This window comes from Campylobacter geochelonis, from assembly GCF_013201685.1.
GTDB lineage: Bacteria > Campylobacterota > Campylobacteria > Campylobacterales > Campylobacteraceae > Campylobacter_B > Campylobacter_B geochelonis.
The window spans coordinates 230686-288356 of the sequence record NZ_CP053844.1 but is presented as its reverse complement, the minus strand read 5'-3'; the positions used below and the strand labels follow the sequence as shown (position 1 = coordinate 288356).

Here is a 57671-nt window from a genome sequence, read left to right as displayed (position 1 = left end):
ATAAAAAATTGGTAATACAATTATTTAGTATTTCATAAACAAACTTTAAGCTAAATAATGGCATAGCTCCAAAAAATGTACTAAAAGAGTAAAACAAATTAAGCGTTTTTAGTCATAAAAATTTTATTAGTTTAAGTCGGCGGCAAAAACAAAAACGAATTTTGTTTTGCTTATTTATCTATTTTTTTCAAACCAAAAATAAGATAAACCAAATACGCGCCGTCTATCTTATCAAGCCGCTAACTTAAAAGCCAATTAAAGTCTAAAATCCCAAATCCTCTTTTACTAAAACTATCGTCGTTCTTCCAGGCTCATCGCGCCTGATTAGGCTAAATTTGCTTGAGATATTATCGACTGTAAATTTTCGCTCTTTCTTGTGTGACATCGCAACTTGATTTAGCCTTTCCACGTTTTTAACAGCCGCTACTTCTAAAATGCGACGCCTTGCCTCTTGCTCATCTTTTACTAGTTTATTTTGCCCTACAACCAAAAGCACATTTTTTGGTCCAAAAATCTGCGCAGCGACTCTGTTTCCGCTACCATCGGCGTTTACCAACTCGCCATTTTGCGTTATCGCGTTGGAACTTGTGATGTAGATATCACTTACTAGCCCCATTCTACGGCGTTTTGTGTTCTCTTCTTTATCTATGCCTTTTTCATACTGATTATACAAAGTGATATCATCAAGACTTGTCAAATACTCCAAAAGCCCGATTTCTTCGACTGTAGTCGAGCCGCCAAGCCCAACGCTCATACCAGCTTTTATCATAGATTTTGCAAACTCTAGCGCCTCTTTTTTGTCCTCTACGACAACTACGCTAAAGCCATTTTTTTCTAAATTTTGTATATATTCTTGCATTTTTATCCTTTTATTTATTTTCTTATCTTAACACTTTTTGATTAATTTATCTTATTTTTTTAATTTTGTTTTTTGATAGTTTGAAAATTCTCGATGCTTGCTTTTCGCTAAATTCGCTATCAGCGATAACATCTACTACATTTTTTGCAAACTCAAGGTTAAATTTTTGCCCATGCAAATTTGCAGAAGTAGAATACATCCAACCAAATTTAACCAAAAATTTAGCATGTTTTTCATCTTTTACCACTCTAATAGCCTTTAAATTTGGATATAAAATGGTCGTTTTTTGCGATTTTCTAACTAAATTTTTATATTTTTTTGGCACTCTAGCTAGCTTTTTTAACTCGCCAAATTTCGCCACAGTTATCAAACAAGGCTGATTTTCAGGGCGATTTTTGATAGCATTTAACTTTTTTAAATTTTGCGAACAAAACCCAGCAGTCGTGTCTGTTTGAGCTAAATAGATTAAATTTTTATCAACTGCGTCCACATCCATCCTTTAAATTTTGTTTATGCAACTTTGTATTTTAACATATTTAAGAAAAAATTTGCGAAATCTTTTGCTTATTTATTATTAAAAAAATATTAAAAATAAATATAAATTTATCAACTAAGTTTTATAAGAAATTTACTTTATTTATTGAGAAAGTATATCATTTGCAATATTTAATAAATTAAAAATTAATTCAAATAATCTAAATTTAAGCCTGTTTTTTAGCCTTAAAAACAGCAATATAAATTATTTCTTAAAAATTTAATAAAATTTTTATTTTTATAATGCTAGACTTCCGCACTTTAAATTTCAAGGATATTTTATGTGTAAAGCATTGAGTTTGTTAGCAAATTCGCAAAATTTATTTGTGAACTTAGCAAGAGTTGCGATTTTTATCGTTATGATTTGGATTGGTGGGTTAAAAGCGTTTCAATACGAAGCCGACGGTATCGTTCCATTTGTCGCAAACAGCCCGTTTTTTAGCTACTTTTATAAGTATGAAGCGCCAGAGTATAAAAACTACAAAAATCCAGAAGGCAAAGTCGTAGCCAAAAACATCGAATGGAACAAGCTAAACCACACATACATTTTCTCTTACGCTCTTGGCGTTGTGATTTGTTTGATTGGAATTTTAACTTTGCTTGGAATTTGGTTCCCTAAAATCGGACTTGTTGGTGGCTTGCTAACCGCTGGAATGGCTATCGTAACGCTAAGTTTTCTTATAACCACGCCCGAAGTTTACGTGCCAAATTTAGGTGGCGATGGTCCGACTCCAAATTTTGGCTTTCCGTATCTTTCTGGAGCTGGGCGACTTGTGATAAAAGATGTTATTATGTTTTCTGCTGGGCTGATTTGTGCTTCAAACTGCGCTTCTAGAATTTTATCTTGTTGTGCTTGTAAAGCAAAATAATTTTATAAATAATAAATTTAGCCTACGCGGTAGGCTAAATTTAGCTTTTTAACCTAAACTCTTTTAAATTTTTCGCACTTGAATTCATTTCAAAAAACTTGTATAATTTGCCTATGAATGTTTTAGAATATATCAAACGCGATTCGCACTCTACGCTTTATAGCCAAAATGGGCTAAATTTTGCTATTTATAAGGTAAATGGCTCACTTATAAAATACGATGCGACGCTTTGTCAAAATGCTGTTGTTTTTGTTAAAAAAGGGCATAAAAATCTGCATTATAAAAATACTAAATTTGAAGTTGATGCGGATGAGATTATCTTTTTAAGTGCTGGAATTCACACACTTAGCGATATCGAAGATAACGGCGAGTATATCGCGCATATCGTCTTTTTTAGTAACGAGTTTTTGCTTGAACTGATAAATAAGCATAAATTTGTCTTGCAAAACAAAAGGTTAAAATCTAAAAAAATTTATAAAATTTCACAAGATATAACCTTAGCAAATTTCACTTTAAATTTAGAGCTTTATTTTAAAAACAAAAGCCCATATGAGCTTATAAAACATAAATTTGAAGAGCTTTTTTTAAGCCTTACTTCAAGAGTTGAGTTTATAGAGTTTTTAAACGAAATTTATCAAATTTATCTTTTTGAATTCCAAAAAATCTTTACCGCAGATGAGCTGGAATTTGATAGCGTAGCCCAAATGGCAAAACGCGTAAATATGGATATAAGCAGCTTTTCGCGTAAATTTAGTAAGATTTTCAACATAGCACCAAAGCAGTATTTAGATGATAGAAGGTTTCAAAAAGCACTATTTTTACTCACTCACACAAATCAAAATATTAGCCAAATTTGCGCTCAAGTTGGCTTTTCGACCACGTCTTGGTTTATAGCAAGATTTAAAGAGCGCTATAACCAAAGTCCAAAACAGTTTCAAAAGTCAAAAAACTTGTATTTTTTAGCATAAAAATTACACACTTTAAAAACCAAATTTTATATAATTTCTAAAATTTAAAAAAAGGTTTAGAATGAAAACTAAATTTATCATATCTTCACTTTGCGCTTTGGCTATATCTACGTTTGCGCTTGAAGTTAAAAATATCGATGGCTTTAGCTCTCCAGAAGCCGTAACAAGCTATCAAGATGGGCTTTTTGTATCAAATGTAGGCAAAAAACTAGCCCCACTTGCAAAAGATGGCGATGGTTTTATATCGCTACTTGATCTTGATGGAAATATCATAAAAATGGACTTTATAACCGGACTTGACGCACCAAAAGGTATGGTTGTAAAAGATGGCGTTTTATACGTAGCTGATATCGACACGCTAAAAGGCTTTGATATCACCACTAAAAAGCCTGTTTTTAACCTTAAAATCAATGGCGCTGTATTTCTTAATGACTTGTTAGACTTTGATGGCTCACTTTTACTAAGCGATACTGGAACTGGCATAATCCATCAAATCGATACAAGCAAAAAAACATATAAAACATTTTTTAAACTTGATAGCAAGCTTGGCGGACCAAACGGTATGATATTTAAAGATGGCGAACTTTTTGTTGCAACTTATGATCCAAATGGCGTAAAAAAGACAAATTTAGTCAAAATCGCAGGTGGAAAACTAACTAAATTTGACTCGATGAGCGGTTTGCTTGATGGCATAGCTGTGCATGAGGGGAAAGTTTTAGTAAGCGATTGGGTTGATGGTAAAAATGGCGTAGTTTATAGTTTTGATGGTAAGAGTTTTAGCACACTTGATTTGCCAAAACTTTTAGGCCCTGCCGATATGTACTTGCTAAATGACACGCTTTACATCCCGCAAATGGCAGGAAACAGGCTAACGATAGCAAATCTTAAGTAACTCGCAAAGTCGCTAACTAGGGATTGACATAGATAACGATAGCAGATTTTAGATAAGTTTTTAAGAGTGGTGTGTGCCACTCTTTTTTAAATTTAGACTTTTTCAAGCTTTTTTTCATTTTTCATTTTACTTTTTACTTATCATCTTTATTTAGAAAACTTTTTGCTTTATTTGTTTATGCTCTTTTATATCTTTTTATATTTTAAATTTTGATTTCGCTCCCTTTTAGCTTTTTATAATTTAAAATCTTTTGTTGCATTCTAAGATAAAGATTTTGCCAAAATTTACTAAATTCGGTTAAAATGCAGGTTTTAGAATCAAGTTTGATTAACATTTTTTTAGGAAATACATGCAAAACTCACCTTTGTTTACCGCCCTTTTTTGGGGATTTTTACTCTCATATGGTTTGATTATGTGGCTTATAAGCCCAAAGATTACAAATGTTTCTAGCTTTTTTGAAGGGCGAGATGAAAAAGGCAACTCAGTTAGCTCTTGGCTTTTAATCACTAGCATTTTTATCAGCTGGATTTTTGCAAAGTCTGTAACAAATGCTGCAAATTTAGGCGCGGTTTATGGCATAGTTGGTGGCGTTGCATACGCGATATATTGGCTTTGTATCCCTGTGGCTGGGTTTGCGTTGTATCGCTTGCGCGTTAAATACGGCGCAAAATCTCTGATTGGCTTTTTAAACTCAAATTATGGAAAATGGGCTAGTATCGCATTTAGCGTGGCAATCGCCATTAGGTTATATAACGAAATTTGGTCAAACACATCGGTTGTTGGTGGGTATTATGGTCAGCCAGGAAGTGCGAGTTTTATAACAGCGGCTTTTGTTTTCACTATCGCTACGCTTCTTTACTCGCTAAAAGGCGGGCTTAGAGGAAGCATTATAACAGATGTCGCTCAAGCTTTGGTTTTTGTTATCGGCATTGTTTGGGCGCTTGGTTTTGTCTTACCAAAACACTCTCTTACGCAGATTTTAAGCACTGGAACTTGGAGTTTAGGTGGCGGAGTTGATCTACTTTTGGTTAGCTGTTTGCAAATTTTAAGCTATCCGTTTCACGATCCAGTTTTAACAGATAGAGGGTTTTTGTGTCGTGAAAAAGTGATGTTAAAAAGCTTTATAGTCGCTGGGGTTTTGGGCTTTTTAGCGATTTTAGTTTTTAGTTTTATCGGCGTTTATGCAAACCTTGAAGGAATCATCTCAAATGGAAACATTCCAGCACAACTTGCTAGTACGATGGGAGTTGGAGCGTTTTTTTTAATGAACATTATCATGATAACCGCAGCTGGTTCAACACTTGATAGCACTTTTGCTAGTGTTTCAAAGCTTGTGGCGTATGATTTTATCAAAATTTTCACACCAAATTTGCTTAAAAACGCACTTAAATTTGGAATGCTTAGTATGATTTTTATCGCCGTTTTTGGAAATTTACCTATGGTTATGGGGACTGATATTTTAAAAGCAACAACGATTAGCGGCACGATGGTAATGGGTTTAGCACCTGTTTTTTTGCTACATGGTTTTGTAAAACCAACCTCACTTAGCTTTCATCTTAGTTTTTGGGCTGGGATAGCATTTGGCTTTATCGATATGATGGGCTTAGCGCCAGAAATTCTATCCATCGGGGATGGAAAATACGCAAAACTTTTAGGCATAAACTTATATGGTTTGATAGTTTGTTCACTTCTTTATATCGCAGGTTCAAAACTACAAAAAGGCAAAATATGATATGTCAAAATGACTATAAAGTTAAATTTAACCCTACTTTTGAACTAGAAAGCGATGAAATTTATATCGCTGGTGGCGTGTATGGCAACCCTTTTGCCTTGCAAAAATTAAGCGAGATTTCAAACGGCGCAAAAGTCGTGCTAAATGGCGATTTGCACTGGTTTGATGCTACCAAAGAGAGTTTTTTAAAAACTGAGTATTTGGCGCAAGAATTTATCTGTCTAAATGGAAATGTCGAGCTTGAGCTTGCTAAAAACTCGCTAGAAACTTGCGGTTGCAACTATCCAGAGTATGAGGATAAAGACGTTATAGCAAGGGCTGATAAGATTTTTAAAACTCTAAATTTAGCCCCTTCAAGCGAACAAAGAGAGATGTTAAAAAAGCGAAAAACAACACTTTTTGCTAAAGTTGGCAACGTAAACATCGCTATAACTCACGGCGATGAGAAAAACGTGGCTGGCTGGGAGCTAGATAGAGTAAATTTAGAAAAGCAAACTAGACAAAATGAGTTAAATCAGTGGTTTTTAAAAACAAAATTTAGTGTCCTTGCCTCAACTCACACTTGTCAAGCGGGGCTTTTAAAACTAAAAAATGGCATTGTCATAAACAATGGTTCAGCTGGTATGCCAAACTTTAGCGAATTTCGCACCGGTTTAGTTACTAGAATCGCCACCACACCGCACCAAAACGCCTTTTATCGCTCAAGCATCAATGAAGTTTTTATAGAGCTAATTAGACTTAAATATGATAATGCTAAATTTTTAAAATACTTTGATGAAATTTGGAGCGAGCAAAGCCCAGCCGCGCTTAGTTATAAAACTAGAATTTTAGGATATGGATGTCCGCTAAGCTACAAACAGCTCTCATTTGGTGGATTTGAGCTGATAGAGTAAAGGAGAAAAAATGAAATCAAAACTAATCTTGCTTGGAATCTTTATCGTTGCCATTTTGGCTTATTTGCTAATCGAGCCACTAAATTTATGGGTAAATACCTCGCTTAGCGTCATCAAAGAAGCCACCGTGGATTTAAATTTAAACGTGATGGCTGAGTATTTAAGAAGTTTTGGAAGCATTACTTGGGTTGTAAGCTTTGCTTTAATGGTGCTTTCATGCATTTTAGCACCCATTCCTGCTTTTATCATCACCCTCACAAACGCGGCTGTTTTTGGCTGGTTAAATGGTGCGATTCTATCGTGGAGTAGCGCAATGGTTGGGGCTGTGATGTGCTTTTATATCGCTAGAATTTTAGGGCGTGATGTGGTTTTAAAAATTATTAGCAAGCAAGCACTTGATAAAAGCGATGAATACTTTCAAAACTATGGCGTTCATACCATCTTGATTTGCAGACTCCTACCCTTTGTTAGCTTCGATCTAATCAGCTACGCAGCCGGTCTTACAAGCATGAAATTTTCTAAATTTTTCATAGCAACTGGTATCGGACAACTCCCTGCTACACTTGTTTATAGCTATTTTGGCAAAAATTTAGATGGAAGTGGCAAGGTTGTTTTTATCGCGCTTTTAGCGGTATTTGCGCTAAGTATTGTTATCTATATATCAAAAAGTATCTATGAAAAACGAAAAGCTAAGCAAAACGCTTAAAATAGCCACTTTTGTTATCATAATCCTTGGTGGGATTTTCGTTTTTGAAAACATAAATTCCATCAAAGATTTCATCCAGACAAACCGCGAATTAGCGTGGTTGGTTTATATTTTATCTTGGGTTATTTTACCGATATTTTTCTTTCCGGTGCCGGTTTTAGCGCTTGTTGGTGGAGTGGTTTTTGACTTTTATTTAAGCGTTGTTTTGACAACTTTTGGCGCAACTATAAATATGATTTTGATGTTTTATATCGGCAAATTTCTTAAATTTGGCAAATTTAGCCCAAAGATAAAAGATAGTTTTATAGACATTTTAATCCTTCGTTTTATACCTTTTATGCCGTATAATTTGCTAAATTATGGTTGTGGTTTTTTAAACGTGAGCTTTAAAAACTACATTTTAGCTTCATTTTTAGGAATTTTGCCTGCGACTTTTATTTTACTAAATTTAGGTCAAAATGCTACTAAATTTGGTACATCACAGTTTTATTGGTCTATTTTTTGGTTTGTTTTACTTGTAATTTTTTCGCTACTTTTTAAAAAGCTTTTTTCTCCTAAAAATAGCGATAAAACAGGCAAAATTTAAAACAACTAAAAATAGCACGAAAGCTAAATTTGATAAATTTAGACTATCAACTACGACTAAACTCTCCTTGAAATTATACAAAATCACACTACTTTTACCACAAAAACTTAAAAGCAAAAGCGCCATTTCTAAAACAAAAATATACCAAATTTTAATCGCATTTTTAAACAAAATAGAACAAAAAATCCCAAACCAAACGACTTGATAGGAGTGAACCCTCATATCAAGCCATACGTTAAATGAGACTAACGCACTTAGCACTAGTCCAAAAAGCAGCCCAAAAGCAAGGTAAAAAGCCACTTTCATAAAAGCGAGTATGTTAAAGTCACGTAAGTTCCATCTGGCGGAAGGACTTTTTTGTTACCAAAAAACTCAACTTCTTTTCTCTTTTCAACCGCGCCATAAGTGTAAGTGTGGTTTGAGATAATGCCAACCGAGCAGCTATCTAGGCAGGTTACGCAACCTGTGTTTATCTCTTTGGCTCTTTCTTGATTCCCGCCAAATCTAAAATCAAGCGGTTTTGAGTTTGAGTCAATTACGACATCATTTACATCATACTCTTTTGAGCCTTTCCATGCGACTTTTATAGCCATTTTTGAGCCCTCAACTCGCGTTTTATCGGCGGTTTTTGGATTCATGTTATTTCCTGGTTTTGCACCTAGAGTTATTAAAGCGTTATAAAAGTCATTTTGGTTGGCAAGTGAGGTAAATATCGACTTATCTCCAAATTTTCCATCCTTAAAAACAGCCAAATGTCTTGTTGGACTATCAAAATACTTGCCATTTACCTTAGCTAAAATTGTGATTTTTCCATTTTCTACCAACATTGGCTTATCGTTAGAAACGCCATTTAAGCTAACTTTTTCATCTGTAACTTCATAAGCACAACTTGCTAAAAACATTAAAACCAACGCCAAAAATGAGAACTTAAAAATATTCATAAATCTCCTTGTATCTGTATATAGCGACCGCTATCTGTAAAATAAAATTATATAAAAATTGCTCTAAACTTTTGCTAAAATCGACTCTAAAATCTCCACGCATTCGCTTGTAAGTCGTGGACAAATAGTCGTAAAAAGGCTGTTTTTTTCTATTTTTTCTAGTCCTTTTGGCTCTAAATAGCTAGCTTCTAAAATCTCTTTGCAAATTTTGCTTTTATAGCATTTTTCATAACGCTCATTAAACTCTTTGAATTTAGCTTCAAGCAGTTTTTTATCATCTCTACACACAAGCCCAAGCACAACGTAACTTGCCGCCACGCTTCCGCAAAAACTAGCTTCTCTCATACCGCCACCAAAACCAACGCTTAAATTTTTTGCCATTTTTTTGTCCAGCCCACACCTGTTTGCAAAGTGTAAAAGCACCATTTGAGCGCAGTTTATCTCACCTTTTTTAAACTCATCTGTAAATTTCTCTATCATTTTAAACTCCCATAACACCCATATCCATCTCCAGCCATGCACGCATAACAATGCTCTTTTATAACAACTTCTCTTTCTAGCTTTTGACTTTTTAAAAGTGCAAAAATATCTTTTTCTAAATTCGCCCCAAGCCCCAAAGCTGCGTTAAAATCGCAGTCATAAACGCTTCCATCATACTGCACATTTAGCCCATTTACGCACATCAAATTTTCTAAATTTTCTAAATTCAGGCTATCTTTTAGCATCTCTACATACTCATCATACTCATCAAATTTTTTAAGCATATCGCCAAAACGCCCAATAGCAACGTTTGCCATACAAAAAAGTGAGTTAAATTTAATGCCAAATTTAGCAAGCTCTTTTTTATAAACTTTTTCTAACTCATTTTGCTCGGCAGGAAGATACGCGCCGTTTGGGTTGTAAACTAAATTTAGCTTTAAACTATCACCAAACCCAAGCAAATTTAGCCTTTTTATAGCTTCAAGCTCTTTTGTAAAACTACCTTTTCCACGCATTGAATCGTTAAATTTCTCTTCATAAAACGGCACCGAAGCGATGATAATAACGCCGTATTTTGCATAAATTTGCATAAAATGGGAGTATTTTTCATCGAGCAAAATGGTTAAATTTGAGCGAAGCATTATCACAAGTCCGATTTCATGAGCTTTTTGTAGCAAAAATTCTAAATTTTCATTCATTTCAGGCGCGCCACCAGTTATATCTATGCAAGAAAATCCAAACTTCTCGCATGCGCTTAAGCACGCTTCCATCACATCTTTGCTCATCATTTCAGTGCGGTTTGGGCTTGAGCCAACGTGGCAGTGATAACAGCTCATGTTGCACTTTTTGGTTATGTTTAGCTGCATTGTTTTTGGGGATTTTGAGTAAATTTTTGGTATCAAATTCTGCCTTTTTTATAGTATTTAAATTTTAAAACATTTAGTGCGTAATGTTTGTTTGTCTTCTCATCAACACCTAAAAATAGGCTTGAAATATGTCTTGAACTTGCGCCAAAACGCCCACTACAAGTAGCGCAGTAAGTATAGGGCTGATTGCTTTTTGCTAAAACTTTACTAACGCCATTTTGTGCCACTTCTGGCTCATTTGACATCGCCAAACCACCGGCGCCACAGCAGTTTACATCGCTAAATGTGTTTTTAGCGTTTGGAAGTTTGTCTTTAAAATGAGAGTAAATCTCATAATTTGCTCTTTCAGGGCATGGAAAAAACAGATCAATCTCGTTTGAAAAAGTGCTTAAAAGTCCCATTTCATCAAGCTTTTCATAAAGTGAGCTAACCTTTATATCAAGACGTGGTTTTAAAAAATGATAGCAGTTTGGACAAGCAGTTATCAAGCGTTTTGTTTTTTTCTTTTTAAACAGCTCATTTAGATAAATTAACCTTTTTTCAGCACCCAAACCTGCCTCAAAAAGCGGTTTTCCACAACAATCTATACTAAAATCCACGCCCTCTTTTTCAAAAATTTCTATAATTTTTTTGCTCGTTTTTGGGAAGTATCCGACAAAATTACAGCCAAAAAAGAAAAGCTCGGTTGAGATTTTTTCAGAGTTATTTTCAAACAAATATGGCTCTTTTTTAAACTCAAGTAGCTTAAATTTACGTGGTTTTTGAAGTCTTAAATTTAAACTAACTTCGCTTCCTTTAATATCTTTTGGGCAAACTTCATAGCATTTATCACACAAAAAACAGTTGTAAGCTAAATCGCTATTTTTAGCAAAGCCGGATAAATCAAGCTCAAATTTATCCAAAAATTCGCAGTTTTTAGTGCAAAGTGAGCAGTTGATGCACTCGCTAACGCTATTTTGAGTGGTTTTAAATTTAAGCTTCATTGTAACTCTTTGCGATTTTTTCTATATCATAATTTAAGCGAAATTTAAGCTGAGCAAGTTGCATTTTAGCGATAGTTTTTAAAACACCAAATTTGTGAAATCTTCTAGCACTCGTTGTAATTTTGGCTGGTAAGAGCTTAAAAGTATATTTTCTTAGCCTTAAACTAAGCTCATAATCCTCCATTATAGGGAGTTGGCTAAACCCGCCGATTTTTTCAAATAGCTCTTTTTTGATAAAAATTCCTTGATCTCCAAAGGCAATATTTCGCACTTTTACACGCAGATTTGAAAGGCTCGCACAAACTTTCATAAGCCAACTTTTATCATCAAATTCAAGCTCAAAACAGCCAACATCACTCGTTAAAAGTGAGTTTTCGATATGCAAAACGCTATCTTCTTGAAAGGCGCTATCAGCGTGCAAAAACCACAGATTTTCATATCTTGCAGCGTTTGCACCACAATTTTGCTGAACAGCTCTTCCTTTTTGGCTTTTTAAAAGTTTAAAATTTCCACTTAAATTTAGCTCTTCGCACGTAACCAAAATCAGCTCAAACTCTCCTTTTAGGCTTTTAAATTGAGCTAAAAATGCGTTTAAATTTGGCTCTTGATAAACTGGTACGATGATACTAACTGCCATTAAATGCCTAAATTTGGAGTTTGCGAGCAATTATTTTCAAAGATTGATTTTAAATGCAAGATAAAATCATCTTTAAAATAACTATCGATTTTTTCTTTGACATTGCCGATATTTCTTTGATTTTCATACTCGACCTTTGCCATCGCGCACCAGCTAAGCCCACGCAAAATGCTAAATTTGAAATATTTACTAAACTTATAAATATCAAATTTACGCACCTTTTCATACTCTTTTAAAAAGCTTAAAATTTCATCGTTTTGCAAAATCGTATCAGTTCTAAAAAACGTTGTCGTTGGAGCTAAAAAATGGGCTAAATCCTGCTCACATTCGCCAACTACTGGCTTTTCCCAGTCGATGATATATGAGTTTTGGTTGATTATAAAATTTGTATTATTAAGCTCTGTGTTTATAATACAGCTATTTTCTACCTCATCATTAAGACCTAAATTCTGCACTTTTTCAAAAAAATAAATAAGATTTTCTAATATCTTTTTATCTGCTTTTTCATACTCAAAATAGGCTTTTGCCATCTTTTCACACTCTTCATACATCGCTAAAAATGGCTTTTGTATCTGCAAAAACGAGCTATTTGACTGGGTTTTTGCATTATGCACTTTGGCAAGTAACTTAGAAGCTATTAATAAATCTTTTTTATAATCAAGCGCTCTTCCTTCTAAAAACTCCATTTCAAACGCACCATAAGGCAAAAACTCGCTTTTTTCATAATACTTAAAAACCTTCGGCACAACGCCGCAATTTTGCAAAGCCAACAGCGCGTTGTATTCATAAAGCGTTGGATTTTCTACTTCAATTTGTGAGCCAAATTTAACACGAAACAGCCTTTTTACGCCATCTTTTTCATATATATAGTTTGCGTTGTATTCGCCACTTGCTAAAAGTTTCACATCGCTTTTTACGATAAATTTAAAGATATCCTCTTTTGTATCGATATCTTGAAGTCTAGGCAGCACTTCGCACTTTAAGCCTAAATTTAAAGCAGTTTTCACTGTATTTTCACACACATTATCTTTGCTAAATTCTATTTTAAAAAGCTCATCACATGGCTTTTTAAGCCCGATTAGCGAGTATCCGCCATCATCGCTTGGCGCTAAAACCAAATCTTGCGTGTCTAAATTTAAAAAAGCATTTTCTAAAAATTCCTTTTTAAGTCCGACTATATCGCTACCCATTAACAAAACTTTATCATATCCTAAAGCAAAAATTTCCTTAAAAGCTTTACTCATTTTTTCGCCTAAACCAACGCCTTGTTGCGCGAAAAACCTCACATTTTGCGATGTTAAATCTTTTAAAATTTGAACATCTCCGTCATCGCTATGAAAGATAAAAATTTTAAATTTCAAACTTTGCAAAACAGAAAAGTTTTCTTTTATAAGTTTTTTTTGTAAATTTAAAGCCTCATCTGGGCTTAAAAAGTCTAAAAGGCGGGTTTTGCACCGCCTAAGAACTGGAACTTTAGTAAAAAATATAATTGCTCTCATTTAACTAAGTTAAACTCATACTCTTTTGTTCCATCAAGCGAGTTTGAAACATCGCTAAAACCGCGTTTACTAAGCTCATTTGCTAGTTTTGCGCTTCTGTTTCCACTATAACAATGTGCGATTATCTTTTTGTTTTTATACGGCTCAAGCATCGCCACAGCTTCATCTATAGGCGTTCCATCAGGGATATTAATCGCACCTTTTAAATGCCCTTTTGCAAAGTCTTTTGCCTCTCTAACATCGACTATAACGGCACTTGCGTCATCGCTTGCTTTTTGTAAATCACTTCCTAAAACGTTTTTGTAACTTGTCAAGTTATACTCAAACTGTTTCACGCCATCGCCGTTATAGACTTTTTTAAAGCCATTTTCTTGCAAAATTTTTAAAGCCTTGCCGCTTTTATTTCCAGTGTTGCAGTAAAGAACGACATTTTTATCTTTAAAATTTTGCAAAGCTAAAAGCTCGCCATTAAGCTCTTCAAGCGGGATATTTATAGCGTGTTTAAGATGTCCAGCATCATACTCTTTTTTGCTTCTAACATCGATAACAAGGTAGTTTTCTTTCTTTTTGTTATCATTTTGAATGGCTGCTAAATCGCTACCTTTTATTTGAGTAACTTTTGTATCTGAACAAGCAGTAAAAACTAAAGCGACAAAAACCGCACCTAATGTGATAAATTTTTTGAAATTTGACATAAAAAAGCCTTAAAATTTTATAACCGAACCTCGGCTCTGATTTAACCTGTAATTTTATCTTACTTGGTTAAATATAAAATTTAAATTTATTGGCTTGTTGAGTTTAGATAAATTTGACAAAGCAAAAGTTACCAACTCATACAAATAAATCGCACAGCAATACCATAAAATAAACACATTTTTAAACCAAAAACAGTAAAAGCACAATGATGAAAATGGTATAATTTTATGTCTATTTTGGCGCTTGTAGTTTGTGATGAGTTTAAAAAATCATAGGATTTTACAATCTCGTGCGCCCATAGAGGAAAAGACCCTCTTAATTTAAAAAGGTTATTTGTGAAATTTGTATTTTTAGCTCTTTTTTTACCGATTTTTTTGTTTGCGCAAGGTAAAGAAATCTTGCTTCTTCAGTCTTATAACAAGGGCTTAAAATGGAGCGATGATATATCTTTGGGTGTTGAAAATGAGCTAAAAAGTTATAAAAATATCGAGCTAACAACCGAATATATGGATAGCAAGAAAAATGATTCAAAAGAGTATAAAGAAAAAATTTCTAAGCTTTTTTTATATAAATTTAAAGACAGAAAATACGATGTCATCATCATCGCAGATAACTTTGCGGTTGATTTTTACAACCTAAACAAAGATAAGCTTTTTGCTGGTTCAAAAGTGATTTTCACTGGGCTTGATATGGACTTTTTGGGAGTTGATTTAAACCAAACGATAAAAGATAAAATTCCCATTGTCTTGGAAAACAAGCAAGTAGATACGAATGTGGCGTTTATCATCTCATCTGTGAAAAACTTAAAACACCTTTATATCATCAACGATAATTCGTTTGATTCAAGACTTATAAATGATAAATTTAAAGCCATAGAGCAACAAAACAACATCGATATATCTTTAAATTTAAATGGAAATTTGCAAACTTTAGAAAAAGATATAGCAAATTTACCAAAAAATAGCGCTATTTTGTTTGGCTCTTTGTTTGTCGATGATAAGATGAACTATATCTCATATAACACAGTAAACAACCTCATAAACAGCTCTAAATTTCCAGTCTTTTCACTGACTGATTCGCACCTTGGAAAAGGCGTTGTTGGCGGGCTTTTATCAACTGGTTATGAGCAAGGAAGTGAGGCTGGAAAGCTAGCGTTAAAGTATCTAAATAATCAAGAAGTTGATTATAAAACGCCTGTTTTAGCAAACGCAAAGTGGGAATTTGACTATAACGCGATTAAAAAATACAACCTTGAGTATATAAATTTACCAAAAAATGCAACTATCCTAAACGCCCCAAAAAGCTTTTTTGAGAAAAACAGAGTTTTTATCGATAGAAGCTTTATCGCCTCCCCTTTTATATTTTTGATTTTACTTTTTATCATCTTTTATATCGTTAAAAAATCACAAATGCAAAAGAAAATCACAGATCGAGAAAAGCTTATAAAAACCCAGCTTAACAACATCAAAGATATGATTTTGTGGATTAGAAACGATGGGCTTATCATAACGTGTAATCAAGCTTTTTGCTTTTTTATCTCAAAGAAAAAAGATCTCATCATCGGCAAAAAAATAGATCAAATCATAGGCGAACTAAATGAGCATATCGATATGCAAAAGCTCTTTGATAGGGATTTTTTCGAGTTTGAATACAACGATAAAAACTACTATGTTAAAAATAACATCTTAGAATACAGCAACCAAAAAACAAATTTTTTAATCATAACAGATGTAACAGCAAAAAGACAGATTGACTTAAACAAACAGTTTTTAATCCAACAATCAAAGCTAAGCGAAATCGGCGAAATGCTCTCATCGCTAGCTCATCAGTGGAAAACGCCACTTGTGGAGCTTTCGGCTGTTGCACACAAGATGCAGTACTACAACCAAAGCAAAAAGCTAACTTCAAGCGATATGGAGCAGTTTTTCGATACGATAATGAAGCAGATAATTTTTATGTCTGAAACTGTTGATGCAATTAGAAATTTCGTCAAGCCATCTACAAAAACGACTCTTTTTGATATCGATTTGGGTATAAAAGAGATACTGTCTATCATACACCCATCGCTTGAACATAACTTTATAAAAGTCGAGTATAAAAACATCTTAGATAGCGATATTTACATCTATGGATACGCAAATGAATTTAAACAAGTCATACTAAATATCATAAATAACGCAAAAGATGCCATCGTAGAAAAAAACGATAAAAAAGGTAGTGGCAAGATAAAAATCAGCCTAAATCAAATCGATGAAAGCGTGAAAATAAAGATCGAAGATAATGGCGTGGGGTTAAGTAAAGACAGTGCGAATTCGATATTTCAGCCATATTTTACTACTAAAAAAGATGGGCTTGGTATTGGGCTTTATATGGCTAAATTTATAGTTGAAAATAAAATGGATGGCAAGCTAAACGTTTATGCGCTAGAAAATGGCGTTAAATTTATCATCACTTTACCAAAACCAACTCACGCGGAGCTAAACGATGAAGATACTTTTGCTTGAAGACAACCAAAGCTTAGCAAGCATCATAAAAGAGGTGCTTGAAAGCAAAGGATACGCGATAGAACTTTTTGATGATGGAAATTTAGCCTTGCAAAACCTTACTAACGGATACGACTGCTTTGTGCTTGATATCAATGTGCCATCGCTTGATGGGATTAGTATACTAAATTTAATAAGAGATTATGATAAAAACATACCCATTATCATCATCAGCTCAAACACAGAGTTATCCATCATACAAAAAGCCTATCAAAACGGTTGCAACGATTTTTTGAAAAAGCCATTTTACATCTATGAACTTGAAGCTAAAATCAACTTGCTTTGCAAAAAAGATAAGGTGATAAATTTTGGCGAGGAGTTTTACTTCGATATGAAAAAAGAGGCACTGTTTTATCAAAAAGCAGAGATAGAGCTTACAAGAAAGGAGCGGCTTTTCTTGCTTTTGCTCTTAAAAAACCAAACACAAACTATCAGCATAGAGATGATTTTAGAGTATGTTTGGGAAGGCGAGAGTTCATCTGTGATGAGCCTAAGATCGCTAGTTAAAAGACTTCGCCAAAAACTACCAAAAAACATCATCGAAACAAAAAATTTTGGGTATAAAATTCAAATTTAGTCAAGGTAAATTTAAAAATTTATGCTTGGTTTTGGCTATAAGAGTTTAAATTTATTTGTATTTTTATATTTATTGAATAATTTATAAAGTATTAGCATAATATATTGACTTTTTATTTTCGATATAGATATAATTATTTTTTTAAAAAATTATATGGAGAAATATATGAGATATATTTTAGTGATTGCTCTTTTGTTATCTACATTTTTATTTGGGCGAACTCTTGATGAGATTAAGCATTCTGGCGTTATCAGAATTGGAGTTCATAATAAACAACCTCCTTTTTCATTGCAAAATACAAATGGCGAATTTGAGGGCTTTGAGATAGATTTAGCAAAGGCTATGACAAAGGCAATATTTCCAAAAGAAGATGTTAAATTTGAACTAGTTGGAGTAACTTTGGCACAGCGTATCGAGTTTTTAGAAAATGACAAAATCGACCTTGTTATCGCTTCTATGACCGAAACAGAAGATAGAAAAAAACTCGTTGATTTTTCAATACCTTATTTTAGAGTGAACTTGGGAATACTAACCAAAAAAGAAAAGCATATAACTAAACTTAGAGAATTGCAAGAAGAAGGCTCAACCATAATAGTAGAAGCAAACTCGCCAGCGGAATATTATTTTAAACAAAAAGGATTTAAAACCATACCTTGCGTGGGTGCCCTTACTTGCTATAATATGCTCATAGAAGATAAAGGCGATGCTTTCTCAACCGATTCACTTATCGTGCTGGCTTATCCGGTGATAAATGATAGCGTTGAAGTTGTGTTAAAAAACTTAGGCGAGACAGACTACATAGGCATGGCAGTATCAAAAGGAAATGAAGATTTGCTAGAAATGGTTAATGACGCGATTTACAAACTAAGCAACGATAAATTTTTTACAAATGCATTTAATCACACCTTTGTGCCATTTTACAAAGGAAACGTGGCTAAACAATACTTTTTATTAGAAGATTTTTATAAAATTTTATATGATATGCAGTTAGAAAATTTATAAATTTAAACTGGTTTGGTTTATAAATTTTAGATATTAAAATATTTTTAAAGCTTAAGTTAGCAAGTTTGTTGACTTAAGCTTGAGTAGGAATTTAAAGCCAAATAAACCATTTGCATAAATAGCTTAAATTTAGTTATTTTATAAACAAAAAGGCTAAATTTAAGGAAGCCTTGCCTTAAATTTAGCTATTTATTTTATTTTTTCAAATACTCTTGCAAGCTTTTGACCTCAAGCGCCGAGCCATCTTGCATACTCGAAACTGAGTGCATAGCCGCGATTGCTGCTTTCATCGTTGTAAAGTATGGAAGCTTGAAGCGAAGCACAGATTGGCGGATTTTAGCTGCGTCACTCGTGCTTGACTTACTATCGCTTGTATTTATCACCAGCGCGATATCGCCGTTTTTAAGCTTATCTTCGATGTTTGGACGACCTTCGCTGATTTTATAAACAAACTCACTTTCAACTCCTTTTTCTTGTAAAAGTTTGTGAGTTCCACTTGTAGCTATGATTTTAAAGCCGATTTTTATAAGTCCGTTTGCTAGTTCAACCGCTCTTTCTTTATCGTGTTGAGCTAGCGATATAAAGACATTTCCACCACTTGGAAGGACGTTGTTTGCTGCGATTTGAGACTTAGCAAAGCTCTTTGCAAAATTATCACTTATCCCCATAACTTCGCCCGTGCTTTTCATCTCTGGACCTAAGATTAAATCCGCTCCGGTTAGTTTGTTAAATGGAAACACGCTCTCTTTAACGCAGATATGGTTTGTCACGCGTGGTTTTAAGATACCTTTTTCTTCAAATACAACGCCAAAATCATCATAGAATTTTAACGCCTCACGCAAATTTCCTTGCCACATAACACGCGTTGCAACCTTTGCCATAGGGATTCCAGTTGCTTTGCTGACAAATGGCACGGTTCTACTAGCTCGTGGATTTACCTCTATCATATAAAGTTCATTTTGATAAATTGCAAACTGTATATTCATCAGTCCAACAACGCCTAAATTTAGAGCTATTTCTTTTGTTTGTTTATTTACCAAATCAATCATTTGTGGACTTAAACTCATCGGTGGTAAAATACTTGCGCTATCACCACTGTGGATTCCAGCCTCTTCGATATGCTCCATAATAGCACCTATATAGACATCTTTTCCATCACAAATCGCATCCACATCAAGTTCAGTCGCATCTATTAAAAATTTATCCAAAAGAACCGGCGAGTGATAGCTTACGCTTACTGCTTCATTCATATAATGTTTTAGTTCGCTTTCGCTATGAACACGGCGCATAGCGCGACCTCCAAGAACATAACTTGGTCTTACAAGCACAGGATAGCCGATGTGAGCTGCTTTTTCAATAGCCTCTTCTTGACTAATCGCAGTATCGTTGTGCGGCTGTTTTACGCCGATTTTTGTTATAAACTCGCTAAATTTCTTTCTATCTTCAGCCACATCGATAACTCTTGCGCTTGTGCCGATGATTTTAGCTCCGATGATATTTAATCTTTTTGCAAATTTAAGTGGAGTTTGTCCACCAAAATGCACTATCACACCATCTGGCTTTTCTCTTTCAATCACACTTCTAACATGCTCAAAATCAATCGGCTCAAAGTATAAAATGTCGCTTGTATCATAATCAGTTGAAACTGTTTCTGGGTTGCAGTTATACATAATTGTCGTAACACCCATGTCTTTTAGCGCATAACTTGCATGAACACAACAATAATCAAACTCAATACCCTGCCCTATGCGGTTTGGACCACCGCCGATGATGAGAACTTTTTTGCCATTTTTGGTTGGTTTTAAAGGTAAATTTGGAGTGATATTTGTGCTTGAGTAAAGATAGCTTGTACTTGCCTTAAACTCGCCAGCGCAAGTATCAACCTCATCGTATTCTAAATTTATACCCTGTTTTGCTCTTGCAAAAAAGATATCATTTTGTGTTAGTTCTAAGTTATCTTTTTCGTTTATAAGATAGGCTATCATCTTATCTGAAAAGCCCATAGTTTTGGCAACTCGTAATAAATTTGCGTCATTTATGATATCCATATCAACCCTATCTTCAAACTCAACTATCTCTTTAATCTCGTTTAAAAACCAAGGATCAACTTTAGTAAATTCATGAATTTCTTCTAAACTTAGCCCATCTCTAAAAGCTTGTGCTAGATATAAAAGCCTGTTTTCATGAGCGTTTCTAAGTCCAAAAATCAAATCATCTTGTTTAAGTTTTAAATGGTTAAATCCATATAAATTCTTCTCCATCGAGCAAAGTGCTTTTTGAATGCTTTCTTTAAATGTCTTACCTATCGCCATAACTTCGCCAACGCTCTTCATCGCCGTGCCAAGATATGGGTTTGAACCAGGAAATTTCTCAAAGGTAAAGCGTGGAATTTTTGTTACTATATAATCAATCACCGGCTCAAAACTCGCAGTCGTACCAGTAATGTCGTTTTTAATCTCATCTAAGCTAAAACCAACTGCTAGCATGGTTGCAACTTTAGCTATAGGATATCCTGTTGCCTTGCTTGCTAATGCTGAGCTTCTTGAAACGCGCGGATTCATCTCGATAACTATCATTCTGCCATCTTTTGGATTTATAGCAAACTGAACATTGCTTCCGCCCGTATCAACGCCAATTTCACGCAAAATTTTAAAACTCGCATCTCGCATATGCTGATACTCTTTATCTGTTAGCGTTAGTGCAGGAGCTACCGTAACACTATCTCCTGTGTGAACGCCCATAGGATCAAGGTTTTCGATAGAACAAACGATAATGCAGTTATCTTCTTGATCTCTGATAACTTCCATTTCGTATTCTTTCCAGCCAAGAAGACTCTCTTCGATTAGAATTTCATGAATCGGACTAATGTCAAGTCCGTTTTGTGCTAGCTCTTTAAACTCATCGATATTATACGCCACGCCACTTCCAGCACCACCTAAAGTATAGCTTGCTCTTATGATAATAGGAAAACCGATATCACTAGCTGCTAGCATAGCCTCATCCATATTATAAGCATAATGCGACTTTGGAAGCCCCATGCCTATCTTTAACATCGCCTCTTTAAAAGCAACCCTATCTTCGCCTTTTTTTATCGCTTCTGGCTTTGCTCCGATAAACAAAACATCTTGCGCCTCGCCACTTTCATAAATTTCCATCGCGACATTAAGCGCAACTTGCCCGCCCATCGTAGGTAAAATCGCATCTATTTTCTCTTTTTTAATGATTTTTAAAATGCTTTCTTTAGTTATTGGCTCTACATAAGTTGCATCGGCAAAGTCTGGATCGGTCATGATTGTAGCTGGGTTTGAGTTAATCAAAACAACTCTATATCCAAGCTCTTTAAGCGTCTTAGCAGCTTGAGTCCCACTGTAGTCAAACTCACAAGCTTGTCCTATAATAATCGGACCGCTACCGATCAACAAAATAGTCTTTATATCAGTTCTTTTTGGCATTACTCTTCCTTTGTGACGACATACAAAAATGCTGGAACATTCTCTTTAAAATACGGCTCTACAACAGCACTTTTGTATAAATCTTCATCTACGACTTTAACAACTCTACCAACTGGCACGCCAGCAAAAAATATCTTATCAAGCCCACTTGTAACGACTTCATCGCCAACTTGCGGGTTTAGCCATTGAGGTATAAATTTAACTATAACGCTCTTTCCATCTCCTTTTACAATGCCTGGAATTTGAGTACTTCCTATATACACAGAAAACGACGCCTTATCATCATCTTGTAAAATCGCAACTGGTCTTTTATCGTTTTCTACTACGATTCCAGCGGTATTTCCTTGATATATAGCCCCATAAACTTTGCTTTGATTAAACTCATCAAAATCTACCCAAAATTTAGTATAATCCCCGATATTCACATATGATAGTGTTCTTATCAGTTTTATATCAGGACTATACTTGCTTGAGTTGCTATCAAGTAAAATTTCGTTTAGCTCGTGCGCAAAAGTGCTTAGCAAAATGGCTGATTTTCTAAGTTCAACGTTTTGCGCTCTTAGCCTTTGAATTTCATCTACTTGGTTAAAATGCTCATTTGTTTTATTCTTAACAAATTCAACGCTATTTTTAAAAAAAGTTATAACACCTCCAGTAAAGTCAATCACACCAGCCTTTATACTTCCTCCAAAAAATAGCGAAATTCCAACAAAAACAGCGATGAGAAAAAGTGTTCTTACTTTATTCATCTGATAGTTGTCTTAAAATTCCTATCTCTTCTAACGCTTTTCCAGTTCCTTTTGCGACCGCAAGAAGCGGCTCATCAGCTACATATACTGGAAGTTTTACAATATCTCCTAAGTATTTATCAATACCTCTAATAAGCGCTCCACCTCCAGTTAAAACGATACCATTTTCTACGATATCAGAAGCAAGATCTGGTGGCATCATCTCTAACACAGTTTTAAGTGCGTCTGCGATTTCTTTAAGAGCTTCGCGCATAGCCTCTCTTACATCTTCGCTAGTTAGCTCAATCCTACTTAAAAGCCCACTAACTTGATCTCTTCCTTTAACAACAGTAACTAACTCTTTTGGAAGTTGCACTGCTGTTCCAACGCGAATTTTTATCTCTTCGCCGGTTCGCTCGCCTATTAAAAGGTTATATTTTTCTTTTACATAGTTTACAATGCTAATATCAAATTTATCTCCCGCGGTTCTAACAGACTTGCTTATAACAAGCCCACCTAAGGATATAACGCCAATTTCTGTTGTTCCGCCACCGATATCAACAACCAAACTTCCTTTTGGCTCTTGAACTGGAAGTCCCGCACCAATAGCGGCTGCCATCGGTTCTTCGATTAGAAAAACTTCTCTCGCTCCAGCCATTAAAGCGCTCTCTCTAACGGCTTTTCGCTCAACTTGAGTTAAACCGTATGGCACTGAGATGATGATTCGTGGTCTTATAAAACTTTTTCTTCTGTGTGTTTTTTCTATAAAGTAGCGTATCATCTTCTCTGTCATATCAAAGTCAGCTATAACGCCATCTTTCATCGGGCGAATCGCTTCTATATCGCCTGGAGTTTTACCCACCATCTCTTTAGCTTCATGCCCAACGGCTAGGATTTTTTGTTTGCCATACTTTTCATTTTGCACAGCTACAACGCTTGGCTCATTTATGATAATTCCCTTATCTTTTACAAGCACTAGCGTATTTGCAGTACCTAAGTCTATACCCATATCGCTTGAAAAAATTCCCAAAATCGCATCAATCAACATTTTTTTCCTTTATGCACTCAATATATCTTGTTTTATTAAAATTGGTTTGGCTTTGCCCTCTACAACATCTTTTGTTATCACAACATCATAACCATTTAGCTCTGGTAAATCATACATTATATCAAGCATTATCTCTTCCATAATGCTTCTAAGCCCCCTTGCACCAGTCTTTCGCTTAAGCGCTAAGCTTGCCACTTCTAAAAGCGCATCTTCATCAAATTTCAAATTCGCACCATCGATTGCAAAAATCTTTTGATACTGTTTTAAAATCGCATTTTTTGGTTCAGTTAAAATTCGCACCATATCAGCTTCGCTTAGTTCATTTAAAGTTGCCACCACGTGAAGTCTTCCGATAAGCTCTGGAATAATTCCATAATGAACCAAATCATCAGGCTCGACTAAATGAGTTAAATTCTCACTCTCTTTTTTAGTTCTTTTGCTATGAGTAAAGCCAAGAACATTTTGCCCGATTCTTCTATCGATTATGTCATTTAACCCATCAAACGCCCCACCGCAAACAAAAAGTATATTTGTCGTATCGATTTGGATAAATTCTTGATTTGGATGTTTTCTACCACCTTTTGGTGGGATATTTACAACGCTTCCTTCGATGATTTTAAGAAGCGCTTGCTGAACGCCCTCGCCACTTACATCACGCGTTATCGAGCGGTTTTCACTCATACGAGAAATTTTATCTATCTCATCAACAAAAACAATGCCTTGTTGCGCTCTTTTTACATCGCCATCGGCTGCTTGAAGAAGGCGAGTTAGGATATTTTCAACATCTTCGCCAACATATCCAGCCTCAGTTAAACTTGTCGCATCGCAAATAGCAATCGGAACATCTAAAAACCTAGCCAAAGTCTGCGCCATGAGTGTTTTACCACTTCCAGTTGGTCCGATTAATAAAATATTTGATTTAGAAATTTCAGTCTCATCTTCAACTTTATGCTGTTTAAAAATTCTTTTATAGTGGTTATAAACTCCAACACTAAATGCCTTTTTAGCGCTATCTTGTCCGATAACATAGCTATCAAGAACCGCTTTTAGCTCTTTTGGAGTTAGCGTTTTTATCTCATCTTTACTTTCACTTTTAGTATCTTCTTTAACTTCTCCACCGTGAATCACTTCATAAGCCGCGTCTATGCAGTATTCGCAGATAAAAGCATTTTTCTCATCATTTGGCAAAATTCTTCTACCGTCGCTTTGCGAACCACCACAAAAACTACACTTTTTTACCATTAAATTTTTCCTTTACTTAGAGGAATTCCTCTTTTTGTATTTATTATAAATTCGCACATTTTTTTGACATTTAAATTTGAAGTCTCATTAAGCAAAATTTCAGCCTGCTCTTTTAAATTTACACCCTGGTTAAATATAAATTTATACGCCTTATTTATCGCTTCAACCTCATCTTTAGCAAACCTGCGGCGAATTCCTACTAAATTTAGCCCTCTGATATAGGCTCTATTTCCCTCTGCTAAACAAAACGGCACAACATCTTGACTAAGCGCGCTTGCTCCTGCTATCATGCAACTTTCGCCGATTTTTACAAACTGATGAACCGGCGTAAGCCCACCGATAACCGCAAAATCTCCAAGCTCAACATGTCCTGCTAAAGTAGCGTTGTTTGCTAAGATGATATTATCCCCTATAACGCAATCATGCGCGATATGACAATACGCCATGATAAAGGCATTATCTCCCACTCTTGTAAAGCCATCGCCTTTATGAGAGCCTGAATTTATAGTGCAAAACTCATGAATGGTAGCGTTTTTGCCGATTATCAAACCTGTTTTTTCTCCAGTTTCAAAGCTCATATCTTGTGGAATCTCACCGATAACTGCATAGCTAAAAATCTTACTACCATCGCCGATAGTCGTATCTCCTACTATTCTAGCACCTTGTTTTATGATAGTGTTGTTGCCGATTTTCGCATCTTTACTGATAAAAGCATACGGTTCGACTATGACATCTTCGCCCAAAATCGCGCCATCTTCAACGATAGCGCTTGGATGTATTTTTTTCATCATTTATCCATTATCATCGCTTGAAGCTCGGCTGATGCGACAAGTTTATCATCCACATACGCCTCGCCTGATAAAACCCAAATTCTACCTCTGTGTTTAATCGCTTTTATGCGGTATTCTAGTCTATCGCCTGGGCGGATTGGGTGGCGAAATTTAGCTTTATCAATACTCATAAAATATACAACTTTGTTATCTAGCTCATTTTCGTCCATGCTTTTAAACGCCAAAACACCACCTGCTTGCGCCATTCCTTCGATTATCATAACGCCTGGATATATCGGATGTCCTGGAAAGTGTCCTTGAAAAATTTGATCTCCGATAGTAACGTTTTTATACGCTGCAATACTCTCATTTGGAATCAAGTCAGTTACTCTATCGATAAGTAAAAATGGGTATCTGTGCGGAAGAATTCTCATAATCTCGTTTATATCTATCATGGTTTTACCTTAAATTTTAATTAGCCTAGTATTTTATCAAATTCTTACTAAAATTTCCCTAACATCTAAATATATAGTTGAAAAAACTTCCATAATAACTTTGGCTGGATAAATTTCATCTACTATAACGATGGGCGAAAAACTGTCATTTTTGCAAATTTTTTCTCTGATTTCAAGCTCATTTTTTATGCTTAGGGGCGATTTTACAAGCTCTTTTGTGCAGCTAAATTTAGCATTTGCTATCTGGTTAAATTTAGCCAAAGTTATCAGTTTAATCTGTTCTTTATCCACATTTAGCTCATCTGCTTGATTTTCTATACTAAATTTAGTTAAACTCCTCTCAAAATGCGAGTTAAACAAAAAGTGGCTTGGCACAGCTACACCATTAAATTTAACCACTGCTCTAAGCAAACGGTAGTTTATAAATTTATCTTTTAAAAGCTTAAATTTAAGACCTTCTTCTTCGCATTTTATAATATTTTTATATAAATTTATCCTATCTTTGGCACTGTTTGGAAGCACCCTTTTATCGGCTAAATTTAGCAACTCATACTCTAAGCTTTTTTTGTTTTGTGCTTTAAGAGCAAACATACAACCGCAGTAGTTTTGATGATAAAGCTTATCACTTTTAGCTAAGCTAAACTGCTCTTGTGTTCCGCCACCTTTTCGATAATCTGGTGCTACAAAATCAAGACCAAAATCGCTACAAATTTTCTCAAGCGAGTTTTCTAACTGCTCGTGCGATTTTTTAGGGCTCATTAAAAGCGTTGTGGTTATGGTTTTTTCGCCGATTTGTTTGGCAAAAAGTGCGGTTTTTTCCATACGAAAATCAAAACAAGCCTGACACCTAGCTCCTTTTTCTGGCTCATTTTCAAGCCCTTTTACAAAGCTAAACCAACTATCAAGTTCATACTCTCCTAAATGCACCTTAATGCCCATTTTATCGCAACTTCGAACCACGTCTTGATAACGAAGCATAAACTCACTATACGGATGTATGTTTGGATCATAAAAGTACCCTGTGATTTTTTCTTCTGGATACTCCTTTTTAAGGCGTTTGATAAAGTAATGAGAATCAACTGAACAACAAATTTGAACAACCAAATTTAGACCTTATAATAATTTTGTTATAATTATAGGCAACTCAAATAAATATACGAGAAAGACGATGAAAAAGTTCATAAATTTTTTACGCACAAAGCGCGGGCTGTATGTTAGCATCCCTTTTACACTTTTGATTTTATACACCTTGTTTGGCTTTTTTGGTGTGCCATTTACAATCCAAACAATCGTTCCGTATTTTTTAAAAGATAAGGCAATTTTAAGCGTTGAAAGTGCTAAATTTAACCCTTTTACATATGAACTAAATTTAACAAAAGTTGATTTAACCACGCAAAAACCGCTATTTCAAGCCGAACAAATCGATACAAAAATAAATTTTCAAGAGATTTTTACTCTAGCTTTAAGCGTTGAGGTTTTAAGATTTAAAAATCCTAAAATCAACATCGAAAAAGAGCGAAACGCCACTTATAATTTCGATGTATTTTTATCTCAAAACAGCGAACCTAAGAATGAAAGTAATAAAACAAGCCTTTTTAACTTTAAACTAAACCATCTTAAAATTCAAAACGGAATTCTCTCATATAAAGACTACTCTTTGTTTGAGCCGTTTGATATCGAATTTGACGATATCGACTATGAGATAAGCGGGATAAACTTATCAAAAAATTCCATCGGAAAACACACTCTTGGCGCAACTTCTAAAACGATTCAAAATGTCAAATACAACGGCAAAATCGACATAAATCCATTTAAAATTTATGGCACAATCGATGTTGAAAAGCTAAAAATAAACCCATTTTGGCTCTCGTTTTTAGATGAGCAAAAAATTATTATAAACAATGGCTTTATAAACTCAAAAATAAATTATTTTTTAACAGTAGAAAATGGCTTAAAACTTGGCTTAAAAGAGTCAAATTTAGAGATTTTTGATCTTGATATTTTAGAAAATAACAACACAATTTTAGTTAAAAGCTTAAGCATACCATCGATAAATTTTAAATCCGATATCGCCAAAGAAAAAAGAAGCTCACTTTTGCTTAAAGAGATTAAACTTAGCTCGTTAAAATACGCAGATATGGCAGAATTAGGCGAGTTTAAAGCAAGCGATATAAGCTTTGATTTACTCTCAAATAACGGTTCTAAAACAGATACAAAAATAGATAAAATAGCTTTAAATTCTCTTATTTTTAAAGATAAAAATTTAACTTCAAAACTAGAAAATTTTAGCATTTCAAAGATAAAAAGTAGTGGCGAATTTAGCGATTTGTTAGCTATAAATTCAAGTTTTAACGAAGCAAATGCAACCGATTTAAATATCACAAGCGCAGATTTTAACCTAAATTTAGCTCAAATTTTAGCACTGAATGCAAACTCAACTTTTAAAAATGGCAATTTCGCTTTAGAAATTCCATCTTTGAGTTTAGATAAAACTGGGCTAAACTACGCTTTTAAAGATTATATAAATTTATCAAATTTAAGCATTGATGATATTAAATTTGATATGGATAAAAACTCTAGCGTTTTAAATCTAAACAAAGCAACTTTTGCTAAAACTACCATTTTATCGAACAAAAAAGAGTTTGCTGGATTTGAAAGTTTTGCTATAAATGAGTTTGAATTTGACCTTTTAAACCAAAATTTAAATATTAAAAGCTTAGCTCTCTCTTCGCCAAATTTCAGTTCATCAGTTGGCAAAAATGGGCTTAGTAGCATAAATGAACTTTCTGTTTTAAAAGCTTTTTCTTCTACTAAAAGCGCGCAAAAACAAGAGACAAAAAGTGGTTTTAATTTTAGCATTTCAAACTCTTCTGTGAGAAATGCCACTCTTAAACTTAAAGATATCTTTGATATAAAACCAATCGAGCATAATATCGATAAAATCGACATTTTTGCTAAAAATTTAAGTTCGGATTTTAACTCTACTTTTGATATAAACGCAAGCATAAACTCAACTCCATTTAGCTTAAAAACAGCAGGGAAAATCGCCATTGAGCCTTTAAATGTCAATCTAAATTTAGAACTCTTATCTAAAAATTTAAGCTATTTTACCCCTTATCTTGAGCAGTTTTTAAAAGCTTCGATTAAAAGTGGCGAGTTAGACTTAAATGCCAAATTTAACCTTGATAAAAAAATGGCGCTAGATGGCAAAATTTCTCTTAAAAATTTTGAAATTCAAGATAAAGAAAAGTCAAAATTTTTTGCCATAAAGTCCCTAGATATCGCACAAGCTAAGCTAAGCGAGTCTAGCTTAGAACTTTCTAAAATCGATATAAACTCGCCTTTTATCAAGCTTTTAGTTCAAAAAGATAAGAAATTTAATATTTTAGAGCTAATAAAAGAAAACAATAGTCCAAAAACCACGTCTAAATCCGACTCAAATTTTGATATATCACTCTTTGACATTAGTGTAAATGACGCTAGCATGGACTTTGCAGACTTTAGCCTTTTTATACCATTTGATACTAAAATCACAAAACTAAATTCTAAAATCGATGAAATTTCACAAAAAAAACCATCAAAAATCACTCTTAGCGGAGTTGTTGGAAATGAAGGTTTAAGCCAAATTGATATCATAACCTTGCCATTTTCTTATAAAGATAAAACAAATTTTTCTATGATTTTTAAAGATGTTGCACTGGCTGATGCAACCCCATATAGCGCTAAATTCATAGGTTATGAGATAGAAGATGGAAGGTTGAATTTAAAACTTAACTACACCATAGAAAACTCAAAACTAAAAGCAAGCAACGAGATAAATTTAGATAAATTTAGCCTTGGAAAAAAAGTCGAAAGCAAAGAAGCGGTTAACTTGCCCATCTCGCTTGCGATATCAATTTTAAAAGATCAAAATGGGCAAATTAATATAAATTTACCCATTTCTGGGGATTTAAACGATCCTGAGTTTAGCTATGGAGGCATTATCTGGGGAGCTGTGACTAAACTTTTTTCAGATATCGTTCTTTCGCCATTTAGACTTATCGGCAACGTTTTAGGCATTGATGCTGGCGAGCTTAGTGGGATTGATTTTAACGTAGCAAGTAGTAAAATGCTAGATTCAGAGAACAAAAAGATAGAAAACCTTACCAAAATCACAAAAGAAAAACCAGATATCAAAATCACGCTAACGCCAACATACAACGAAAAAGCCGACACTTTTGCCTTTAAAAAACGCTCGTTTGATGAGGCGGTTTCGTTTTTGATGAGTTCAAAACTACTTTCGTATAAAAACGCCGTAAAAAGCCTTCAAACTAGCTTTTCTTTAAAAGATGGCGATGACTTAGAAAAACGACTGATAGAGGCGCAACCTTTTGATAAAGCAAAACTTGAAGAGCTAGCAAAACAAAGGGCAAAAAATTTGCAAGAAAGCCTTTTAGAACTTGGGGTAAATCCCGCTCAAATCGTAATCAAAAGCGTAAAACAAACAGATAGCAAGCAAGATAGTTTCGTGCCAGTTTTACTTGGAGTTGAAAACTAAAATAGAGCTAAATTTGATTGTTTTATAAAAATATATCGAAATGGCGCTAAGTTTAATTTAAATATTATTTTCGCCTTGCAAATTTGTAGTTTTTGGGCTGATTTTAGCGTGATTTTTAATCTTTTTGTTTTAAAAATCTTTACAAAAATGAGTTATTTTGTGGTTTTTAATCCTGCTTTTCGCGCACTAAAAAAGTTATTTTATATTTTTGTGATGCGTTTGCGAAAAATTACACCTGTAAATAAATTATAGATATTTTTAAGTTCTAAAAAAGCCAAATTTGATAAAAATTATATAAGTCTTGCAGATACTTTGCGTTATTTTAAATAAAATTATTTTGCGCTCATCACTAATGCTGCAATCCTTGCTTATGCCCATGCAAAATAATACTTTTAAACCACTCATATAGATACTTTGCGCCTTATTTGCAAAGTCATAGCTGGTTTTAAAAGGTATCTTTTTTGTATCTTTAGTCTTTTTGCGAAATAAAATAAGCGTTGATAAAAGTAAAATATGGTTTTCTTAACTGAGCTTTTTATCCTTTATTTTAAAATAAAATTATTTTGCACTCATCGCCACAAACTAGAATCAAAATGTTAAATTTACTAAATTTAATCTTGTAAAAATTTAATTTTCTTTTTTTATAGAGCATTTTTAAAGCAAGTCATTTAATGTGTTTATAAATTTTATTTTTTCTAAATTACGCCAAATCTTAATGAATTCTAAATTTTATAAGCTATAAATTTTAACCAAACAGTCACAAAAGCACAAAATTCGCTAGTTTTTTGATTTTAAATTTGAAGTTTTACACATAAATTTATAACGCGTAACTTTTCATTTCAAAGTGATTTTAAGTATTATGTTAGACATTTCTTTATGAGCTACTGCGATATTTACTCTTTTATGCGACTGCTCGTTTTACACGCCACCACAAAAGCGTAGTGGCGATTTTTCTTGAAAATATCTAAATTTAGCCAAGTTTAAAACTTAATCTAACGATTAAATTTAGTCTTATTTAACCAAATCAGCTAAAACTTTTGCTGCGTGATCTTTGGCTTTAACGCTTTTATATACTTTTAAAATCACTCCAGATTTATCTATCACAAAAGTTGTTCTAACTATGCCAAGATACTCTCTGCCGTAGTTTTTACGCACTTGCCAAACGCCATAAGCTTTGCAAACTTCACGCGTTTCATCACTTAAAAGCATATGTTTAAGATCATGTTTTTGGGTAAAATTTGCGTGAGATTTCGCACTATCTGGGCTAATACCAACGATAACAGTATCATTTGCTATAAACTCATCATAATTTTGACTAAACTCGCAAGCCTCAGTCGTGCAACCTGGTGTGTTGTCCTTTGGATAAAAGTATAAAACTACATTTTTTCCAACAAAATCTTTTAAGCTAACACTCACACCATCGCTGTTTTCTAGGCTAAACTCTGGCGCTTTATCTCCTGCTTTTAGCGTAACTTTTCGCTCTAAATCTTCGGCGCTAAACTCACTATCTTTAATCTGCGTTTTTCTCTCACTGCTACAACTTTTTTTCGCACAAGCCATAATTTATCCTTTTTTCCTAATTTCAGCAACACTCTCACCACCAAAGTAAAAGCCCTCAGCTGGTACTTCTTCAAAGCAAACAACAGTTCTTTGCGGAACTTTTCCTAAATTTTTAACCATTATATCGGTTATCTCTTTTGCTATTTTATCTTGAAGTTTTGTATCTGGCATCGGACTTGTGAGTTTTATATTTATAAATGGCATTAGCATTCTTCCTTTTTAACTTCTATTATAGGGCAAGTTCCACCATCTTTACCCATGTCAAAAACCGACTCTTGCGAGTTGGTAACAGCCGTATTTGTTTGCCCATCTTTTAGCGAACAACCTAACATAAAAATGCCTAAAAAGGCGATTAAAATAGCTTTTATCTTATATCTCCTTTGAAATTTGGCGCTATTATATCCACTTTTAAAGAATTTATAACAAAATCATAATATATTAACCTAAATTTAGGTAAAATGTATTTTAAAAATTTATAAAATTTAGAAAGGCAAAATTATGGCTAAAGTTAATGAATCTAAGCTTATCTGGATGGATGGCAAGCTTATCCCTTGGGAAGATGCAACAGTTCACGTTTTAACTCACTCTTTGCACTATGGAAACGCAGTTTTTGAGGGCGTTCGAGCATATCAAACACCAAAAGGTCCAGCTATTTTTAGACTTAAAGAGCATACAAAAAGGCTGATGAACTCAGCAAAATCATGTCTAATCAACATCCCTTTTACTCAAGAAGAGCTAGAACGTGCTCAAATCGAAGTTATAAAAGCAAACGAATTTACTCAAACAGTATATATAAGACCACTTGTCTTTTTAGGATACGGCTCTATGGGCGTTTCACACAAAGGCTCTCCGACTCAAGTTGCTATTGTCGCTTGGCAATGGGGAGCTTATATGGGCGATGAAGCGCTTAGAAAAGGCATAAAAGTTAAAATCAGTTCATGGATGAAACCAGCTCCGTTTTCTATGATGGCAAAAGCTAAAGCAAGCGCAAACTACTTTAACTCTCAAATGGCAAATTTTGAAGCATTAGACGCTGGATATGATGAAGCGTTGCTGCTTGATCCTCAAGGTTTTGTTGCCGAGGGAAGTGGGGAGTGCTTCTTTATCGTAAAAGATGGCGTAATCATCACTCCTCCAAATGATACAAGCTTAGAGTCTATAACCCAACAAACAGTTATCGAAATAGCTAAAGATTTAGGTTACACAGTTCTTAGACAACGTATTACAAGAGATGAAGTTTATACAGCTGACGAGGCGTTTTTTACAGGAACTGCGGCTGAAGTAACACCGATTAGCAATATCGATGGCAGAATCATCGGTAAAGGCGAAAGAGGCGATGTCGCTGGTGCTTTACAAGCGGCGTATTTTGATGTAGTTATGGGTAAAAACCCTAAATTTGAACACTATTTAACATATGTGAAATAAGGAGATATATGCCAGCAGATTTAAACGATTATTTTAATAAAAAAAGAGGCGATAACGGCGGAGATAACAACCGTGGTGGCGGTGGTGGAAACAACAAACCAAATTTTGACTTTAAAATGCCAGAATTTAAAGGCTTTGGTAAATTCTCAACCGTTTTTTACACAGCCATTGTCATTATAGCTATCTTGTTTTTAGCAAAGCCATTTGTTGTTATCAAATCCGGTGAAGTCGGTATCAAAGCAAGCGTTGGTAAGTATGATATAAACCCACTACAGCCAGGCGTTCACTTCTTTATACCAGGCATTCAAGAAGTTTTTATTGTTGATACTAGAGTGCGTATTATAAACTACACTTCAGGCGAAGATAGAGGCGAGTCTACAAATGCGATTGGTTCGGGTATCATACGTAAAAACTCAATTTCAGTTTTAGATGCTAGAAACTTGCCAGTGAGTATCGATATCACAGTTCAATACCGCTTAAACCAAAACACAGCGCCAAATACCATAGCAAATTGGGGCTTTAGCTGGGAAAACAAAATCATAGATCCAGTGGTTCGTGATGTTGTTAGAAGTGTAACTGGTAAATACACAGCAGAGGACTTGCCAACAAGACGAAATGAAATCGCAGAGCTAATCGATAGCGGCATAAGAACAAACATCGAGTCTTTGCCAAGCACACCTGTTGATTTACTCGCTGTGCAACTTCGTGAGATAATACTTCCTGATAAAATCAAAGAGCAAATCGAGCGTGTTCAAATCGCAAAGCAAGAAGCAGAGCGAACAAAATACGAAGTCGAAAGAGCAAATCAAGAAGCACTTAAAAAAGCTGCCCTTGCAGAAGGAACTGCAAAAGCAGTTATAATCGAAGCTCAAGGACGAGCAGACGCAGTAAAAGTCGAAGCAGACGCAGCAGCTTATGCTAACAAAGAGATAGCAAAAAGCTTAGATAACAATATTTTAAGCTTAAAACAGATTGAAACTCAGGCTAAATTTAATGATGCACTTCGCGAAAACAAAGACGCGAAAATCTTCTTAACTCCTGGTGGAGCAGTGCCAAATATCTGGGTTGATACAAAAGACAAACCAAAACAAAGTGCGATTAACGGCACTAATTAAGGCAAAATGTGAAAAGTAGTGATATAAAAGTTGATTGGCAAAAGGTTGGCGGTCTACTTCCAGTAATCGTGCAAGAAATGGCTTCAAATGAGGTTTTAATGCTAGCTTACATGAATGAAGAAGCACTAAATTTAACCCTAGAAAGCGGTTTTGCTCACTACTTTTCACGCACCAAAAATCGAATCTGGAAAAAAGGCGAAGAGAGCGGAAATACTCAAATTTTAAAATCAGCCTTTTTAGATTGCGATAATGATACGCTTTTAATAAAAGTTGAGCAAATCGGCGGCGTAGCGTGTCATACTGGTGAAAAATCTTGCTTTTTTAAAGAGCTAAATTTAACTAAATTTGATGAAAATTTAACTACAAATTTAGCTAAAACTCACGCTGGCGCAAACACCAAAAAGCTAAAATATAGCGTAATCGATGAGCTTTATCACATTATATGCGAGCGAAAACTAGAGAATAATCCTGAAAAATCCTATGTCGCAAGGCTTTTATCTCGTGGGGATAATGGAGTTTTAAAAAAGATTTGCGAAGAGGCTGGCGAGCTTGTTTTAGCGCTTAAAGACTTAGATAGAGCCGAAAAATATGCAAATTTAAAGCAAGAAAGCTTTGGCGAACACAGAGTTGGCGAACCAAAATACGATGTGATTTATGAAGCGTCTGATTTAGTTTTTCATATGCTTGTCGCACTTGCCAAACACAACATCCATCCAGATCAAATTCACTCTGAACTTGCACGCCGAAACGGTATATCAGGGCTTGATGAGAAAAACTCACGCAAAAAATAAAAAAGGTTAACGTCACGACAAGTGCTAAATTTGACGCACTTTGCCAACTGCATAAAAATAATGCTTTAAGGCTTGCTAAATGCTATATGGTTATTTCAACTATCGCTATTTTGGCTATGTTTACTTGTTTTATTGTGCCTATTTTATATATTTCTTTTAGTGGTAGTGAAAGTTCAGCAGATATATTTGCGGCTTTTATGACAGTTGTTGCCATAACCTTCCCGTTAGTATTTTTAATACTCTCTTTTTTTATTATTACCTTGGCGCTAAATTTATGAGTTTTCACACTCGCGATATAGATATGTATAAATGCAACTTAAAATACATTATATTTTAAATTATATATATCGTTAGGTTTTATCTTTGAAATATTTTTTTCCGCATCAAACAAAGCTATACCTTTCTTTAATGTGATTTTGTTTATGCTTTTGTGCGTGGTGTATTACTTTTTTGCACGTTTTAGTCTTTTGCTAGGCAAATTTTGTTCTAATAAGATATTTTTTATCACATCTTTACTTTTAGGCATATTGTCGTTGGTTGCTGAATTTATAATAGAATTTTTTATTTGGATAAGTGCTAATTACTTTGCTATTGCGATATTATGGATACTATTTGGTTGCATGACTAAGGATTAAGCCTAAAGATGAGTAAATTTATCAAATTAGAAGATTAAAATACGAGCTTTAAATATGAATTTAAATAAATTTAACTCACTTTATGAATTAAATCAAAATAAAAATATGCTAAAACTAAGCAAAAAGCGCGTTGTATTCGTTAATATCACATTTCACTTTTTCTTATAGAAGCATATATTGTCTTTACCTGTGAAGCGATAGTTGATTTATTCACTTTAAACCCATATAGCGCTAATTTGCAAAATTTTTATTCTTTCTGCTATTTTATTTATTGTATTTATATATAAAGCGGGCAAAGCTTATAAACATTTATTTTAAAAATTTAGATATGTATAATTACGATAAAAATATATCATTTTTACTTGTGTGGCATATCTTTTCTTGCTTTTTAAAACTACATCGCGCAATTTATTTTACTTAATGTAAATTAAATTAATAATTTCATTGAAACAAGTTATATTAAAAAAATAATATTTAGATTTCAGATTTTAAATTTGTTATTTAAGTAAATTTAGCATATCATTATGTTTTTATTTTTCTTAATCTAAAAGAGGATTTTACATGAGCGATGTATATTCGTACGACCGCACCCAAGCACTTAAAGAAAGCAAAAAATATCTTGCATTTTATTTATTCACAATGTTAGCAGTGTTATTATATATTGTAATAATCGGTAAATTTGGTGGTAACAATGTTGTTTATATTTCAATAATACTTCTTATTATACCAGCAATTATGATTGTGACTTTTCTATACGATACAAACAAATTTATCAGTTACTACGCGCGTGATGAAAAAATGTATCGTTATAACTTAAATACGTTTAAATTTATATTTATTGGGTTTATTGTTCTTTTGATTGCTGGTTTTTTACCTCGTCATATATCTGAGCTTGTTCTTATTATTGCTTTAGTTTTAGGAATCATGCTGCTGTTTGTTGCTTGTGTTTATTTTATACTTTTTCACATAAGACTTTGGAAATTTACAAACAAAAGTATTTTTATCATTCATCCTATTTTTTTCATTGCAACATCATTATTTGATGATGCTTTGATGAAATTTTATCCGCTCATTTCTATCTCATTTATTGTATACATCATATACATTATTACTTGGTTTAAGATAAATGTGCCAGAAACAACCCAAAATAAACTAGTCACAGAACAAAAGGAAATCTTATGAATAAAAATGATGGTGCATCGTATCTATTTCAGCGTTCAGATTCGCTTAAACACAGCAAACAATTTATATCGGCTGCTATATTTTTCTTTATTTTACTATTTTTATGCGCTTTTATGGAGGAATTTGCTAAAAACTTAGACGCACAACTCATAAAATACGGCAAAATCGCTACCCAAATTTTGCCTTTTTTTATCTTTTTTATGATTTACAAAGCCGGTAAATTTATCAGTTACCACGCGCGCGATGATGCGATGCTTAGGGCAAATCAAAGCTATTTTACCTTTAGCATACTCTCGCTTTTTATCTATCTTGTCATGGTTTTTTTGCCTGAATTTATATCAGTTTCTGATGATATAAATTTGATTTTTCTAGGCTCGATTTTTTTATTTGAATTAATCGCTTTTATTTGTGCTTTTCGTTTTAACGCGAAGTTAAGCCGTTTTAGCGGACACAACATTTTTATTATCACTTTTGTATTTTTAGCAATTTATTGGCTTATGATAGCACTTTATGCTATCTTTTTTGTTTATTTTGCGTTGTTTCAACCTTTTTTACCAAAAACAGCGCTTCCTATCAGCAGCGAAGATTTTATGCTTGTGCTAGGTGGCATTTGCGTTTTGCTATTTGTTATGATAATTGCATATTTTATATCGTGGCTAAGAATCAATGATGGCAAAAAAGAGCTATCAAACAAAAACTCTGTACAAAGCAAAAACGCGCAACTTTTTCCAAACAAAAAGCCGGTTGTAAAAGAAACCGAAAATGTTATAAAAAAACCAGTGCTAAATTTAAACACAAACTTAGACAAATCGACGTCTTTAAATTTAAAAACAAATCCCACTATGCCAAATCAAACGATAAGTAAAGCTTTGAACTTTGATAAAAAAGAAATCAAAAAACCTAAAGTCAAAAAAAGTATAAATTTAACAAATTTCACTTCCAAATTTGGCAATTTTTTTAGTAAAAATAGTGCCACTTCATTTGACGCTAGCAAATATCCAAAAGCTCTTTTACAAAGCAAGTCTTGTATCAAAAAAGTGTTGATTTGCTTTGCTTTGATATTTGTTATCGCCCTTGCTGCTGGCTTTTTAAATGACAACGCACTTAAAATCATACTCGCACTAACTATGGTTTTTATAGGAATCATTGCGATTTATCTAACGTATCAAGCTTCTAAATTCATAAGCTATCACGCGCAAGATGAGGATATGTATCGTTTTAACAAAAACTACTATATGTTTCTTGTGCTATCTGCTGTTTTAATCATCGCAACACATCCAGCTACAAAGCTTTCACCACTGCTTGGGCTTTTTCTTGCGATTTTTTCGCTTGTGTGTGGAGTTAGCGCTTTTGTTTATTATATACGTTTTAACTGGGAATTATCTGAGTTTACAAAAAATAAAATTTTTATCATTTTCGCAGTGATTTTCGCTATCACTTCAACGCTTTCTGACATAGCAAAAATGCTTGCCATAGCCTCTCTTATAAGCACAACCAACCTACTTTGGCTTGTAGTGATTGCAAGCGGGGTTTATTATATAATCTCGTGGTTAAAGATAAGTGAAATAAAAGTTGATGAAAAAGAGGTAAAAACGCTATTTGGAAAATGAGTTTTACAAGGCTTTTTGCCTTGTAAAATCAACATTCTAGCTTTAACTCGCCAACGCTTATGCCACGCTCTGTTTTTTCTACTACAAACGGCTCGTTAAATCGCACTATTTTAGCAATCGGATATGAACTTGCTTTGTTATAAATTCTGCCATGTCTGTGCGTAAGAATTCGCTCATCTAACAAATCCTCATCAAGCACATCAGCGCTTATAACGCCAAATATCTGGCTATTAACCGAGTAAACAAAGCCTTGCGTATCTTTAAAATCACAAAGGCTAACTTCAAATTTAGCAAATTTACTTCCACTTTCAAGCTCGCAAATTTGCTCAAATTTAGCATCTTCAACTCGCTTGAAATCCGCATATCCTAGCACATAAGACAAATCTCCTATGTAGTAATCCCCAGCTTCTAAAGTCATATCGCGCCTTTAATCTATGAAGTAATTTCCATCAAAGCTTACAAGCGAGTATTTTCGCTCATCTCCAAGACTATGCGTTAGCTCATCTACGCTTAAAAACTCTAAGCTATCTGCTCCGATGTATTCTCGCACCTCTTCGCAGCTTTTGTTTGCGCTGATTAGCTCTGCAACGGTTGGTGTATCTATTCCGTAAAGATCGGGATATTTTATCTCTGGAGCTGCTATTCGCATGTGAATTTCTTTAGCTCCTGCTTGTCTAAGCAAAGCTACGATTTTTTTAGATGTCGTTCCACGCACGATACTATCATCAATCACAACGATTTTTTTACCATCTAAAACGCTACTCATAGGGTTTAGCTTTAATTTTACTTTTAAATCTCTCATCTCTTGCGTTGGCTCTATAAAAGTCCGCCCTACATAGTGGTTGCGAACTATCGCCATCTCAAAAGGAATTCCGCTTTGTCTTGCATAACCAAGTGCGGCTGGAACGCCACTATCAGGCACTGGCACGACAAAATCAGCTTCGATTTTGCTCTTTTTCGCTAGCGTTTTTCCAAGTTCAACCCTTGTTGTATAGACATTTTTACCTTCTACTATGCTATCTGGACGCGCGAAATAAATATACTCAAACGCGCAAATTCGCGGATCTTGCTCTTTAAAAAGTTGCACACTTTTAAACTCTTTACAACCCTCTTCAAAGATTATCATCTCGCCTGGTGCTACATCTCTTAAAAAACTAGCGCCAACTAAGTCAAAAGCACATGTTTCGCTAGCTATGATATATCCGCCATCTGGTAAAACACCAATACTAAGTGGTCTGACACCGTATCTATCACGCAAAGCAAAGATTTTTGAACGACTCATTATAAGCAAGCAGTAAGCTCCAACTATCTGGCTAACTGCCTCAACGATTCGTTCTTGCAAATGCTCTTTTTTACTGCGCGCGATAAGATGAAGGATGTTTTCTGTGTCCATATTTGACTGAAATATCGCACCCTCATCGATAAGGCGCTCTCTAACTTCGTTTTTATTAACCAAATTTCCATTATGAACGATTGCGATTTCGCCTAAAGCGTAGTTTGCAGTAACTGGTTGAGCGTCCCTAACAGAGTCATTTCCAGCGGTGCTGTAACGATTGTGTCCGATAGCCATATCGCCTTTTAAATTTATAATGTCCTCTTTGCTAAAAACATCAGTAACCAAACCTTGTTTTTTCAAAGTTGTGATATGATGGTTGTTACTAACGCTAATTCCACTTGCTTCTTGTCCACGATGTTGCATCGAAAACAGCCCGTAATACGCAGTTTTTGATGCCTCTTTTGAATTTATAACTCCTACTACAGCGCACATTTTAAAGCCCTAAACAATCATTTATAGAATAAAGCGCAGGTTTTTGTCCTACTACCCAAACAGCAGCTTTTATAGCGCCATTTGCAAAGGTTGCTCTGCTTGTTGCGGTGTGATTTAGCTCGATAAACTCGCCATCGTTATAAAAGCCGACCGTATGACGACCAACGATATCGCCACCTCGCAAAGACATCACGGCGATTTCATCTTTGCTTCTAGCTCCTATCATACCATCTCGTCCACTTACTCGAACTTTGTTTATATCAAGTTCGCGCGCTTTTGCTACGCTTGTTGCTAACGTAAGTGCTGTGCCACTTGGTGCGTCTTTTTTGTGTCTGTGGTGCATCTCGCAAATTTCAATATCAAAATCACGAAGCGCCTTTGAAGCAAGCGCGGCAAGTGAGTTTAAAACAGCAACGCCAAGACTCATGTTTGTAGCATATAGTATAGGCATTGATTTTGCGCACTCATTTAGTAATTTCTCGCCCATTTCTCCTAGTCCAGTCGTTCCCATAACGATTGGCTTTGGATGAGCCTTAGCAAACTCAAGAAGCGTTATCGCACCATTGGCGATAGTAAAATCAACAACCACATCGCAGTTTTTAAACAACTCATCAAGACTGTCTGTGACTACGCATTCTGGCGTGAAATCTAACGGTTCGATAGTATAAATCACACTCGCTTTTGCTACTTGGCTTATTTTTAAGCACTCGTATATCATCTTGCCCATTTTACCGCTTCCGCCGTGAATTCCGATATTTATCATTTTTGCCCCTTGAAATTTCAGAAATTTTAGTAAAGAGTATAACAAAATTTAGATAATAAGGTGGTTAAATTTAACTTTTATATTTTGCAGTTAAAAACTAGTAGCTATTTTATAATGCGATAAAATATTTTATCTCGTTTTAAAACAACAAATTTAGATTGTATTTTTATAACTCCACATTAATATCGAAATCAGAAAAGTTTAATTATATCTTAAAGTAAAATCAATAAAAAATAAGTTTAGTTAATTTTAAATAAAACTTTTATAAATTTATTTGCGAATTTATAGTAAAATAAGTTTATAGTAAAAAATTATTAAAAAAGGAAGGGGAAATATGAATAAAATATTTCTAGTTTGTGCGTTATTTCTAACATTTTCATTTGCAAATACGCTTGATGATATTAGAAAAGCAGGCGTTGTAAGAATCGGAGTGGCAACTGGTTGGGCGCCTTTTAGTAAACAAAATGAAGATGGAAGCTTTGAAGGTTTTGAGATATTGTTTGCTAAAGAGCTAGCAAATTCTATATTTGAAGGTAGTTCTGGGAAGGTTGAGTTTGTCGGCATGTCTGTTGCTCAAAGAATTGGCGCGTTAGAGCAAAACAAAGTTGATATGGTTATATGGGGATTTACTATGACGCCGGAAAGACGAGCGGTTATAGACTTTAGCACACCATATTTTTCTATGAATTTAGCTGTTTTAACAAAAAAAGGCGATAAAGTTACAAACCTTAGCGATATACGAGATAAAAAAATAGCAGCTGTTAAAGGTGGCGTTCCTGAGGAGTATTTTAGCAACAAAGGATATAACATGGTATCTTGTGCGGCAGAAAAAGACTGCTACAGAATGCTAAAAGAAGGCAAAGTCGATGCTTACGCCGATGATAACTTGATAGTATTTATCTATCCACTTATCGATGAAGAAGTTGAAGTTAATATCAAAAGTGTCGGTTCGACATATTTCTTTGGTATAGGCGTTCAAAAAGGCAACGATAGTTTGAGAAAATTTCTTGATCAAAACCTAATCAGACTAAGCAAAGATGGATTTTTCAAAAAAGCATATGCTGAAACTTTTGAACCATTTTACAAGGGTACAGTTGATAGAAAATATTTCTTGCTTGATGATTTATATAGCTTTTTATAACAAGAATTTAGCTTTAAGATAGATCAAAATTTAACTTTTAAGGAGGTTATGATGAATAAAATTTTTAAGATATTTGCACTTAGTGTCTTTCTTCTTTCGAGTGCTTGGGCAAAAGTTTATACCGTAGGAATCGATTACTATCCACCTATAAATTATACAGATGATAAAGGCAATCCTACTGGTTATGAGATAGAACTTTTAGAGGCTTTATCTAAAGAGATTGGCTTTAAATACAAAATAGAGAGCATGAAATTTTCTGAACTACCAGCAGCGATAGTTAGCGGTAAGGTTGATTTTGCGATAGCTTTTATAACTATCACCGATAGCAGAAAAGCTTGGCTTGACTTTACAGAGCCGTATTTTGATGCAAAGATGATAGCTTATAAACGAACTGATGATAAAAGTATCACAAAAATGTCAAACTTATCAGGCAAGACAATCGCAGTTGTAACAGATAGTAGCACCGCTGTAAATATAGCAAAATCTATCCCAGATGCTAATATCTTAATCACACATAACAATCTTGCTCGCGCCGTTGAAGCTCTTAAAACCAAAAAAGCCGATGCACTTATAATCGAATCAGTCCACACGCCAGCAGTTATTTATAACAAATATCTTGGTCATAAGCAAAAAGATATTTCCATCATGGAAAAGTATAAAAATATAGAACTTAAAAAAATCGAAAGTTTTGATGATGATGGCGAAGCTATAGCCTTTAAAAAAGGCGAAAATGAAGAGTTAAGAAAGAAGATGAGTGAAGCTATAGCTAAATTTAAAGCCGATGGCACACTTCAAAGACTTGCTTTTAAATATATAGTCGTAGGACACTAAGATTTATGGTGCGAGAAAATCGCACCCACTTTTATGTTAATCTTTGCTTTTAATATAGTTGTTTACTTATCATATAATAAATTCGCTTGGCTTGTTTGATAAATTTAAAACACAATCAAAAAATCTACTAAATTTTACTTAAAAATTAGCAAACACATTTACCTGATTTTGTTTATATTTTTAAACCTTTTGATGATATAACAACTCAAATTTAATCATTAAAACAAAAGGCAAGAAAACTCTTTTTAAAAAAGGTTAAAATCGCACACTATTAAATTTACAAAAAATTCAAAAGATGTAAAAATAAAGATAACTAATCAAACAAAAGATAAAATAGATTTTTAAAAAATGGTAAAATAAAAAAACTTAAGGCTAAATTTAACTAAACTTAGCCTTATTTGTTAATTTTAGTGATTTGCTTCTATATAGCTTATTACAGAAAGTGCTGCAACTGCACCATCAGCAGCTGCTGATACTACTTGTTTTGGAGCATCGATTCTTATATCGCCAGCAGCAAAAAGTCCTGGCACGCTTGTTTGCATTTTTAAATTTACAACTATTTGCCCAGCTTCATTTACATCGCATATAAATTTACCAGCCTCATCTTTTATAACGCTATTTCTAACATTTAGCCCTACAAAAGTAAAAATTCCAGGCACTTTTAAGTCTCTTGTGCTTCCATCTTTAAATTTAACTATCACGCCATTTACGCCTGATTTATCACCATAAACCTCATCGACTACAGCGTTAAGCAAAAACTCTATTTTTTCATTTTTTCTAGCTTTTTCAAGAGTTATCGGAGCTGCACGAAAGCCCTCGCGTCTGTGAATCAGATAAACTTTTGAGCAGATGTTTGCAAGGTATTGCGCCTCTTCGATAGCTGTATCGCCACCGCCAAGAACTGCTACTTCTTTATTTTTATAAAAAAATCCATCGCAAGTTGCACATGTACTAACACCACGCCCAAAAAACTCATCTTCTCCCTTAAATCCAGCTCTTTTTGGCTCCGAACCGGTACAGACGATGACTGCTTTTGCGATTTGTGTTTTGCCATCATCTAAATGTATAGTAAAAGTCTTGTCGCTGTTTTGGCTTACTCTTTGGACAAATGCCATCTCGTGTTTTAAACCAAATCTAAAACATTGCTCTTGCCATGGCGCCATAAAACTCATGCCATCAAGCACGGTTGCAACGCCTGGGTAGTTTTCCATCTCTGAGCTTGATGTGATTTGTCCGCCTGGCATTCCTTGCTCAAACATCACAACATCTTTTAGTCCGCCTCTTGTCGCATAAAGTCCAGCCGCAAGTCCAGCAGGTCCACCGCCGATAATAGCTAAATTTAACATATTTATCTCCTATAATTTTATTATGAAGAAAATTTTACAAAAAATTAAATTAATAATAAAATTTTGTTTAGAGCCTAAATTTAGGCTCTAAATTTTATAAAAGTGATTTGATTTTTTCGCTAATAATCTGCTTTGATTGCGCACCAACAAGCTGATCTTTTAACTCACCATCTTTAAAAAATAATAGAGTAGGTATAGATCTTACGCCATACTCAACAGCTAAATCTTGCTCTTCATCTGTGTTTACCTTGCAAATTTTAGCTTTTCCATCAAAATCAGCCGCCAACTCATCTATAACTGGTGCAAGCATTCTGCACGGTCCGCACCAAGGCGCCCAAAAGTCGACAAGTGCGACACCCTCTTTTGCAACATCAAAATTTGCTGATGAAAGCTCAATATATTTTCCCATATTTTCTCCTTAAAATTTTTCTTAAATTATACATTATTCTTTATTAATTAAATATCAATATAAATTCAAGCAGTAACGTTTCCTATAAATTTGGTAGATTTTTTATCTATCGTTATAACATCTACTTGAAAATCCGCTTCCAAACCCTCTTTTAAAAGGTAGAAATTTACCGTTTTTAAAATCTTTTCTAATTTTTTTGGAGTAACTCTGTAAACAGCTTCATACTCCGCATTTGTCGCTTTTACCTCGATAAAATGCAAAATTTCATCTTTTTTAGCGATGATATCGATCTCGCCAAATTTAGAGTGGAAATTTCGCCTAATTACCTCAAAGCCGTTTTTCTTTAGATATTCACAAGCCTTATCTTCACTTTTAAAGCCAAAAAGATACTCTTTTAGCCCCAACTTAGCCCTCAATCCTAATCATAAATGGTCGCTCTTTCACATACGGCTCATTTTGCAAAAGCCCCATAACTCGCTTAACATCGCTTTCTAAACTAATATGAGTTGTAAAAAATAGCGTCGTATACTCATCGCTACTTTGGCGTGGCTTTTGTAAAAAACTATCGATTGATAGGTGGTTTTCACTCATTAAATTTGTGATTTTAGCTAAAACTCCAACTCTATCTTCAACTCTAAGTCTTAGATAATATTTAGTTTTTATCTCATTTATAGGGAGCAATTCTAACTCTTCGAGCTTAGAAGTTGGCTGATAGCCTAGCATTGGGTTTTTGTTACCTCTTGCGATATCGATTAAGTCTGCTATAACCGAACTTGCGGTCGCTTCTCCACCAGCTCCAGGTCCATAATACATACTCTCGCCAACTGCATCTCCATAAACGCTTATGCCATTCATTACACCATTTACTTTTGCGATGATATTATCTTTTGGGATTAGGGCTGGATGGACTCTAAGCTCGACTTTGCCATCTGTTTTTTTAGCTATGGCTAAAAGTTTTATAACATAGTCAAAATCAAGCGCGAAAAATATATCCTCTGATGAGACGTTTTTGATACCTTTTATCAGTATATCTTCAGGCTTTCCACGAACGCCATATGCAATGCTGCCTAAAATAAGCAGTTTGTGTGCTGCATCAAACCCGCCTATATCGAAGGTCGGATCAGCTTCAGCGTATCCTAGTTCTTGAGCTTTTTTAAGGACATCTTCAAATTTAGAACTATTTTTCATCATATTTGTTAAGATGTAGTTGCTCGTGCCATTTAATATACCAATAATTTTTTTTATATGGTTTGCGCTTAGTCCTTCGCGAAGCGATTTTATGATTGGAATTCCACCAGCCACGCTTGCTTCATAGCCAAATGGCGTATCGCTGGCTAAATTTTGCAAGTCATATCTATGGTAAGCAAGCATAGCTTTGTTGGCCGTAACGACTGCTTTTTTCTTCTTTAAAATTTGGCTAACTACGCGGTAAGGCTCTTCAACTCCACCCATAAGCTCGATATAAACATCTATATCATCTCTTGCTATAACGCTATTTATATCGTCTGTTAAAGGTATATCGCAATCTCTTTTTTTGTTTAAATCCTTAACCACGCCCACGACTGGATTTATCTTCATACCGGCGCGAGCCGAAATAATATCTTGGTTTCTTTTTAATATATTTGCAACAGAACTTCCAACCGTTCCAACCCCTAAAATAGCTACATTCATATAATTTTTAACTCCTAGCTCTTTATCTCTTTGAGATATTTTTTGATATTTCTTGCTGCTTGGCGAATGCGGTTTTCATTTTCAATCAGCGCAATTCTTACATAGTCATTTCCAGCAGAGCCAAAGCCAACTCCTGGACTAACCGCAACGCACGCTTGCGTTAAAAGCTGTTTTGAAAATTCTAAGCTACCTAAATGAAGCGCTGGCTCTGGAATTTTAGCCCAAACAAACATCGACGCATCTGGTCTTTGAATACTCCAACCAGCCCCATCAAATGCTTCAAGCAAGACTTCTCTTCTTTTTCTATAAATCGCTCTAGTCTCACTTATGCACTCTTGTGGTCCATCAAGCGCTACGGTTGCTGCTACTTGAATCGGCGTAAACATACCATAATCAAACCATGATTTTATCTTTTTGAGCGCTCCAACTAACTTTTTGTTTCCACAAACAAAACCAACCCTCCAGCCAGCCATATTATAAGTTTTTGAAAGCGTATATGTCTCAACCGCTACATCTTTTGCGCCCTCAACTTCAAAAATCGATGGAGTCTCATACCCATCAAATGCAAGTTCAGCATAAGCGATATCGCTGATGATATAAAAACGCTCTTTTTTTGCCAAAGCTACTAATCTTTCGTAAAAGCTTTTTTCTACTGTAACTGTTGTTGGGTTGTGAGGGAAATTTACCACTACATATTTTGGTCTTGGGATACTCTCTTTAAATGCTGTTTCTAAATCTTGAAAGAATTTTTCCTCATCTAACTTTAACTCTTGGCTATATGGAAGTGGCATTTTAACGACATTTCCGCCAGCTATGATAAATGCTTGAGTGTGAATCGGATACGCAGGATCTGGCACAACGGCGACATCGCCTGGGTTTATAATAGCTGTTGTAAGATGAACAAAACCCTCTTTGCTTCCCATAGTTGCGACTACTTCGGTTTCTGGGTCTAGCTCTACGCCATACTTTCTTTTATACCAATTACAACACGCAACGCGGAGTTTATAAATTCCTTGAGATACGCTATATCCATGCGTTTTATCCTTTTGCGCACTTTCGCAAAGTTTATCAACGATGTGTTGTGGCGTTCTGCCATCAGGATTTCCCATAGAAAAATCGATAATATCTTCGCCATTTCGTCTAGCTGCCATTTTTATGGCATTTACTTCTGCAAAGACATAGTTTGGTAATCTTTCAATTCTGTTAAAACGAATTTCATCAAACATTAAAAACTCCTCTTATTGTAGGTTAAATTTAAGCCCTTTTTGTATGTTTTCTAAGCTGCTACCATCATCGACTTGTATGTAGTGTGCATTTTCTGGTAGTTCAAAATTTATAGATTTTTGTGGGCTGTCTTGCACCAACGAGTCAATTAAATTTAAGTTTTTATCAAAAATTTTCACACTTGGGTGCCACGTATCGCCCTCTTGAACTTCTATAGATACAGTTTTTTTGCCATTTACATTTATAAAATATGGCTTGGTTGGCTTTTTATACTCGCTTCCAAAAGCGGTCGCATATATGCTTGCTTTGGATAAATCTAAAAAGTAAGTAAAAGAACCGGCTCCTTTTTTAACATCATTTATAAAAATATTACTCTTTTTAAGCTCTTTATAAATTTCGCCAGGGTTTGGGATTCTATCTAGATTCACAACTATCGAGTAAGAAGAGTTTTCATCGTTTACAAAATTTAGGTTTTGATAGTCGCCATATCTTAAATTTGATATCATATTTTCTATGCTTTTAAGAAGCAAAACTCCATTTGCGTTTGAGTTGAAATTTAACACTGTTTTTGTTTTTTTATCGACTAAAAGCTGTAATTTTCCGTTATCTTGCAAACTTTTGGTTATTTTTGATATATCAGGATTTGAATTTTCATCGACCATATCATCTACGACCAAACCAGCTCCGCCTAAATTTACAAGCACTTGCTCTGGTGTAGCAGCAAAAACAAATCCAGTAAATAATAGTATAAAAAGTGCCTTTTTTACCAAGCTTTTCCCTTATTTAGTTTTAAAAACTCATCATAGCTAATCTGCGAGATTTTACCATCTTTTATATAAAGCCTTGTTGGATTTTTGTCTTTAAACTGCTCGTTTTTATCTCCACTATCCAGCTTGAAAAACCCATGTCCTGTTAAAACCAACTGCTCTTTTTCTAAGTCTATATCATACTTTTTAGTTGTAATCATAGTAGTTTTTTTGCCAGTTTTTACATCAATTATCCCTATCCACATCTTTTCGCTTGGAATTATACTAGCTGCTGTTTGCTCACCACTTTTTTCATCATCTAAATTTAGTTGTTTTGTTGCATTTTCATCATCTTGTAAAGTTGAGTTTGTCTCTAACATAATAGTTTTTTCTAAGACATTAGGCTCTGTTTTGTTCTCATCTTTTGTTGTTATGTTTGCATTTAGATGTGAGGCATTTTCTAATGGAATCGTAACGCCAACATTTTCAAGTTTGTTTTCTACTTTTTCAACTATAGTTGCGTTTGTGTACGAAATACTGCTGTTTTGCTCGCCTACTGTTGATAGAAATTTTGCTGTTAAATCATAAAGCTTAAAGTAATAAACCGCCCATGCCAAAATTATCAAAATCACAAACCAAAGCAAAAAGCTTGGAGCTTTTTTATGATCTTTTATAACTATCTCATTTTGTGTAACAGAATTTGCAAACACTTTTCCATCATCGCTACTGTTTTCGCCACGAAACGCGTTGTATTCATCAAGCCACTCTTGCAAGTTTAACCCATACTCACGCTCTATTATCTTTATAAAGCCTTTTGCATTTTTCCCGACGAGTTTTTCATAATTTTTATCTAAAATGTACTCTATATATTCAGTTTCGATATGTGTAGCTTTTGAAACTTCTCTTACGCCTATCTCTTCAATCCTTTTTAAAGGATTTTTTATGACATTTTCATCCATTTACTATCCTATCGCAAATTATCGCAAACGCAGCGCTTACATTTAAAGAATCCCAACTATTTTTCATCTTTATCCCAACGCACTCATCGCACTTTTCATAGGCTTTTTTAGGCATTCCATCGCCCTCACTACCCATTACAAGAGCAACTTTTGGTTTAAATTTAAACCCACTCAAATTTTTACCACTACTTGCTGTGCCATAAACTGAAAAACCAACTTGTTTTAACTCGTTTAACAGACTTAGTCCATCTTCGACCATACAAATAGGTATTTCATAAGCAGCGCCACTGCTAGTGCGAATTATACCCTCCATTGCTAAACTCTTAGCTACAACGATAACTCCACTCGCACCTAAAGCATGAGCTGTTCTTACGATAGCACCGATGTTTCCAACATCACTAAGACCATACAGGATAACTATAAAATTCTCTTTTTTTAGCTCATTTAAATCGCCAAAAACAAACGGCTCAACCTCGGCTAAAAAGCCTTGATGATTTCCACCTCTTGCTAAAGCTTGTGCTTTTTTGGTATCTGGCCTTTCGATTTTGACGCCAAGCTTTGCAATTTTGCTAAAAAGTGGTTTTTCGCACTCTTTTGCAAGGTAAATTTTTATAATTTTCTCTTTATGCTTCTCTAATAGATGTAAAAATAGTTGTTTTCCATAGATAATCATTATGCAATGATAGCAAAAAAGTTCTTAAATTTTGTCTTATTTTGTTAGTTTTTTGTATATCTCTTTAGAATTTTCGCCAGTTAGCTTTGAAAGTAGTTTGGCTTTTTGTTTTGGAGGAATTTCAAGCTCTTCGATATCTTTTAAATTTATGCGCTCTACTGTAGAATTTGGGGATTTTTGCACGACAACACTCCACTCGCCATTTAAATTTTCATCTTTTAAAATTTTAACTAAATTTAGTGAGGTTTCAAAAAATTTCTTTTCAAATTTCTTACTTGCCTCTTTTATGAGAAAAAGTTTTCTGTTTTCATCAAGTTTAACGATATCTTCAACTAAGCTTAAAATGCGTTTTGGCGACTCATATATGACAGTTGGATATGGTGAATTTAGCGCATTTTGTATCGCTATCGCTCGCTCTTTACCTAAATTTGGTAAAAATGCCAAAAAAGTAAACTCTTTTTCCACAAGCCCACTTGCGGCAACTGCAAGTAAAAGCGCGTTTGCCCCACTTATGACTTCATACTCTATGCCATTTTCTTGAGCAAATTTAACTAGCCCAACACCAGGATCGCTAATACAAGGCATTCCAGCATCGCTCATATAAACACATTTTTTAGAAAAAATTTCTATATCGATGTTTTTTAAAAAACTCTCTTCATTGTGTGAGTGTAGCGAGTAAAAAATTTTATCTTTTATTTCTAAGTTATATCTAGTTTTTAGTAAATTTATAAGAGATTTTGTTACGCGAGTATCTTCGCAAAAGACAATCTCGCAGCTTGAGATAATCTCCAAAGAGTGCTGCGAGATGTCTGATAAATTTCCTATGGGAGTAGGAACAAAGTAAAGCAAGGCTTATTTTATGCCGTATTTTTTCTTAAACTTCTCAACACGACCAGCTGAGTCAACTATCTTTTCACTGCCTGTGAAAAACGGATGGCACTCTGAACAGATATCAACTCTGATTTCAGCTTTGTTTGATTTAGTCTTAAAAGTGTTTCCACATGCGCATGTTGCAGTTGCGTCAACATACTCTGGATGAATATCTTTTTTCATGATTTTTCCTTTTTTGGATATTAGTTTTTGAATTTTAAAGCGAAAGTTGATTATACTAAAAAAAACTTAAAAAATCAAATTTATAAAAGCATTTTTGAAGCGATTGCGACTATAGCGCTGTTTGAACGAAGTATATAAGGCGAGTTTAAACCATATGATTTGTTAAAAAGCTCTCTTTCTTCTTGGCTAAAACCACCCTCTGGACCGATGAAAAAAATCTCATCTAAAGTTGCATTTGCTAAATTTTTCCCACCAAAATCTATAAGAGAAATTTGGCTAAATTTATCAAAAAACTCTTTGCTATCTTTTAAAACTTCGATTTGTAAAAGCGAATTTCGCCCGCATTGTTGCGATGAAGCGATTAAAATCCGTTCAAATCTATCCAAATCAAGCTTTATGTTTTTTTGCGAAAAATCACAATACACAAAAATTAACTTAAAAACGCCCATTTCATTGAGCATTGGCAAGGTTTTTTCTATAACACTTGACTCAACTACCGCCCATGCTAAGCTTAGTTTATGCTCTATTTCTGCGACGCTATTTTTAAAAATAAGCTCTAAATTTGCACTCTTTCGTCCGATTTCTCGTATCTCATAGATGTAGTTAAATCCATCTTTTAAATTTCGCACATCGATTCGCTCGCTAAGTTTTGCACGCCTTGCTTTTAGGTGGTTAAACTGCTCGTTTTCTACCACGATTTGCTCATCGCCAGCCATTTTTGAGTATAAAAATGTCATTACACAAAACTCGCAACTAAAATAAGAGCTAAATTTATACCTATCAAAACTCTAATTTTCTTTTTATACTCTGGAATTTCTTGTCTAAAATAGGCTCTTTTTAGTTTTTTATATCCCATAGCGCCTATTCCTATCATCGCTATAAAGGCAATTATCATAATAATCACGCTATAACTTAACTCAAATTTTAAAACTGGCAAAATAACAGCTCCAGTTATCAAAACAGCAGCTAAACAAGCATAATAAAGTGGCAAAAGTAGGCGAATGCGCTTAACATAACCCATACCACTTCCAACTTGAGAAAGCACCAGATGAAGCACGCTCAAGCCAAAAACAACCCAAACAAAAAATTTATGAAGCGACAAACTCATCTCATAAAGCTCTTGCATGAACGCTCCTTATTTTGCTCTTAAATTTAGCTTTTTTTATTTTAACCATCTCTAGCAATCCCTTGGATAGCTAAATTTAACGCCATTTTTAATTTTTTGAAAGAACTCTTTATCATCCCAGTCGCACATAACTTCATCGCTAAATTTAATATCATTTAAATTTATAATTCCCATCTGCTCATTATAGGCATCATCTCTAAAACACTGCGCGTATCCTGTGGCTGTTTCGTGAACGATAATGCTGTGAAGTTTGACTTCGCGTTCGCCATTTTGCATATTAATCAAACTTAAAAGCTTATCGATAATGACAAAAAAGACTCTGCAAAACTGCTCAGCACTTGGGTTATATGGGATTTCAACCCATCTTGATGAGTGCTTTTTTATATCATTTTTATACTCATCACTATCGCCTAAAAACAGAGTTGTAGCATGGTCAAAACTATCGATGATACTCTTTATGCCAAGCTTCATCAAACCAAAGTCATAAACCATGCCTGCATTATCTAAAAAATTTGAACTAAGCAATACTTCGCATTTATAAGAATGCCCGTGAATGCTTGTTCTGCAACGCTTTGAGCTACAATCTCGCACTATATGTGCATTTTCAAAATCATAAATTTTTCTTATTATCATAAAATTACCTTATATACCATCTTTATCATCAAAAATTCTTATATGAAGCCTGTCTGTGTAGTTATAGCCATTTTTTAGACAAAACTCAAATGTAAATTTAGCGTTTTTTTCTAACTCTTTTTTATTTTTTCCCAAAGGCATACAAAAAACTTCATTTGGTGCGGCTTGAGTAATCTCTAAAATCTCACTTTGAAGGTTAAATTCAGAGCTGATTACAAATTTATAAAAGCTATCTTTAGCATTTTCTTTTATCAAATTTAATGCTTTAAAATTTAGTCTTTTTTCGCGCTTTTCGCCACTATTTGACAGTTTTGGACTGATACAAAAAACGCACTTTTTATACTCGTTAAATCTGGCAAAATCAACCTCAACGCTTCCATTTGTTTCGAAATGCACTTCAAAACCACGCGCTAAAACTTCGCTTATAAAAGCGTAAAAAATCTCATCTTTATGGTGCAAAAGCGGTTCACCACCAGTTATAACTATGATTGGTTTTGCATTTTGTAAATCTAGCTCTTCAAATTTACTTAAAAGCGCCTCTTTTGAAGTGATATTTTCATACTCAAAATGGCTTGTATAAACCGCTCTAATCGTATCACAACCTGTTAAAACTTCACCTGTTTTTAGTGAGTTTAGTTTCACACCAAATCCAGCGCATCTTAAGTTACACCCAGCAAACCTGAAAAAAATCGCATTTTTTCCCGCAAACTTACCCTCGCCTTGAATGCTGTGAAAAAACTCAACTAGCTTTAACAAATTTTAGCCCTCATAGGCTCAACCGCCAGTTTGATAAAAAGCTCGGTTTGAGACTTCATTTTCCTTAGCCGCTTCCCACTTGTTTTTTTGCGGTTTGTTTTGCAAAACTTTACGCAAAACTTCAGTTGCAGCAGCTATATCACCCTTTTTAATCGCATCTTTTATACTAAGCGCCTCTTCAAAATACAAACAAGGTATCAAAAGTCCCTCCGCACTTAGTCTAATCCTGTTACAACTATCGCAAAAATCGTGCTTGTGCGGATCGATTATACCAAATTTATATCCGTCATCTATCTCATACGAAGTTGATGGTGAATTTGGCGCTTTCCCAACCTCTTTTATGGTGTATTTTTTAGATATAATATCTAAAATCTCACTTGCTCTTAAACCCACTAACTCATCGTTTGCGTGAGTGTTTTCCATATATTCGATGTATCTTATCTCGCAATTTCGCTCTTTGGCAAACTCAAGCAGATAGACAAGCTCATCATCGTTAATCCCTTTTAAAGCCACAGTATTTATCTTGACCTTTAGCCCTGCTTTTAACGCCTCTTCAAGACCTTCTAAAACCTCATGCAAAACGCTTCTTTGTGCCAACATCGCCGCTTTTTGTGGCACTAAAGTATCAACTGACATATTTATACGTTTAAGTCCGGCCTCTTTTAAAAGTTTTGCATAGTGTTTTAAAAAAAATCCATTCGTCGTCAAAGCCAAATCAATATCAGGCGCATAATCGCTTATCATTTTAATAAATTTATCTATATCTTTTCTAACAAGTGGCTCGCCACCAGTTATGCGAATTTTTTTAACACCCTCGTCAATAGCAACTTTTACAAACAAAAAAAGCTCTTCATAGCTTAGTAAATTTTCATGCGGAACCCAGCTAAAAGGCGTTTTTGGCATACAATACTTACATCTGAAATTACATCTTTGAGTAACCGAAATCCTAAGATAGTCAACAACTCTTCCATACCCATCTATTAACATTTTTTATCCTTTAGTTGTGACATTTTATAGGAATTTTTTAAATGCCTACTCAACATTTTTCCTATCTTTTATGCTTTTTTTAACTAGCTCATCAATGCCTTTTAAAGAGTGAATGATAGGAGCGATTTTTTCCTCTACTTGCAAATCGATTTGCTCAGAAAAATCGCCTATATTTATCTCATCCATCACTTCTTTTAGCGCATTTATCTCTTTTTGAAGAGCAAAAATTCCATTCATATTATCAGTTACGATTTGATCAAATCTATCAAATTTAGCATCAGTTTGTTTATCTTTTATATAAAGTAAAATCAAAACTATCAAAAGCACAACACAAAGCCCTAAAATTATTATCGAATCCGCGTCCATAACCTCTCCTTAGTAGTTCCATAAATCAAAAAATATAAAACAAAAAAACATAATACCCAAATATCCATTAAGCGTAAAAAACGCCTTGTCGATTTTGTTAAAATCTTTTCTTACTATGCGGTGTTCTTGCCATAAAATCACCCCAGCAATCACCACGCCTAAATACGCCCAAAAGCCCAAATTTGCCGATATACAAAACAAAAACCAAAATATGATTGTAATGGCGTGAAAAAGGCTTGATATAAACATCGCCGCGTCACTTCCATAGCGAGATGGTATGCTAAAAAGTCCAGCGCTTTTATCATACTCTAAATCTTGAAGCGAGTAAAGCACATCAAAGCCACCCACCCAAAACATCACGCCCAAACACAGTAAAATCGACCAAAGTGGCACACTAGCACCTATCGCCACAGCTCCAGCAATCGGCGCAAGACCTAAACAAAGTCCTAAAACAAGGTGCGCGATTTCTGAAAATCTTTTAAAAACAGAATACCCACCCAAAATCAGTAAAATAGGAAAAGCAAGCTTAAATGCAAGTGAATTTATAAAGTATGCAACCACGAGAAAAATAACCGCATTTGCCACTATAAAAAGTAGTAAATTCCCACGTCCTATGCGCCCATCTACGCTTGGACGGTTTGCGCATCTTGGGTTTGGTCTATCGATATCTTCATCCATATATCTGTTAAACGCCATCGCAAAACTTCTTGCACTTACTGCGCATAAAACTCCTAAAACAAGAAGTTTTAGCCCAAACCACATAGAGCCATTCTCAAGCTTTGAAGCTGTTATCATCGCCACGAAGATAAACGGCAACGCAAAAACAGAGTGCTTAAAAACTATTAGCTCGTTTATGTCTTTTAAAACTTGTCTAAATTTTTCCATTTTTACCTTTCAATCTTTTATTTTATCAAATTTATAATAAAATATCCACTATTGATTTTACATTATGATAAAATTGCAAAATTTAAAGGAGATATATGTTTTTTGAATTTGCTATTGTTGGAACTACGGCTAGTGGAAAAAGCGACCTTGCACTAAATTTAGCTACTAAATTTAACTGTATTATCCTTAGTCTTGACTCGCTTTGTTTATATAAACAAATCGATATAGCAAGTGCTAAACCAAGTGCCGATGAGCTTAGTTTAGCTAAGCATTTTGGTATAGATTTAGTCTATCCAGATGAGCATTTTAGTGTTGGGGATTTTATAAAAGAGTATAAAAAAGCAAAAGAATTTGCTTTAAATTTAGATGTTCCACTTATCATAACTGGCGGAAGTGGTTTCTATCTAAAGACGATGTTAAGCGGACTGAGCCCTAAAATAGATGATGTAAAAACAACTCTTTCAAATGTTGAAATTTATGAGTTAATATCTAAATTTGACCCAGAGTTTAAAGCCAAATTTAGTCAAAATGACAGCTACCGGCTTTTAAAGTGGTATAGTATATATAAAACCACAGGGCGAATTCCGTCACTTTTTTTACGCGAGAATACAACGGCGCCAACTATATCAAATTTAGCAATTTTTGAGATAGAAAGTCCAAAAGAGTTTTTAAATGAACGCATTAAAACTCGCACAAAAAAGATGCTAGAAGCTGGACTTGTAGATGAAGCTGAATATCTGTTTAAAAAGTATGGAAAAGAGCAAAAAGCGCTTAATTGTATAGGTTTAAAAGAGTGCAAAGAGTTTTTAGATGAGAAGATTTCAAAAGATGAGTTAGAAAATCTTATCTCAACGCATACAATCCAGCTTGCCAAACGCCAACGCACATTTAACAAATCGCAGTTTAAAGATAAGATTTTACTAAATTTAGATGAGTTAGAAGCTCATTTAACAAAGCTTCTAAACTCTAAAACCCGCTAAAAATCACCATGTCATAAATTTGTGGAAGTATAAATTTAACAACGATTGGCGCTATAACACAAAGCACAGCACAAAGAGCTAAAATATACTTTAAAGTGTTGCTTAAATTTTCACTATACAACTTACTATCTTTGACAATCGGCTCTTTTAAAAACATCTCAACAACTACTCTTAAGTAGTAGTAAAGCGCAATGGCACTATTAACCGCCATTATCACAGCCAAAATTACAAAGCCAGAATTTACAGCCGCGCTCATAAGATACATCTTGCCCCAAAATACACTAAATGGCGGAATTCCAGCTAATGAGAGCATAAATATCGCCATCATTATAGCTGCACAAGGAGCTAGTTTTATAAGACCTGAAAATTTCTCATAAGGATACTCAAACCTATCATCCCAAATTTTACCATTATTGTGTGTAACCCAAAGCATGGTAAATGCACCTAAATTTGCAAAGACAAACATTATCCAGTATAAAAACAACCCAACACTTGCTTGAGTAGTTCCAATCACAATCGCTGCTAGTAAAAATCCAGCGTG

61 protein-coding genes (1 of these 61 running past the window's edge) are annotated in these 57671 nt (G+C 34.4%); 19 read left to right on the top strand and 42 right to left on the bottom strand.

Annotated elements, in window-relative coordinates:
• Positions 1–262 precede the first annotated feature (262 nt).
• Positions 263–859, bottom strand: a complete 597-nt coding sequence (locus CGEO_RS01385; RefSeq protein WP_075493721.1) for a lactate utilization protein — start codon at positions 857–859, stop codon at positions 263–265.
• 46 nt (positions 860–905) lie between these two features.
• On the bottom strand, positions 906–1349 hold the full coding sequence (locus tag CGEO_RS01380; protein WP_242647981.1) for a Sua5/YciO/YrdC/YwlC family protein: 444 nt from the start codon (positions 1347–1349) through the stop codon (positions 906–908).
• Between the two features lie 325 nt (positions 1350–1674).
• On the opposite strand from CGEO_RS01380, the gene CGEO_RS01375 reads away from it, so the two are divergent.
• The 7 genes from CGEO_RS01375 to CGEO_RS01345 all read left to right on the top strand — a co-directional run bounded on the left by CGEO_RS01375 (position 1675) and on the right by CGEO_RS01345 (position 8039).
• Positions 1675–2262, top strand: a complete 588-nt coding sequence (locus CGEO_RS01375; RefSeq protein ID WP_075493725.1) for a DUF417 family protein — start codon at positions 1675–1677, stop codon at positions 2260–2262.
• 113 nt (positions 2263–2375) lie between these two features.
• Positions 2376–3230 carry a helix-turn-helix transcriptional regulator gene (locus tag CGEO_RS01370; RefSeq protein ID WP_075531357.1) on the top strand — a complete coding sequence of 285 codons (855 nt, stop codon included), beginning with the start codon at positions 2376–2378 and terminating at the stop codon, positions 3228–3230.
• A gap of 61 nt (positions 3231–3291) precedes the next feature.
• The gene (locus CGEO_RS01365; protein ID WP_075539858.1) at positions 3292–4122 is read left to right on the top strand and encodes an NHL repeat-containing protein; all 831 of its coding nucleotides are present in this window, start codon (positions 3292–3294) and stop codon (positions 4120–4122) included.
• A gap of 349 nt (positions 4123–4471) precedes the next feature.
• The gene (locus tag CGEO_RS01360) at positions 4472–5854 is read left to right on the top strand and encodes an SLC5/6 family protein (protein ID WP_075493731.1); all 1383 of its coding nucleotides are present in this window, start codon (positions 4472–4474) and stop codon (positions 5852–5854) included.
• Positions 5851–6747 carry a hypothetical protein gene (locus tag CGEO_RS01355; protein WP_075493733.1) on the top strand — a complete coding sequence of 299 codons (897 nt, stop codon included), beginning with the start codon at positions 5851–5853 and terminating at the stop codon, positions 6745–6747. Before CGEO_RS01360 ends, CGEO_RS01355 begins: the two co-directional genes overlap by 4 nt.
• Before the next feature lie 10 nt (positions 6748–6757).
• A complete protein-coding gene (locus CGEO_RS01350) occupies positions 6758–7453 on the top strand; it encodes a TVP38/TMEM64 family protein (RefSeq protein ID WP_075539859.1) in 696 nt (231 codons plus the stop codon).
• Entirely contained in the window at positions 7422–8039 is a 618-nt protein-coding gene (locus CGEO_RS01345; RefSeq protein WP_075539860.1) for a TVP38/TMEM64 family protein, read from the top strand. Before CGEO_RS01350 ends, CGEO_RS01345 begins: the two co-directional genes overlap by 32 nt.
• On the opposite strand, the gene CGEO_RS01340 is transcribed toward CGEO_RS01345, so the two are convergent.
• From CGEO_RS01340 to CGEO_RS01305, 8 genes are all read right to left on the bottom strand, one after another.
• Positions 7983–8345, bottom strand: a complete 363-nt coding sequence (locus CGEO_RS01340) for a hypothetical protein (RefSeq protein ID WP_075539861.1) — start codon at positions 8343–8345, stop codon at positions 7983–7985. The genes CGEO_RS01345 and CGEO_RS01340 overlap by 57 nt on opposite strands.
• Positions 8342–8980 (bottom strand): YdjY domain-containing protein, encoded by a 639-nt coding sequence (locus tag CGEO_RS01335; RefSeq protein WP_075539862.1) that lies wholly within the window; start codon positions 8978–8980, stop codon positions 8342–8344. The genes CGEO_RS01340 and CGEO_RS01335 overlap by 4 nt, the downstream gene beginning before the upstream one ends.
• Positions 8981–9043: 63 nt before the next feature.
• Positions 9044–9460, bottom strand: coding sequence for a C-GCAxxG-C-C family protein (locus tag CGEO_RS01330; protein ID WP_133147186.1), 417 nt, complete (start codon positions 9458–9460; stop codon positions 9044–9046).
• Positions 9457–10362: an arsenosugar biosynthesis radical SAM (seleno)protein ArsS gene (gene arsS, locus CGEO_RS01325; protein ID WP_075539863.1), complete on the bottom strand. Its 906-nt coding sequence runs from the start codon at positions 10360–10362 to the stop codon at positions 9457–9459. Before arsS ends, CGEO_RS01330 begins: the two co-directional genes overlap by 4 nt.
• The gene (locus CGEO_RS01320) at positions 10359–11309 is read right to left on the bottom strand and encodes a heterodisulfide reductase-related iron-sulfur binding cluster (protein ID WP_075493746.1); all 951 of its coding nucleotides are present in this window, start codon (positions 11307–11309) and stop codon (positions 10359–10361) included. The genes arsS and CGEO_RS01320 overlap by 4 nt, the downstream gene beginning before the upstream one ends.
• Positions 11299–11946, bottom strand: a complete 648-nt coding sequence (locus CGEO_RS01315; RefSeq protein ID WP_075493748.1) for a TIGR04283 family arsenosugar biosynthesis glycosyltransferase — start codon at positions 11944–11946, stop codon at positions 11299–11301. Before CGEO_RS01315 ends, CGEO_RS01320 begins: the two co-directional genes overlap by 11 nt.
• A complete protein-coding gene (locus CGEO_RS01310; RefSeq protein ID WP_075539864.1) occupies positions 11946–13445 on the bottom strand; it encodes a TIGR04282 family arsenosugar biosynthesis glycosyltransferase in 1500 nt (499 codons plus the stop codon). Before CGEO_RS01310 ends, CGEO_RS01315 begins: the two co-directional genes overlap by 1 nt.
• Positions 13442–14140 carry a rhodanese-like domain-containing protein gene (locus CGEO_RS01305; RefSeq protein WP_075493752.1) on the bottom strand — a complete coding sequence of 233 codons (699 nt, stop codon included), beginning with the start codon at positions 14138–14140 and terminating at the stop codon, positions 13442–13444. The genes CGEO_RS01310 and CGEO_RS01305 overlap by 4 nt, the downstream gene beginning before the upstream one ends.
• Before the next feature lie 336 nt (positions 14141–14476).
• Between CGEO_RS01305 and CGEO_RS01300 the strand changes: the two genes are divergently transcribed.
• From CGEO_RS01300 to CGEO_RS01290, 3 genes are all read left to right on the top strand, one after another.
• Positions 14477–16645 carry a sensor histidine kinase gene (locus CGEO_RS01300; protein ID WP_075493754.1) on the top strand — a complete coding sequence of 723 codons (2169 nt, stop codon included), beginning with the start codon at positions 14477–14479 and terminating at the stop codon, positions 16643–16645.
• A complete protein-coding gene (locus tag CGEO_RS01295) occupies positions 16626–17261 on the top strand; it encodes a response regulator transcription factor (RefSeq protein WP_075493756.1) in 636 nt (211 codons plus the stop codon). The genes CGEO_RS01300 and CGEO_RS01295 overlap by 20 nt, the downstream gene beginning before the upstream one ends.
• Positions 17262–17426: 165 nt before the next feature.
• Complete coding sequence (locus CGEO_RS01290; RefSeq protein WP_075539865.1) at positions 17427–18263, top strand: transporter substrate-binding domain-containing protein; 837 nt, start codon at positions 17427–17429, stop codon at positions 18261–18263.
• A 194-nt stretch (positions 18264–18457) separates the two neighbouring features.
• Here CGEO_RS01290 and carB read toward each other — a convergent pair whose 3' ends face one another.
• From carB to CGEO_RS01255, 7 genes are read right to left on the bottom strand one after another with little or no spacing between them, the layout of a single operon-like run.
• Positions 18458–21715 carry a carbamoyl-phosphate synthase large subunit gene (gene carB, locus CGEO_RS01285; protein WP_075539866.1) on the bottom strand — a complete coding sequence of 1086 codons (3258 nt, stop codon included), beginning with the start codon at positions 21713–21715 and terminating at the stop codon, positions 18458–18460.
• A complete protein-coding gene (mreC, locus tag CGEO_RS01280) occupies positions 21715–22464 on the bottom strand; it encodes a rod shape-determining protein MreC (protein ID WP_075493762.1) in 750 nt (249 codons plus the stop codon). The genes carB and mreC overlap by 1 nt, the downstream gene beginning before the upstream one ends.
• The gene (locus CGEO_RS01275) at positions 22457–23491 is read right to left on the bottom strand and encodes a rod shape-determining protein (protein ID WP_075493764.1); all 1035 of its coding nucleotides are present in this window, start codon (positions 23489–23491) and stop codon (positions 22457–22459) included. The genes mreC and CGEO_RS01275 overlap by 8 nt, the downstream gene beginning before the upstream one ends.
• A 9-nt stretch (positions 23492–23500) precedes the next feature.
• Positions 23501–24733, bottom strand: coding sequence for an ATP-dependent Clp protease ATP-binding subunit ClpX (gene clpX, locus CGEO_RS01270; protein WP_075493766.1), 1233 nt, complete (start codon positions 24731–24733; stop codon positions 23501–23503).
• Positions 24733–25521 carry an acyl-ACP--UDP-N-acetylglucosamine O-acyltransferase gene (lpxA, locus tag CGEO_RS01265; protein ID WP_075493768.1) on the bottom strand — a complete coding sequence of 263 codons (789 nt, stop codon included), beginning with the start codon at positions 25519–25521 and terminating at the stop codon, positions 24733–24735. Before lpxA ends, clpX begins: the two co-directional genes overlap by 1 nt.
• The gene (gene fabZ / locus CGEO_RS01260) at positions 25521–25958 is read right to left on the bottom strand and encodes a 3-hydroxyacyl-ACP dehydratase FabZ (RefSeq protein ID WP_075493770.1); all 438 of its coding nucleotides are present in this window, start codon (positions 25956–25958) and stop codon (positions 25521–25523) included. The genes lpxA and fabZ overlap by 1 nt, the downstream gene beginning before the upstream one ends.
• A 36-nt stretch (positions 25959–25994) precedes the next feature.
• Complete coding sequence (locus CGEO_RS01255; protein ID WP_075493772.1) at positions 25995–27062, bottom strand: epoxyqueuosine reductase QueH; 1068 nt, start codon at positions 27060–27062, stop codon at positions 25995–25997.
• A 64-nt stretch (positions 27063–27126) separates the two neighbouring features.
• On the opposite strand from CGEO_RS01255, the gene CGEO_RS01250 reads away from it, so the two are divergent.
• Entirely contained in the window at positions 27127–30495 is a 3369-nt protein-coding gene (locus CGEO_RS01250; protein ID WP_075539867.1) for a DUF748 domain-containing protein, read from the top strand.
• Between the two features lie 1011 nt (positions 30496–31506).
• Here CGEO_RS01250 and bcp read toward each other — a convergent pair.
• Genes bcp through CGEO_RS10265 form a run of 3 tightly spaced genes read right to left on the bottom strand, consistent with a single transcriptional unit; the run spans position 31507 to position 32387 of the window.
• Positions 31507–32055 carry a thioredoxin-dependent thiol peroxidase gene (bcp, locus tag CGEO_RS01245; RefSeq protein WP_075539868.1) on the bottom strand — a complete coding sequence of 183 codons (549 nt, stop codon included), beginning with the start codon at positions 32053–32055 and terminating at the stop codon, positions 31507–31509.
• 3 nt (positions 32056–32058) lie between these two features.
• Positions 32059–32259, bottom strand: coding sequence for a tautomerase family protein (locus tag CGEO_RS01240; RefSeq protein ID WP_075493778.1), 201 nt, complete (start codon positions 32257–32259; stop codon positions 32059–32061).
• Positions 32259–32387 carry a hypothetical protein gene (locus CGEO_RS10265; RefSeq protein WP_277995639.1) on the bottom strand — a complete coding sequence of 43 codons (129 nt, stop codon included), beginning with the start codon at positions 32385–32387 and terminating at the stop codon, positions 32259–32261. Before CGEO_RS10265 ends, CGEO_RS01240 begins: the two co-directional genes overlap by 1 nt.
• A 166-nt stretch (positions 32388–32553) precedes the next feature.
• On the opposite strand from CGEO_RS10265, the gene CGEO_RS01235 reads away from it, so the two are divergent.
• From CGEO_RS01235 to hisIE, 3 genes are read left to right on the top strand one after another with little or no spacing between them, the layout of a single operon-like run.
• A complete protein-coding gene (locus CGEO_RS01235) occupies positions 32554–33480 on the top strand; it encodes a branched-chain amino acid transaminase (protein WP_075539869.1) in 927 nt (308 codons plus the stop codon).
• Positions 33481–33488: 8 nt separating this feature from the next.
• Positions 33489–34595 carry a prohibitin family protein gene (locus CGEO_RS01230; protein WP_075493782.1) on the top strand — a complete coding sequence of 369 codons (1107 nt, stop codon included), beginning with the start codon at positions 33489–33491 and terminating at the stop codon, positions 34593–34595.
• Between the two features lie 23 nt (positions 34596–34618).
• On the top strand, positions 34619–35386 hold the full coding sequence (gene hisIE / locus CGEO_RS01225; RefSeq protein WP_075493993.1) for a bifunctional phosphoribosyl-AMP cyclohydrolase/phosphoribosyl-ATP diphosphatase HisIE: 768 nt from the start codon (positions 34619–34621) through the stop codon (positions 35384–35386).
• An 82-nt stretch (positions 35387–35468) separates the two neighbouring features.
• Here the strand turns inward: hisIE and CGEO_RS10260 are convergent, their stop codons facing one another.
• Complete coding sequence (locus CGEO_RS10260; protein WP_277995641.1) at positions 35469–35600, bottom strand: hypothetical protein; 132 nt, start codon at positions 35598–35600, stop codon at positions 35469–35471.
• A gap of 982 nt (positions 35601–36582) precedes the next feature.
• On the opposite strand from CGEO_RS10260, the gene CGEO_RS01220 reads away from it, so the two are divergent.
• Positions 36583–37203: a hypothetical protein gene (locus CGEO_RS01220; protein WP_075539870.1), complete on the top strand. Its 621-nt coding sequence runs from the start codon at positions 36583–36585 to the stop codon at positions 37201–37203.
• Positions 37200–38813, top strand: coding sequence for a hypothetical protein (locus CGEO_RS01215; RefSeq protein ID WP_075539871.1), 1614 nt, complete (start codon positions 37200–37202; stop codon positions 38811–38813). Before CGEO_RS01220 ends, CGEO_RS01215 begins: the two co-directional genes overlap by 4 nt.
• A gap of 28 nt (positions 38814–38841) precedes the next feature.
• Here the strand turns inward: CGEO_RS01215 and CGEO_RS01210 are convergent, their stop codons facing one another.
• From CGEO_RS01210 to dapB, 3 genes are read right to left on the bottom strand one after another with little or no spacing between them, the layout of a single operon-like run.
• A complete protein-coding gene (locus CGEO_RS01210) occupies positions 38842–39231 on the bottom strand; it encodes a hypothetical protein (RefSeq protein ID WP_075539872.1) in 390 nt (129 codons plus the stop codon).
• Between the two features lie 9 nt (positions 39232–39240).
• Positions 39241–40581, bottom strand: a complete 1341-nt coding sequence (purF, locus tag CGEO_RS01205) for an amidophosphoribosyltransferase (protein WP_075493995.1) — start codon at positions 40579–40581, stop codon at positions 39241–39243.
• Between the two features lies 1 nt (position 40582).
• Positions 40583–41344, bottom strand: coding sequence for a 4-hydroxy-tetrahydrodipicolinate reductase (dapB, locus tag CGEO_RS01200; protein ID WP_075493790.1), 762 nt, complete (start codon positions 41342–41344; stop codon positions 40583–40585).
• Between the two features lie 334 nt (positions 41345–41678).
• Here dapB and CGEO_RS01195 point away from each other — a divergent pair, with 334 nt between their 5' ends.
• Both CGEO_RS01195 and CGEO_RS01190 read left to right on the top strand, forming a co-directional pair.
• Positions 41679–42485, top strand: a complete 807-nt coding sequence (locus tag CGEO_RS01195; protein WP_075493792.1) for a transporter substrate-binding domain-containing protein — start codon at positions 41679–41681, stop codon at positions 42483–42485.
• 51 nt (positions 42486–42536) lie between these two features.
• The gene (locus tag CGEO_RS01190) at positions 42537–43316 is read left to right on the top strand and encodes a substrate-binding periplasmic protein (RefSeq protein WP_075539873.1); all 780 of its coding nucleotides are present in this window, start codon (positions 42537–42539) and stop codon (positions 43314–43316) included.
• Positions 43317–43723: 407 nt separating this feature from the next.
• Here CGEO_RS01190 and trxB read toward each other — a convergent pair whose 3' ends face one another.
• The 17 genes from trxB to mqnP form a co-directional block, all read right to left on the bottom strand.
• Positions 43724–44662, bottom strand: coding sequence for a thioredoxin-disulfide reductase (gene trxB, locus CGEO_RS01185; protein WP_075493796.1), 939 nt, complete (start codon positions 44660–44662; stop codon positions 43724–43726).
• Between the two features lie 94 nt (positions 44663–44756).
• Complete coding sequence (gene trxA / locus CGEO_RS01180; protein ID WP_075493798.1) at positions 44757–45071, bottom strand: thioredoxin; 315 nt, start codon at positions 45069–45071, stop codon at positions 44757–44759.
• Between the two features lie 65 nt (positions 45072–45136).
• Positions 45137–45475: a YraN family protein gene (locus CGEO_RS01175; RefSeq protein WP_075531335.1), complete on the bottom strand. Its 339-nt coding sequence runs from the start codon at positions 45473–45475 to the stop codon at positions 45137–45139.
• Between the two features lies 1 nt (position 45476).
• Positions 45477–46742, bottom strand: a complete 1266-nt coding sequence (locus CGEO_RS01170; RefSeq protein ID WP_075493802.1) for a homoserine dehydrogenase — start codon at positions 46740–46742, stop codon at positions 45477–45479.
• Between the two features lie 14 nt (positions 46743–46756).
• The gene (locus tag CGEO_RS01165) at positions 46757–47968 is read right to left on the bottom strand and encodes an LL-diaminopimelate aminotransferase (RefSeq protein ID WP_075493804.1); all 1212 of its coding nucleotides are present in this window, start codon (positions 47966–47968) and stop codon (positions 46757–46759) included.
• Positions 47969–47980: 12 nt separating this feature from the next.
• Positions 47981–48736 carry a hypothetical protein gene (locus CGEO_RS01160; protein ID WP_075493806.1) on the bottom strand — a complete coding sequence of 252 codons (756 nt, stop codon included), beginning with the start codon at positions 48734–48736 and terminating at the stop codon, positions 47981–47983.
• A complete protein-coding gene (locus CGEO_RS01155; protein WP_075539874.1) occupies positions 48730–49671 on the bottom strand; it encodes a helix-turn-helix domain-containing protein in 942 nt (313 codons plus the stop codon). The genes CGEO_RS01160 and CGEO_RS01155 overlap by 7 nt, the downstream gene beginning before the upstream one ends.
• Entirely contained in the window at positions 49664–50344 is a 681-nt protein-coding gene (gene rlmB, locus CGEO_RS01150; protein ID WP_075539875.1) for a 23S rRNA (guanosine(2251)-2'-O)-methyltransferase RlmB, read from the bottom strand. The genes CGEO_RS01155 and rlmB overlap by 8 nt, the downstream gene beginning before the upstream one ends.
• A gap of 36 nt (positions 50345–50380) precedes the next feature.
• Positions 50381–51193, bottom strand: a complete 813-nt coding sequence (gene rsmI / locus CGEO_RS01145) for a 16S rRNA (cytidine(1402)-2'-O)-methyltransferase (protein ID WP_075539876.1) — start codon at positions 51191–51193, stop codon at positions 50381–50383.
• A 3-nt stretch (positions 51194–51196) separates the two neighbouring features.
• Entirely contained in the window at positions 51197–51397 is a 201-nt protein-coding gene (rpmE, locus tag CGEO_RS01140; RefSeq protein WP_075493814.1) for a 50S ribosomal protein L31, read from the bottom strand.
• A gap of 80 nt (positions 51398–51477) precedes the next feature.
• The gene (locus CGEO_RS01135; RefSeq protein ID WP_075531332.1) at positions 51478–52134 is read right to left on the bottom strand and encodes a 16S rRNA (uracil(1498)-N(3))-methyltransferase; all 657 of its coding nucleotides are present in this window, start codon (positions 52132–52134) and stop codon (positions 51478–51480) included.
• Entirely contained in the window at positions 52134–52523 is a 390-nt protein-coding gene (locus CGEO_RS01130) for a hypothetical protein (RefSeq protein WP_075493818.1), read from the bottom strand. The genes CGEO_RS01135 and CGEO_RS01130 overlap by 1 nt, the downstream gene beginning before the upstream one ends.
• Before the next feature lie 51 nt (positions 52524–52574).
• Complete coding sequence (locus CGEO_RS01125) at positions 52575–53156, bottom strand: 6-pyruvoyl trahydropterin synthase family protein (RefSeq protein ID WP_075493819.1); 582 nt, start codon at positions 53154–53156, stop codon at positions 52575–52577.
• Between the two features lie 9 nt (positions 53157–53165).
• On the bottom strand, positions 53166–53912 hold the full coding sequence (locus CGEO_RS01120) for a 7-carboxy-7-deazaguanine synthase QueE (protein ID WP_075539877.1): 747 nt from the start codon (positions 53910–53912) through the stop codon (positions 53166–53168).
• An 18-nt stretch (positions 53913–53930) separates the two neighbouring features.
• Positions 53931–54899, bottom strand: a complete 969-nt coding sequence (gene moaA / locus CGEO_RS01115; RefSeq protein WP_075493823.1) for a GTP 3',8-cyclase MoaA — start codon at positions 54897–54899, stop codon at positions 53931–53933.
• 45 nt (positions 54900–54944) lie between these two features.
• On the bottom strand, positions 54945–55265 hold the full coding sequence (locus tag CGEO_RS01110; RefSeq protein ID WP_075493825.1) for a hypothetical protein: 321 nt from the start codon (positions 55263–55265) through the stop codon (positions 54945–54947).
• Between the two features lie 9 nt (positions 55266–55274).
• Entirely contained in the window at positions 55275–56150 is an 876-nt protein-coding gene (mqnP, locus tag CGEO_RS01105) for a menaquinone biosynthesis prenyltransferase MqnP (protein ID WP_075493827.1), read from the bottom strand.
• Positions 56151–56245: 95 nt separating this feature from the next.
• Here mqnP and miaA point away from each other — a divergent pair, with 95 nt between their 5' ends.
• Positions 56246–57130: a tRNA (adenosine(37)-N6)-dimethylallyltransferase MiaA gene (miaA, locus tag CGEO_RS01100; RefSeq protein WP_075493829.1), complete on the top strand. Its 885-nt coding sequence runs from the start codon at positions 56246–56248 to the stop codon at positions 57128–57130.
• Here miaA and nuoN read toward each other — a convergent pair.
• A protein-coding gene (gene nuoN / locus CGEO_RS01095; RefSeq protein ID WP_075493831.1) for an NADH-quinone oxidoreductase subunit NuoN crosses the window boundary here: on the bottom strand, positions 57117–57671 show its 3' portion. Its footprint extends 933 nt past the window's final position; the window shows 555 of its 1488 coding nt (coding positions 934–1488); its start codon lies off the right edge, out of view; the stop codon is at positions 57117–57119. The genes miaA and nuoN overlap by 14 nt on opposite strands.

Bases quoted from the DNA above. Each gene is read 5' to 3' on its own strand.
- CGEO_RS01385 (WP_075493721.1), bottom strand. From the start codon at position 859: ATGCAAGAATATATACAAAATTTAGAAAAAAATGGCTTTAGCGTAGTT.
- CGEO_RS01375 (WP_075493725.1), top strand. From the start codon at position 1,675: ATGTGTAAAGCATTGAGTTTGTTAGCAAATTCGCAAAATTTATTTGTG.
- CGEO_RS01370 (WP_075531357.1), top strand. From the start codon at position 2,376: ATGAATGTTTTAGAATATATCAAACGCGATTCGCACTCTACGCTTTAT.
- CGEO_RS01365 (WP_075539858.1), top strand. From the start codon at position 3,292: ATGAAAACTAAATTTATCATATCTTCACTTTGCGCTTTGGCTATATCT.
- CGEO_RS01360 (WP_075493731.1), top strand. From the start codon at position 4,472: ATGCAAAACTCACCTTTGTTTACCGCCCTTTTTTGGGGATTTTTACTC.
- CGEO_RS01355 (WP_075493733.1), top strand. From the start codon at position 5,851: ATGATATGTCAAAATGACTATAAAGTTAAATTTAACCCTACTTTTGAA.
- CGEO_RS01350 (WP_075539859.1), top strand. From the start codon at position 6,758: ATGAAATCAAAACTAATCTTGCTTGGAATCTTTATCGTTGCCATTTTG.
- CGEO_RS01345 (WP_075539860.1), top strand. From the start codon at position 7,422: ATGAAAAACGAAAAGCTAAGCAAAACGCTTAAAATAGCCACTTTTGTT.
- CGEO_RS01340 (WP_075539861.1), bottom strand. From the start codon at position 8,345: ATGAAAGTGGCTTTTTACCTTGCTTTTGGGCTGCTTTTTGGACTAGTG.
- CGEO_RS01335 (WP_075539862.1), bottom strand. From the start codon at position 8,980: ATGAATATTTTTAAGTTCTCATTTTTGGCGTTGGTTTTAATGTTTTTA.
- CGEO_RS01330 (WP_133147186.1), bottom strand. From the start codon at position 9,460: ATGATAGAGAAATTTACAGATGAGTTTAAAAAAGGTGAGATAAACTGC.
- CGEO_RS01320 (WP_075493746.1), bottom strand. From the start codon at position 11,309: ATGAAGCTTAAATTTAAAACCACTCAAAATAGCGTTAGCGAGTGCATC.
- CGEO_RS01315 (WP_075493748.1), bottom strand. From the start codon at position 11,946: ATGGCAGTTAGTATCATCGTACCAGTTTATCAAGAGCCAAATTTAAAC.
- CGEO_RS01310 (WP_075539864.1), bottom strand. From the start codon at position 13,445: ATGAGAGCAATTATATTTTTTACTAAAGTTCCAGTTCTTAGGCGGTGC.
- CGEO_RS01305 (WP_075493752.1), bottom strand. From the start codon at position 14,140: ATGTCAAATTTCAAAAAATTTATCACATTAGGTGCGGTTTTTGTCGCT.
- CGEO_RS01295 (WP_075493756.1), top strand. From the start codon at position 16,626: ATGAAGATACTTTTGCTTGAAGACAACCAAAGCTTAGCAAGCATCATA.
- CGEO_RS01290 (WP_075539865.1), top strand. From the start codon at position 17,427: ATGAGATATATTTTAGTGATTGCTCTTTTGTTATCTACATTTTTATTT.
- carB (WP_075539866.1), bottom strand. From the start codon at position 21,715: ATGCCAAAAAGAACTGATATAAAGACTATTTTGTTGATCGGTAGCGGT.
- mreC (WP_075493762.1), bottom strand. From the start codon at position 22,464: ATGAATAAAGTAAGAACACTTTTTCTCATCGCTGTTTTTGTTGGAATT.
- CGEO_RS01275 (WP_075493764.1), bottom strand. From the start codon at position 23,491: ATGTTGATTGATGCGATTTTGGGAATTTTTTCAAGCGATATGGGTATA.
- clpX (WP_075493766.1), bottom strand. From the start codon at position 24,733: ATGGTAAAAAAGTGTAGTTTTTGTGGTGGTTCGCAAAGCGACGGTAGA.
- lpxA (WP_075493768.1), bottom strand. From the start codon at position 25,521: ATGAAAAAAATACATCCAAGCGCTATCGTTGAAGATGGCGCGATTTTG.
- fabZ (WP_075493770.1), bottom strand. From the start codon at position 25,958: ATGATAGATATAAACGAGATTATGAGAATTCTTCCGCACAGATACCCA.
- CGEO_RS01250 (WP_075539867.1), top strand. From the start codon at position 27,127: ATGAAAAAGTTCATAAATTTTTTACGCACAAAGCGCGGGCTGTATGTT.
- bcp (WP_075539868.1), bottom strand. From the start codon at position 32,055: ATGGCTTGTGCGAAAAAAAGTTGTAGCAGTGAGAGAAAAACGCAGATT.
- CGEO_RS01240 (WP_075493778.1), bottom strand. From the start codon at position 32,259: ATGCCATTTATAAATATAAAACTCACAAGTCCGATGCCAGATACAAAA.
- CGEO_RS10265 (WP_277995639.1), bottom strand. From the start codon at position 32,387: ATGTTAGGTTGTTCGCTAAAAGATGGGCAAACAAATACGGCTGTTACC.
- CGEO_RS01235 (WP_075539869.1), top strand. From the start codon at position 32,554: ATGGCTAAAGTTAATGAATCTAAGCTTATCTGGATGGATGGCAAGCTT.
- CGEO_RS01230 (WP_075493782.1), top strand. From the start codon at position 33,489: ATGCCAGCAGATTTAAACGATTATTTTAATAAAAAAAGAGGCGATAAC.
- CGEO_RS10260 (WP_277995641.1), bottom strand. From the start codon at position 35,600: ATGGCAACAACTGTCATAAAAGCCGCAAATATATCTGCTGAACTTTCA.
- CGEO_RS01220 (WP_075539870.1), top strand. From the start codon at position 36,583: ATGAGCGATGTATATTCGTACGACCGCACCCAAGCACTTAAAGAAAGC.
- CGEO_RS01215 (WP_075539871.1), top strand. From the start codon at position 37,200: ATGAATAAAAATGATGGTGCATCGTATCTATTTCAGCGTTCAGATTCG.
- CGEO_RS01210 (WP_075539872.1), bottom strand. From the start codon at position 39,231: ATGACTTTAGAAGCTGGGGATTACTACATAGGAGATTTGTCTTATGTG.
- purF (WP_075493995.1), bottom strand. From the start codon at position 40,581: ATGTGCGCTGTAGTAGGAGTTATAAATTCAAAAGAGGCATCAAAAACT.
- dapB (WP_075493790.1), bottom strand. From the start codon at position 41,344: ATGATAAATATCGGAATTCACGGCGGAAGCGGTAAAATGGGCAAGATG.
- CGEO_RS01195 (WP_075493792.1), top strand. From the start codon at position 41,679: ATGAATAAAATATTTCTAGTTTGTGCGTTATTTCTAACATTTTCATTT.
- CGEO_RS01190 (WP_075539873.1), top strand. From the start codon at position 42,537: ATGAATAAAATTTTTAAGATATTTGCACTTAGTGTCTTTCTTCTTTCG.
- trxB (WP_075493796.1), bottom strand. From the start codon at position 44,662: ATGTTAAATTTAGCTATTATCGGCGGTGGACCTGCTGGACTTGCGGCT.
- trxA (WP_075493798.1), bottom strand. From the start codon at position 45,071: ATGGGAAAATATATTGAGCTTTCATCAGCAAATTTTGATGTTGCAAAA.
- CGEO_RS01170 (WP_075493802.1), bottom strand. From the start codon at position 46,742: ATGAATGTAGCTATTTTAGGGGTTGGAACGGTTGGAAGTTCTGTTGCA.
- CGEO_RS01165 (WP_075493804.1), bottom strand. From the start codon at position 47,968: ATGTTTGATGAAATTCGTTTTAACAGAATTGAAAGATTACCAAACTAT.
- CGEO_RS01155 (WP_075539874.1), bottom strand. From the start codon at position 49,671: ATGGATGAAAATGTCATAAAAAATCCTTTAAAAAGGATTGAAGAGATA.
- rlmB (WP_075539875.1), bottom strand. From the start codon at position 50,344: ATGATTATCTATGGAAAACAACTATTTTTACATCTATTAGAGAAGCAT.
- rpmE (WP_075493814.1), bottom strand. From the start codon at position 51,397: ATGAAAAAAGATATTCATCCAGAGTATGTTGACGCAACTGCAACATGC.
- CGEO_RS01135 (WP_075531332.1), bottom strand. From the start codon at position 52,134: ATGACATTTTTATACTCAAAAATGGCTGGCGATGAGCAAATCGTGGTA.
- CGEO_RS01130 (WP_075493818.1), bottom strand. From the start codon at position 52,523: ATGCAAGAGCTTTATGAGATGAGTTTGTCGCTTCATAAATTTTTTGTT.
- CGEO_RS01125 (WP_075493819.1), bottom strand. From the start codon at position 53,156: ATGATAATAAGAAAAATTTATGATTTTGAAAATGCACATATAGTGCGA.
- moaA (WP_075493823.1), bottom strand. From the start codon at position 54,899: ATGTTAATAGATGGGTATGGAAGAGTTGTTGACTATCTTAGGATTTCG.
- CGEO_RS01110 (WP_075493825.1), bottom strand. From the start codon at position 55,265: ATGGACGCGGATTCGATAATAATTTTAGGGCTTTGTGTTGTGCTTTTG.
- mqnP (WP_075493827.1), bottom strand. From the start codon at position 56,150: ATGGAAAAATTTAGACAAGTTTTAAAAGACATAAACGAGCTAATAGTT.
- miaA (WP_075493829.1), top strand. From the start codon at position 56,246: ATGTTTTTTGAATTTGCTATTGTTGGAACTACGGCTAGTGGAAAAAGC.